53 protein-coding genes and 1 pseudogene are annotated in these 54,549 nt (G+C 72.8%); 25 read left to right on the top strand and 29 right to left on the bottom strand.

Annotation, left to right across the window (positions count from 1 at the left end):
- Positions 1–98: 98 nt before the first annotated feature.
- From ACFQ87_RS14865 to ACFQ87_RS14880, 4 genes are all read right to left on the bottom strand, one after another.
- Positions 99–1,265, bottom strand: a complete 1,167-nt coding sequence (locus ACFQ87_RS14865) for a methyltransferase domain-containing protein (protein WP_380611263.1) — start codon at positions 1,263–1,265, stop codon at positions 99–101.
- A 12-nt stretch (positions 1,266–1,277) separates the two neighbouring features.
- On the bottom strand, positions 1,278–1,436 hold the full coding sequence (locus tag ACFQ87_RS14870) for a hypothetical protein (protein ID WP_380611141.1): 159 nt from the start codon (positions 1,434–1,436) through the stop codon (positions 1,278–1,280).
- Between the two features lie 128 nt (positions 1,437–1,564).
- Positions 1,565–2,407, bottom strand: coding sequence for a helix-turn-helix domain-containing protein (locus ACFQ87_RS14875; RefSeq protein ID WP_380611142.1), 843 nt, complete (start codon positions 2,405–2,407; stop codon positions 1,565–1,567).
- Positions 2,404–3,156: a DUF6879 family protein gene (locus tag ACFQ87_RS14880; protein ID WP_380611143.1), complete on the bottom strand. Its 753-nt coding sequence runs from the start codon at positions 3,154–3,156 to the stop codon at positions 2,404–2,406. Before ACFQ87_RS14880 ends, ACFQ87_RS14875 begins: the two co-directional genes overlap by 4 nt.
- A gap of 173 nt (positions 3,157–3,329) precedes the next feature.
- On the opposite strand from ACFQ87_RS14880, the gene ACFQ87_RS14885 reads away from it, so the two are divergent.
- The gene (locus ACFQ87_RS14885) at positions 3,330–3,878 is read left to right on the top strand and encodes a DUF6879 family protein (protein WP_380611144.1); all 549 of its coding nucleotides are present in this window, start codon (positions 3,330–3,332) and stop codon (positions 3,876–3,878) included.
- Positions 3,879–3,935: 57 nt separating this feature from the next.
- Here ACFQ87_RS14885 and ACFQ87_RS14890 read toward each other — a convergent pair whose 3' ends face one another.
- Genes ACFQ87_RS14890 through ACFQ87_RS14900 form a run of 3 tightly spaced genes read right to left on the bottom strand, consistent with a single transcriptional unit; the run spans position 3,936 to position 5,695 of the window.
- Positions 3,936–4,643: a carbon-nitrogen hydrolase family protein gene (locus ACFQ87_RS14890; protein WP_380611145.1), complete on the bottom strand. Its 708-nt coding sequence runs from the start codon at positions 4,641–4,643 to the stop codon at positions 3,936–3,938.
- 4 nt (positions 4,644–4,647) lie between these two features.
- On the bottom strand, positions 4,648–4,857 hold the full coding sequence (locus ACFQ87_RS14895; RefSeq protein ID WP_380611146.1) for a DUF397 domain-containing protein: 210 nt from the start codon (positions 4,855–4,857) through the stop codon (positions 4,648–4,650).
- A complete protein-coding gene (locus ACFQ87_RS14900; RefSeq protein WP_380611147.1) occupies positions 4,832–5,695 on the bottom strand; it encodes a helix-turn-helix domain-containing protein in 864 nt (287 codons plus the stop codon). Before ACFQ87_RS14900 ends, ACFQ87_RS14895 begins: the two co-directional genes overlap by 26 nt.
- Positions 5,696–5,929: 234 nt before the next feature.
- On the opposite strand from ACFQ87_RS14900, the gene ACFQ87_RS14905 reads away from it, so the two are divergent.
- Both ACFQ87_RS14905 and ACFQ87_RS14910 read left to right on the top strand, forming a co-directional pair.
- Positions 5,930–6,295 carry an ATP-binding protein gene (locus tag ACFQ87_RS14905; RefSeq protein ID WP_380611148.1) on the top strand — a complete coding sequence of 122 codons (366 nt, stop codon included), beginning with the start codon at positions 5,930–5,932 and terminating at the stop codon, positions 6,293–6,295.
- Positions 6,295–6,552, top strand: coding sequence for a hypothetical protein (locus tag ACFQ87_RS14910; protein WP_380611149.1), 258 nt, complete (start codon positions 6,295–6,297; stop codon positions 6,550–6,552). Before ACFQ87_RS14905 ends, ACFQ87_RS14910 begins: the two co-directional genes overlap by 1 nt.
- A gap of 167 nt (positions 6,553–6,719) precedes the next feature.
- Here ACFQ87_RS14910 and ACFQ87_RS14915 read toward each other — a convergent pair whose 3' ends face one another.
- Positions 6,720–7,868, bottom strand: a complete 1,149-nt coding sequence (locus ACFQ87_RS14915; protein ID WP_380611150.1) for a hypothetical protein — start codon at positions 7,866–7,868, stop codon at positions 6,720–6,722.
- Positions 7,869–8,111: 243 nt separating this feature from the next.
- On the bottom strand, positions 8,112–8,480 hold the full coding sequence (locus ACFQ87_RS14920; RefSeq protein ID WP_380611151.1) for a nuclear transport factor 2 family protein: 369 nt from the start codon (positions 8,478–8,480) through the stop codon (positions 8,112–8,114).
- A 70-nt stretch (positions 8,481–8,550) separates the two neighbouring features.
- Here ACFQ87_RS14920 and ACFQ87_RS14925 point away from each other — a divergent pair, with 70 nt between their 5' ends.
- Both ACFQ87_RS14925 and ACFQ87_RS14930 read left to right on the top strand, forming a co-directional pair.
- Positions 8,551–9,426, top strand: a complete 876-nt coding sequence (locus ACFQ87_RS14925) for a LysR family transcriptional regulator (protein ID WP_380611152.1) — start codon at positions 8,551–8,553, stop codon at positions 9,424–9,426.
- A 107-nt stretch (positions 9,427–9,533) separates the two neighbouring features.
- Positions 9,534–10,262, top strand: a complete 729-nt coding sequence (locus tag ACFQ87_RS14930; protein WP_380611153.1) for an NADPH-dependent FMN reductase — start codon at positions 9,534–9,536, stop codon at positions 10,260–10,262.
- 36 nt (positions 10,263–10,298) lie between these two features.
- Here the strand turns inward: ACFQ87_RS14930 and ACFQ87_RS14935 are convergent, their stop codons facing one another.
- Positions 10,299–10,886 carry a TIGR03086 family metal-binding protein gene (locus ACFQ87_RS14935; protein ID WP_380611154.1) on the bottom strand — a complete coding sequence of 196 codons (588 nt, stop codon included), beginning with the start codon at positions 10,884–10,886 and terminating at the stop codon, positions 10,299–10,301.
- 65 nt (positions 10,887–10,951) lie between these two features.
- Between ACFQ87_RS14935 and ACFQ87_RS14940 the strand changes: the two genes are divergently transcribed.
- The gene (locus tag ACFQ87_RS14940) at positions 10,952–11,734 is read left to right on the top strand and encodes a DUF6597 domain-containing transcriptional factor (RefSeq protein WP_380611155.1); all 783 of its coding nucleotides are present in this window, start codon (positions 10,952–10,954) and stop codon (positions 11,732–11,734) included.
- A 1-nt stretch (position 11,735) separates the two neighbouring features.
- On the opposite strand, the gene ACFQ87_RS14945 is transcribed toward ACFQ87_RS14940, so the two are convergent.
- From ACFQ87_RS14945 to ACFQ87_RS14965, 5 genes are all read right to left on the bottom strand, one after another.
- Positions 11,736–12,422: a VC0807 family protein gene (locus ACFQ87_RS14945; RefSeq protein WP_380611156.1), complete on the bottom strand. Its 687-nt coding sequence runs from the start codon at positions 12,420–12,422 to the stop codon at positions 11,736–11,738.
- 102 nt (positions 12,423–12,524) lie between these two features.
- On the bottom strand, positions 12,525–13,511 hold the full coding sequence (locus tag ACFQ87_RS14950) for an ABC transporter substrate-binding protein (protein ID WP_380611157.1): 987 nt from the start codon (positions 13,509–13,511) through the stop codon (positions 12,525–12,527).
- Positions 13,512–13,603: 92 nt separating this feature from the next.
- The gene (locus ACFQ87_RS14955) at positions 13,604–14,425 is read right to left on the bottom strand and encodes an ABC transporter ATP-binding protein (protein ID WP_380611158.1); all 822 of its coding nucleotides are present in this window, start codon (positions 14,423–14,425) and stop codon (positions 13,604–13,606) included.
- The gene (locus ACFQ87_RS14960) at positions 14,425–15,471 is read right to left on the bottom strand and encodes a FecCD family ABC transporter permease (protein ID WP_380611159.1); all 1,047 of its coding nucleotides are present in this window, start codon (positions 15,469–15,471) and stop codon (positions 14,425–14,427) included. The genes ACFQ87_RS14955 and ACFQ87_RS14960 overlap by 1 nt, the downstream gene beginning before the upstream one ends.
- Before the next feature lie 73 nt (positions 15,472–15,544).
- Positions 15,545–16,591 (bottom strand): FecCD family ABC transporter permease, encoded by a 1,047-nt coding sequence (locus ACFQ87_RS14965; RefSeq protein ID WP_380611160.1) that lies wholly within the window; start codon positions 16,589–16,591, stop codon positions 15,545–15,547.
- Between the two features lie 99 nt (positions 16,592–16,690).
- On the opposite strand from ACFQ87_RS14965, the gene ACFQ87_RS14970 reads away from it, so the two are divergent.
- Positions 16,691–17,320: an HAD family hydrolase gene (locus tag ACFQ87_RS14970; RefSeq protein ID WP_380611161.1), complete on the top strand. Its 630-nt coding sequence runs from the start codon at positions 16,691–16,693 to the stop codon at positions 17,318–17,320.
- Here ACFQ87_RS14970 and ACFQ87_RS14975 read toward each other — a convergent pair.
- A complete protein-coding gene (locus ACFQ87_RS14975) occupies positions 17,317–17,559 on the bottom strand; it encodes a hypothetical protein (protein WP_380611162.1) in 243 nt (80 codons plus the stop codon). The two genes, ACFQ87_RS14970 and ACFQ87_RS14975, sit on opposite strands and share 4 nt — an antisense overlap.
- Before the next feature lie 476 nt (positions 17,560–18,035).
- Between ACFQ87_RS14975 and ACFQ87_RS14980 the strand changes: the two genes are divergently transcribed.
- On the top strand, positions 18,036–18,419 hold the full coding sequence (locus ACFQ87_RS14980; protein ID WP_270144901.1) for a cold-shock protein: 384 nt from the start codon (positions 18,036–18,038) through the stop codon (positions 18,417–18,419).
- A gap of 44 nt (positions 18,420–18,463) precedes the next feature.
- On the opposite strand, the gene ACFQ87_RS14985 is transcribed toward ACFQ87_RS14980, so the two are convergent.
- From ACFQ87_RS14985 to ACFQ87_RS15000, 4 genes are all read right to left on the bottom strand, one after another.
- On the bottom strand, positions 18,464–19,318 hold the full coding sequence (locus ACFQ87_RS14985) for a 1,4-dihydroxy-6-naphthoate synthase (RefSeq protein WP_380611163.1): 855 nt from the start codon (positions 19,316–19,318) through the stop codon (positions 18,464–18,466).
- The gene (locus ACFQ87_RS14990) at positions 19,311–20,072 is read right to left on the bottom strand and encodes a futalosine hydrolase (RefSeq protein WP_380611165.1); all 762 of its coding nucleotides are present in this window, start codon (positions 20,070–20,072) and stop codon (positions 19,311–19,313) included. The genes ACFQ87_RS14985 and ACFQ87_RS14990 overlap by 8 nt, the downstream gene beginning before the upstream one ends.
- A gap of 10 nt (positions 20,073–20,082) precedes the next feature.
- A complete protein-coding gene (locus ACFQ87_RS14995) occupies positions 20,083–20,613 on the bottom strand; it encodes a hypothetical protein (protein ID WP_380611167.1) in 531 nt (176 codons plus the stop codon).
- Positions 20,614–20,687: 74 nt separating this feature from the next.
- Complete coding sequence (locus ACFQ87_RS15000) at positions 20,688–22,040, bottom strand: MFS transporter (RefSeq protein ID WP_380611264.1); 1,353 nt, start codon at positions 22,038–22,040, stop codon at positions 20,688–20,690.
- Between the two features lie 568 nt (positions 22,041–22,608).
- On the opposite strand from ACFQ87_RS15000, the gene ACFQ87_RS15005 reads away from it, so the two are divergent.
- Together ACFQ87_RS15005 and ACFQ87_RS15010 are read left to right on the top strand one after the other, a co-directional pair.
- Complete coding sequence (locus ACFQ87_RS15005) at positions 22,609–23,493, top strand: DUF3027 domain-containing protein (RefSeq protein WP_380611265.1); 885 nt, start codon at positions 22,609–22,611, stop codon at positions 23,491–23,493.
- Between the two features lie 339 nt (positions 23,494–23,832).
- Positions 23,833–27,129: a sacsin N-terminal ATP-binding-like domain-containing protein gene (locus ACFQ87_RS15010; protein ID WP_380611168.1), complete on the top strand. Its 3,297-nt coding sequence runs from the start codon at positions 23,833–23,835 to the stop codon at positions 27,127–27,129.
- Positions 27,130–27,132: 3 nt separating this feature from the next.
- Here ACFQ87_RS15010 and ACFQ87_RS15015 read toward each other — a convergent pair whose 3' ends face one another.
- The 3 genes from ACFQ87_RS15015 to ACFQ87_RS15025 are packed head-to-tail and all read right to left on the bottom strand — an operon-like array spanning position 27,133 to position 30,206.
- On the bottom strand, positions 27,133–27,342 hold the full coding sequence (locus ACFQ87_RS15015) for a hypothetical protein (protein ID WP_380611169.1): 210 nt from the start codon (positions 27,340–27,342) through the stop codon (positions 27,133–27,135).
- Between the two features lie 41 nt (positions 27,343–27,383).
- A complete protein-coding gene (locus ACFQ87_RS15020; protein WP_380611170.1) occupies positions 27,384–29,840 on the bottom strand; it encodes an HAD-IC family P-type ATPase in 2,457 nt (818 codons plus the stop codon).
- Between the two features lie 51 nt (positions 29,841–29,891).
- The gene (locus ACFQ87_RS15025; RefSeq protein WP_380611171.1) at positions 29,892–30,206 is read right to left on the bottom strand and encodes a DUF2530 domain-containing protein; all 315 of its coding nucleotides are present in this window, start codon (positions 30,204–30,206) and stop codon (positions 29,892–29,894) included.
- A gap of 186 nt (positions 30,207–30,392) precedes the next feature.
- Between ACFQ87_RS15025 and ACFQ87_RS15030 the strand changes: the two genes are divergently transcribed.
- The 4 genes and pseudogenes from ACFQ87_RS15030 to ACFQ87_RS15045 all read left to right on the top strand — a co-directional run.
- On the top strand, positions 30,393–31,853 hold the full coding sequence (locus ACFQ87_RS15030) for an NCS2 family permease (RefSeq protein ID WP_380611172.1): 1,461 nt from the start codon (positions 30,393–30,395) through the stop codon (positions 31,851–31,853).
- Between the two features lie 121 nt (positions 31,854–31,974).
- Positions 31,975–32,175: a type II toxin-antitoxin system VapB family antitoxin gene (locus ACFQ87_RS15035; RefSeq protein WP_380611173.1), complete on the top strand. Its 201-nt coding sequence runs from the start codon at positions 31,975–31,977 to the stop codon at positions 32,173–32,175.
- Positions 32,172–32,591, top strand: a complete 420-nt coding sequence (locus ACFQ87_RS15040) for a PIN domain nuclease (protein WP_380611174.1) — start codon at positions 32,172–32,174, stop codon at positions 32,589–32,591. Before ACFQ87_RS15035 ends, ACFQ87_RS15040 begins: the two co-directional genes overlap by 4 nt.
- Positions 32,592–32,610: 19 nt before the next feature.
- A pseudogene (locus tag ACFQ87_RS15045) lies at positions 32,611–32,766 on the top strand (NCS2 family permease); the annotation flags it as partial.
- 69 nt (positions 32,767–32,835) lie between these two features.
- Here the strand turns inward: ACFQ87_RS15045 and ACFQ87_RS15050 are convergent.
- A complete protein-coding gene (locus ACFQ87_RS15050; RefSeq protein WP_380611175.1) occupies positions 32,836–33,285 on the bottom strand; it encodes a VOC family protein in 450 nt (149 codons plus the stop codon).
- A 143-nt stretch (positions 33,286–33,428) separates the two neighbouring features.
- Here ACFQ87_RS15050 and ACFQ87_RS15055 point away from each other — a divergent pair, with 143 nt between their 5' ends.
- Positions 33,429–34,352: a DUF4231 domain-containing protein gene (locus ACFQ87_RS15055; RefSeq protein ID WP_380611176.1), complete on the top strand. Its 924-nt coding sequence runs from the start codon at positions 33,429–33,431 to the stop codon at positions 34,350–34,352.
- Between the two features lie 238 nt (positions 34,353–34,590).
- Positions 34,591–36,303: a hydrogenase maturation protein gene (locus ACFQ87_RS15060; protein ID WP_380611177.1), complete on the top strand. Its 1,713-nt coding sequence runs from the start codon at positions 34,591–34,593 to the stop codon at positions 36,301–36,303.
- A gap of 102 nt (positions 36,304–36,405) precedes the next feature.
- Here the strand turns inward: ACFQ87_RS15060 and ACFQ87_RS15065 are convergent, their stop codons facing one another.
- The gene (locus ACFQ87_RS15065; RefSeq protein WP_380611178.1) at positions 36,406–37,266 is read right to left on the bottom strand and encodes an MHYT domain-containing protein; all 861 of its coding nucleotides are present in this window, start codon (positions 37,264–37,266) and stop codon (positions 36,406–36,408) included.
- Between the two features lie 293 nt (positions 37,267–37,559).
- Complete coding sequence (locus ACFQ87_RS15070; RefSeq protein WP_380611179.1) at positions 37,560–38,045, bottom strand: VOC family protein; 486 nt, start codon at positions 38,043–38,045, stop codon at positions 37,560–37,562.
- Positions 38,046–38,167: 122 nt separating this feature from the next.
- Between ACFQ87_RS15070 and ACFQ87_RS15075 the strand changes: the two genes are divergently transcribed.
- Both ACFQ87_RS15075 and ACFQ87_RS15080 read left to right on the top strand, forming a co-directional pair.
- On the top strand, positions 38,168–38,602 hold the full coding sequence (locus tag ACFQ87_RS15075; RefSeq protein WP_380611180.1) for a MarR family winged helix-turn-helix transcriptional regulator: 435 nt from the start codon (positions 38,168–38,170) through the stop codon (positions 38,600–38,602).
- A gap of 121 nt (positions 38,603–38,723) precedes the next feature.
- Entirely contained in the window at positions 38,724–40,244 is a 1,521-nt protein-coding gene (locus ACFQ87_RS15080) for an MFS transporter (RefSeq protein ID WP_380611181.1), read from the top strand.
- Positions 40,245–40,313: 69 nt separating this feature from the next.
- Here ACFQ87_RS15080 and ACFQ87_RS15085 read toward each other — a convergent pair whose 3' ends face one another.
- Positions 40,314–40,832 (bottom strand): GNAT family N-acetyltransferase, encoded by a 519-nt coding sequence (locus ACFQ87_RS15085; protein ID WP_380611182.1) that lies wholly within the window; start codon positions 40,830–40,832, stop codon positions 40,314–40,316.
- Positions 40,833–40,878: 46 nt separating this feature from the next.
- On the opposite strand from ACFQ87_RS15085, the gene thpR reads away from it, so the two are divergent.
- On the top strand, positions 40,879–41,466 hold the full coding sequence (gene thpR, locus ACFQ87_RS15090; RefSeq protein WP_380611184.1) for an RNA 2',3'-cyclic phosphodiesterase: 588 nt from the start codon (positions 40,879–40,881) through the stop codon (positions 41,464–41,466).
- A 217-nt stretch (positions 41,467–41,683) separates the two neighbouring features.
- Here the strand turns inward: thpR and serC are convergent, their stop codons facing one another.
- Positions 41,684–42,802, bottom strand: a complete 1,119-nt coding sequence (serC, locus tag ACFQ87_RS15095; protein WP_380611185.1) for a phosphoserine transaminase — start codon at positions 42,800–42,802, stop codon at positions 41,684–41,686.
- A 150-nt stretch (positions 42,803–42,952) separates the two neighbouring features.
- Positions 42,953–44,053 (bottom strand): citrate synthase 2, encoded by a 1,101-nt coding sequence (locus tag ACFQ87_RS15100; protein ID WP_380611186.1) that lies wholly within the window; start codon positions 44,051–44,053, stop codon positions 42,953–42,955.
- Positions 44,054–44,470: 417 nt separating this feature from the next.
- Between ACFQ87_RS15100 and pdxH the strand changes: the two genes are divergently transcribed.
- From pdxH to ACFQ87_RS15130, 6 genes are all read left to right on the top strand, one after another.
- Complete coding sequence (gene pdxH / locus ACFQ87_RS15105; RefSeq protein WP_380611266.1) at positions 44,471–45,103, top strand: pyridoxamine 5'-phosphate oxidase; 633 nt, start codon at positions 44,471–44,473, stop codon at positions 45,101–45,103.
- A gap of 110 nt (positions 45,104–45,213) precedes the next feature.
- The gene (locus ACFQ87_RS15110) at positions 45,214–46,602 is read left to right on the top strand and encodes a TIR-like protein FxsC (RefSeq protein WP_380611187.1); all 1,389 of its coding nucleotides are present in this window, start codon (positions 45,214–45,216) and stop codon (positions 46,600–46,602) included.
- Complete coding sequence (gene fxsT / locus ACFQ87_RS15115) at positions 46,599–50,492, top strand: FxSxx-COOH system tetratricopeptide repeat protein (RefSeq protein WP_380611188.1); 3,894 nt, start codon at positions 46,599–46,601, stop codon at positions 50,490–50,492. The genes ACFQ87_RS15110 and fxsT overlap by 4 nt, the downstream gene beginning before the upstream one ends.
- A gap of 523 nt (positions 50,493–51,015) precedes the next feature.
- Complete coding sequence (locus ACFQ87_RS15120) at positions 51,016–51,201, top strand: hypothetical protein (protein ID WP_355671288.1); 186 nt, start codon at positions 51,016–51,018, stop codon at positions 51,199–51,201.
- Between the two features lie 53 nt (positions 51,202–51,254).
- Positions 51,255–53,645 carry an FxsB family cyclophane-forming radical SAM/SPASM peptide maturase gene (locus ACFQ87_RS15125; RefSeq protein WP_380611189.1) on the top strand — a complete coding sequence of 797 codons (2,391 nt, stop codon included), beginning with the start codon at positions 51,255–51,257 and terminating at the stop codon, positions 53,643–53,645.
- A gap of 15 nt (positions 53,646–53,660) precedes the next feature.
- The gene (locus tag ACFQ87_RS15130; protein ID WP_380611190.1) at positions 53,661–54,434 is read left to right on the top strand and encodes an aminoglycoside N(3)-acetyltransferase; all 774 of its coding nucleotides are present in this window, start codon (positions 53,661–53,663) and stop codon (positions 54,432–54,434) included.
- Positions 54,435–54,549 lie beyond the last annotated feature (115 nt).

Raw genomic sequence — 54,549 nt, forward strand, 5'->3', positions numbered from 1 at the left:
CTGCACCGGACGGGCGATCCGATCCGCCCCGGCGGTGGAGGGGGGGCGGATGGGGAGGTCGGCGGGGCCGACTTCCCAATCCGGCCGGGTCGATGCCCTCAACCCCGGGAGGGCAATGGGTTGTTCGGGCTGTCCAGCCACACCGTCTGGCCGTCGTCGGGTGAGACGGTGAGCCCGAAGCGGTCAAAGCCGGGGCGGCCCTGGCCGTCCCACCACCGCCAGGCGGCCACCACCTCGTTCCAGAGGCTGCGGGGGCCGGCCTGGACGACCTCGTAGGCGGTGCGGTCGGGTTCCCAGTCGACGGTGGCCCAGGACGTGACGGCGGTGTCGTGAAGCCACAGGGTGTAGGTGCCGTCGGCGTACCGCTCGATCAGCGGGAAGGCCTGCGGCACCTGCACCCCGATGGCGAACATCGCCAGCCAGCCGCCGACTTCTTCCGGGGACAGGCGAGTTGACGACTTCGCGCCGTCGGTCGGCCACGGGCCGGACAGGTACTCCAGGCTGCCGGGTCGGGCGGTGCGCTGCTGGCGCAGTCGCATGAAGGCGGAGGACGCGACGAAGCGGCCGCTTGCCGTGCCGTCCTCGGCGACGGTGAGCCGCACCACGGCTTCCCCGCCGTACTCGGGGCCCCAGGGGGCAACGATCACCCCGCCGGGCTTCGTTTGGGCCACCCAGGAGTGCGGCACCCGGCGGACCGAGCAGGTGGCGATCACCCGGTCGTACGGCGCGCCGTCCGGGTGGCCCTTCGACCCGTCGCCGACGACGAGGGTCGGGGAGTGCCTGGCGCGTGCGAGCCGGAGCTGTGCCTCGGCGGCGTTGTCCTTGTCGACCTCGACCGTGACGACGTTCCCGGAGCCGAGGCGGTGGGACAGCAGGGCGGCGTTCCAACCGGTGCCGGTGCCGATCTCCAGCACCCGGTGGCTGTCTTCCACGTCCAAGGCGGCGAGCATGGAGAACACCATGGTGGGCATGGAGTTGGACGATGTCGGCATGGTGCCCCGGCCGTCCCCGGCGTGCTCGCCGTCGTCCCACTGGGTGGTGAGCGGGACGTCGGAGTAGACGGCGTTCCACCAGGTGGTCGGGTCGGCATGCCGGTTGATCGCTTCGCCTTGGCGCACCCCGTCACCCTGGCCGGGCCAGATCTGGTCCGGGACGAACCAGTGGCGCGGGACGGCGTTGTACGACGCCAGCCAGTCCGAGTGGAGGGACCCGTTCGCGATGAGCGCGGAGGCCAGCCGGGCCCGGCCGGCCTCCGCTTCGTGCATCTCGCTCACGCGTCAGCGACCCGTCGCCGGGCCGCTGCCGTCCGAGGTGTTGCCACCCTCGTCACTGCCGCCCCCGCCGTGCTTGTTGCCGCTGCTGGAGTCGTCCTGCTGGCCGCCACCCTGGCCGTTGCCGGACCCGCCGCCGTGCTTGCCGTCGCTCAACATGGGCATGTGCTTCCCCTTTCGCGGGCGGCGCCGAAAGCCGCCGTCGAGCAGAACGGTAGGCGGAGGGGAAGCGGGGGTGAGCGGGTGATTCTCGAATATTCCGGCACCCGGTGGGCATGGTTCGCGGGGATTCTTCAGACGACCCCGAGCGCCTTGCGGCACCGCGTGATGACCTTGTGGGCATCCGCGCCGTAGACGGCCGCCCCGGCCACGGTTTCCCAGACGCGCAGGTACAGCGCCACGTTCTCGGGTTGGTCGAGCCAGAGCTCGGCATGCCAGTCCTCGACGATGACGAGTCGTTCGTCGTGGATCCAGAAGCCGTTGGCAGGCGGCAGCTTGAGGGAAGCCCCGAACGGGACGATACCGAGGGAGACGGTGTCCAGGCCGATCACGCCACTGAGCCGGTCGAGTTGCGCGGCCATGACGGCCGGTGGGCAGAGCAGCGCGCGCAGGGCAGCTTCCCACATGATGATGTGGTACTTCTTGTCCGACCGATACAGGACTTCCTGCCGCCGAATGCGGGCCCGCACGGCATCGTCGACATCGCGCGGTGACTGGTGGAGGTCGATGTACGCGTTGAAGATATGCCGAGCGTAGTCGGCCGTCTGGAGGACGCCGACGATCACGGAGTTCTGCCACGCGCGCTTGACAGTTGAACGCTCGTGCTCAGCGGTCAGCGTGTCCTGCACCGGTTTGTGTCCGGCGGCCAGCTGCCGCCGCCAGGAGCGGGTTCCTGATTCGAATGCCTGGAGTCTGGCGGCCAGCTCGGAGGACGCGTGGGGTTGTCCGACGCCTTCGGCCCAGGCCTTGAGGTCATCGAGGGTGGCCGTCTGTCGGCCGGTCTCCAGTTCGCTGACCTTCGACTGCGTCCAGCCCACGCGCTCGGCCAGTTGCCGGCCTGTGAGACCGCCCTCGGCTCGCAGCTCACGGAGCCGCTGGCCGAGGGCGATTCTGGCTTGCTGGAAGTCGGTGCTCACATGTCGGACGGTACCTGAGCCCCGAACTCGCGGTGCGGGACGGCGAAGTGCCAGGCGGCGTCCCGTTCCTGGCAGGCGCGGGCCACCCGTACCGGGTCGGTGATCAGCTCGACGTGGGTCAGGTCGTCGTCGGCGCCGAAGTGCAGCAGGGCGATGACGCGCGAGTCGAACAGCCAGGCGTCTTCCTCCGGAAGACCCAGGCGCTCGGCGTCGGCACGCCAGAGGTAGCGGATGTCCTCGCCGACCTCGCCGTTCCGCTCGGAGTTCTTGAGCAGGTAGCGCTGCCCCAGCGTGGGCGGGTTGTCCATGATCCGCACGCGCTCGAACCGTTTGCCCAGGGCGGACTGTTCGCGCCGCGAGCGGCACCAGGGGCTGTCCAGGTCCCATTCGGGATCCAGCCCGGCGGCGAACCGGCGGTAGGTCTCCGTCAGCTCGTCGGAGCGGTACCGGCCGCGGGTCTCCAGTCGGTAGGCCGTGTGCTGGAGGGTCTTGAAGAGGTTTTCGAACTCGTCGAAGCTGATCAGTACGGGTTCGCGCTCCACATCGCGCGGCGCGAAGTCGGCGAGCAATGCACGCGGTACGGTCACGAACCCCTCGCCGGGCTTGATGTTGCGGAGCTGGGCGATCTCGTCGGGATCGGTCACGGCGTCGCCCTGCACCACAACCTCCCCGGTCTCCATGTCCTCGTAGAGCGTCGGGCAATTGTTGTCCTCCGAGGTGCTCCCGATGTACCGCAGTCGTCGGCTCATGGCCGCTCCCTTCGCTGTTGGTCAGGCGGTAGCAGGATGCCCAGGGATCGATGTGGCGTGGGTGCTGATTCTCGAATATTCGCCGGAGGAGGTGAAGTTGCGGTAGCCGGTCAGGCGCGGGCCCACTTTGATGAAGGCTTGTCATGAGGTCTGCGCCTAAGGAGTCGACGCCAGTGCCGGAGTTCGTGCCCCAGCAGAAGATCACCGAGTTCATCAACGATGGATTCGAGCACACCGCTTGGCGGTTGGAGACCAGGACCGGCTACCTCTCCGACCAGCAGATGCCCTCCTACGCCGAGTTCCTGCGGACAGGCGACACCGCCGGAGAGGTCGGGCACCCCTGGTTCGAGAACGTGCGTCGCATGGTCGACAAGGGCAAGAGGTTCGAGCGGGTGCGTCTGGTAGACGACCCGCCGACCGAGGGGCAGCGGTACCTGCTGGCCTGCGCCCGGACCAACGTGGCGGCGGGTGAGGACATCCGGTACATGTGGCGCTCGGACGCCGCAGCGGCCGGGCTGGCTGGTCTGTCGGACTTCTGGCTCTTCGACTCCCGCACGGTTGCGCGCTTCCATTTCGAAGGGGAGCGCACCGTGGGTATGGAGCTGGTCACTGACCCGCTGGAGGTCCTCCGCGCTTGTCAGGCCCGTGATGCTGCCTGGCACTACGCAGCCCGCTACGAGGAGTTTCGGACTCAGGTACCGGGGGCTGTCGGGCCCAGCTGATCCCATGCCCCCGGAGTAGGAAGTCGGCCCGGCCGACTTCCTACTCCGGGGGCATGGCTAGAGGAGGTCGGCGACGGCCACCGTGGTGGAGCGGTCGTCGGCCTCGGTGAGGAGGGCGCCGCCCGGGGCCCACAGGGCGGCGCGGCCGCAGCCGGTCCACGGGCCCGAGGGGCCGACGTGGTTGGCGAGGACGACGTGCATGTCCGAGTCCTTGGCGATGCCCGGGTAGACCGTCGCCCGCTCGTGGATGCCGTTGCCGGTGCCGTAGAGGGAGCTGGCCAGGTGCACCTGGCAGCCGTCGGCGGCGCCACGGGCGATGAGGTCGGGGAAGTGATTGTCGAAGCAGGTGGCGAGCGCGAAGCGGAGGTTGTTGAGTTCGAAGCGGCCGTCGCGGTTGCCTGCGGTGAAGATGCCCTGCTCGTTCTCGTAGAGGTGCTGCTTGAGGTAGGTGGTGATCAGCTCGCCGTCGCTGCCGTAGACGTAGGTTCCGATGGCGGGCCGGGGCCCGTCGGTGGGGACGGCGCAGTTGACGACGGTGGTGATGCCGGTGGAGCGGAGGTCGTCCAGGCGGGCGTCGTCCGGGGCCGTCCAGAGGTTGGGGTCGGCGGCCAGGGCTTCGAGCTCGTACCCGGTCAGCGCGAACTCGGGGAAGACGATCAGCTCGGCGCCCTGCGAGCGCGCCTGTCCGGAGAGAGCGACGAGCTGCCGGACGTTGGCGGGGATGTCGGCAGGGGCGCAGGTCAGTTGGGCTGCAGCGATTTTCATGGCGTCAGGCGTGGTGGTCGAATTCGCCCGCCTTGATGCCGTGGAGGAGGGCGGCGAGGGCGGCGAGGTTGGTGCGGAGGATGAGGTGGCCTTCGTCGGACTCGCGGAGTTCGACCGCCCCGTCGGCTGTACGGACCTCCACGCACTCGTTTGAAGCCCCGCTGTAGCTGGACTTCTGCCACATGGAGTCACGCATACTTGCCTCGCATTTCATCCCCGATAGATCGAATGAACTCCCGCGACTCGGGCTCGGAGAGCGCAGCGGAGTTCAGGTGCGCGAACACGTCGCGATGGCGGACCAGGCTTGGTTGGGCGTCAAAGTACATACTGCCCATCGCAGTATCCATCTGGAGTGTGGCGAGTTCAGGCACGGGTCCCTCGATGAACATGATGTTCTCACCACCGCCGGGGAAGGTATCGAGGTCGAAGGGCACTACACGGACCGAGATTCGACCCGCCAGCGAGTCACCGATGAGATGGTCAAGCTGATCTGCGAGAACCCGGGGTCCTCCGAACTGCATTCGCAGTGCCGCCTCGTGGATGAAGGACGCATACGGCACTCCGCCTTGCCGGACAGCCTCCTTCCGCCGCATACGGAATGACGTCCGGATATCGAGGTCGTGGCCAGGGATCGAAGGGGCGAACCGGGAGAACACCGCAGCTGCGTAGTCCTCGGTCTGCTGCAGGCCCGGGATGTAAGTCGTGGCCCAGGTCGAGATGCTGCGTGCGTTCGCCTCAAGCTCGGCGATCTCCAGGAAGTCGGTGGAGAGCGTCCCGCGATACTTCTCCCACCAGCCCTTCCCGCGCTCCGAGACCATGTCGGCCAGCGCATCGATCAGCGGCTGGTTGCTGCACAGGCATGTGGCAGCGATGGTCCGCAGTCGCTCGACGCTGATACCGCTCTTCCCGGTCTCCATCTGGGTGACCTGGGCGGCGTGGATGCCGAGTTGGCCAGCCAGTTGGCTGCCACCGAGGCCAGCCTGCTCCCGCATCCTCCGCAGCTCGGTCCCCACCCGCCGTTGGCGCAGGGTCGGGTTCGGTCGAAGGGCCATGGCGTCCTCTCTGCGGTGGTGAGACCAGTGTGCCCCACGGAAGAGGGAAGTTTTTCGCGAAGGTCTTAAGCGAAAGACCGTGTGCGCTATGGTCGATGTCACATCGATCCGACGGATCGTCAGTAACGCCTGCTAGCAGGCGCCGCAGAGCAGCCATGCCCATTTGCCTGGCCTGGTTCACGGCGACCCATGTCCGCCGGATCTTCCTTCCCAACCACGCCCGGGAGAACTCCCATGCGTCACCTCAACACGCCCTCCTTCGCAATCACCCGCCAGTCCCTCCGCGACGCGATGATCCGCTCCGGCTGGCACCCCTCCGCCACCTTCGACGCCGAACTCGCCCTCGGCGAGCTCCTCGTGAACGCCTGGCGACACGGGCACACGCCCGCGCCGATCGTCCAGATCCTCTTCCTCCACAAGGTCCTCCGGGTCTCCGTCTCCGACGAGAGCCCCGTCGTTCCCGGCCTCCAGGCCCCCTCCCTCCTCGCCGAGTCCGGCCGGGGCCTCCAGCTGGTCGCCGGCCTCACCAGCCGCTGGGGCGTCGACCCGCAGGAGCGTGGCAAGTCCGTCTGGTTCGAGTGCGACCTGGACGCCGCCTGATGCCCGTCCCCCGCCGCCGGCCGATGCTGCCGACCGACCCCCGCATCCGGCACTACACCGACGATCACATCCGCACGCTCCTCGCCGAACTCCAGGAACGCGGAAAGAAGTTCGGCCTCATCTGGCCCTCCGCCGGCACGGACAAGACCATCGACGGCCGGGTCCTGGTCCGCTTCAACACGGCCCCCGCCTCGACCCTCCTCAACCTCCTCACCCTGCTCCTCGACGTCGACCGCGAGCGCCCGTGCGATTCCTGATCGGGGCGGCCTTCGCCGTTCTCCTCGCCCTCGCGATCGCCACGGTCGCCCTGGGCGTCATCACCGCCCTCAGGGTGACCCCGCCCGACGAGGACGCCTGAGCGGAGGCATGGTGCGGGGGTGGCAGCTCGGAATCCCCACGAGGCGCCACCCCCACCCGTCGATCGTCAGTTCTGGCAGCCCGCGATGCTGTTCAGCGGGGTGCAGTTGTTGGGCGTGTTCCGGATGACGCGGCTGTCGTTCAGCGTCACCGTGGAGCCGGTCTGGTTGTTGATGCCGCCGCCGTCGCGCGCGGCGGTGTTCTCGGTGACGGTGCTGTGGTCGAGGGTGAGGGTGGCCACGGCGCCCTCCCCCGTGACGGTCTGGTTGTTGATGCCGCCGCCGTCGCGACCGCTGGAGTTCGCCTTGACCCGGACCTTCGTCAGCGTCGCGATGCCCGCGTTGTTGAGACCGCCGCCGTCGCGGCCGGCGGTGTTGTCCCTGATCTCGCCGCCGGTGATGTCGAGGACCCGGTCCTTCGGCTCGTTGTCGATGCCGCCGCCGTCGACGCCCGCGAAGTTGTCGATGAAGTCGGTGTCCTTCAGTGTCGTCTTCGTCCTGGCGAGGTTGAACAGGCCACCGCCGGAGCCGTCGCGGGCGGAGTTGTGGGCGAAGGTGCTGCCTTCCACCGACAGGGTGCCCTGGTTGTCGATGCCGCCGCCGTCGGTGACGGCCTGGTTGCCGTCGATCCGGCTGTCCGTCACCGTCAGGACGGTGGGGTCCAGGCCGAGAATGCCGCCGCCGTCGTCACCGGAGACATTGTCGGAGACGCTGCTACGGCGGATCGTCACCGTTCCGCCGTTGCTGAAGATGCCACCGCCGCCGGATGTGGCGGAGTTGTGGGCGACGGTGCTCTTGTCGAGGGTCAGTTTGCCCGTGTTGGCGATGCCGCCTCCGAGACTGCTGGCACCGCCGCTGACCTCGACGCCATGAAGGGTGAGGTCACCCGTCGAGGTGACCTGGAGAATGCGGAACAGGTTGGCCGGGACGTCGGTGGACCGCACGAGCGCGCTGTCGTGGCCGGTGATGGTGATCTTCCCGGTGATGGGCGGCAGGGCGTCGCCCGTCGCGTCGACCTGGGTGCTGAACGCGTAGGTGCAGTTCGAGGCCAGCTCGATGGTGCCGCCGGGCCCGTTGAGGGCGTTGATGGCAGCGATCAGCGTGGCCGTGTCGCCGCACGCGACGGAGGTGGTCGGTGCCGCGAAGGCGGCGGTGGAGGGAACCGTGGCGAGGCCCATGGCCAGCCCGAAGCCGATCGCGGATGTCCGGAGGAGCAAGTGGTTCACTGGGGGTTTCTCTCTCTGACGGCGCCGGCCCGTGGAGCGGCCGTGGCGGCTGGGGTCACGCCGGACGGCGGAACGGTTCTCAGTTCCCCCAGGCGGAAACCGGCCGAAGCGACCGGGCGCAGAGTTCAGCCGACGGCACCATCGCGATTCCCCGTTCAGGCCGAATCGTCGGAAAAGCAGGGAAGCCCGTGACCGCCCCCGGCGATCACGGACTTCCTGTTCTGCCCGCCCTGTTCAGCTCTTCTTCTCGAAGCCCGCCAGCAGCCCGCGCGGGTCGAAGGTCACCCGGATCCGGGCGATCTTCCCGTTCTCCACGTGCATCCAGTTCGCCGTCGGCGCCGGCGGCGCGACCGTGGTGCACAGCTCGAACCAGGTGATCACCTCATCGCCGTCCGCTGCCCGCACCTTCACGTCGATCTTCTCCAGCACCTGCCCGAGGCCCATCAGCCCGCCCAGCGCCTCCTCGATCCCCGACGCCGTGCCCAGCGCCCCGACGAAGTCCACGTCGTCGGCCAGCAGGCCCCGAATGGTGTCGAAGTCGCCCGCCTCCCAGGCGGTGAAGTAGGTCTCGGCCAGCTCGCGCGCAGTCTTCGTCGTCGTCATGCCTCCATCCTCCCGACCCCCCACCCATCCGTCCAACAGATAGATCAGATGCCAGCTATCATCAGCAGTTATGGAGATGCACCAGCTGCGCTACTTCGCCGCCGTCGTCGACGAAGGCTCCTTCACGGCGGCCGCCAACCACCTGCACGTCAGCCAGTCCGGCATCAGCACCCAAGTCGCCAAGCTGGAGCGCGAGTTGGGTCAGCAGCTCCTCGACCGCTCCGGCCGCCGCGTCCAGCTGACCCCCGCCGGCGAGGCCGTCCTCCCGCTCGCCAAGAACGCCCTGGCCACCCTCGACGCCATCCAGCACACCGCCGCCGAGTTCGCCGACGCCGTACGCGGCCGGGTCCGCCTCGGCATGATCACCGGCTGTTCGATCCCGCCGTTCCTGGACACCGTCGCCGACCTCGGCCGTACTCACCCCGGCATCGAGCTGAGCCTGCACGAGGGCCACTCCGACCTGCTCCAATCGCAGGTCCTGTCCGGCGCCCTCGACCTGGCCCTGATCGGCTACGCGGGCGAGGTCTCCCCGGGCCTGGAGGCCACCGTCGTCATCGACGAACCGATCGCCGCCGTCGTCCCGGCCGGACACCATCTCGACCGGGCCGAGGTGAAGCTGCAGGACCTGCGCGGCGAGAAGATCCTCTGTCTCTCCGCCGGCACCGGCATCCGCGCCGCCTACGAGCGCTCCTGCGCCCACCTCGGCCTCGACGCCCGCGTGGACATCGACGCCAGCTCCCCGGTGGCCCTGCTCCGCCTCGCCGAGCGCGGCGCCGGGGTCGCCGTCCTCAGCGCCTCCTCCGCCCAGGGCGCCGGCCTGCGGGCCGTCCCACTCACCGACGCCGCCACCCACGCCCGCCTCGGGCTCATCGCCCGCCGCGACCAGCAGTCCCCGGCCGTCCGTCTCCTGCGGGCCAAACTGCGGAAGGCGCTGGCGAGTTCCTAGCACGTCGACCGACGACACCTGCAGCGAGAAGGGGCGCCGCCGGGGCGGACCCGCGTTCGGACCAGCGCGGGCGGCGAGGCGGGTGGTCGCGTGGCAGGGTGGCACATGTGAGTGCGAATCCAGCCAGTCCGGCCTCCTCCCGTACGGAGGGTGCACCGCGGGATGTCGTCCAGCCGGTCCCGGGCGACGGCCACGGTGACCCGCTGCGCGTGCTGGTGCTGTCCGGGTCCTTCCGGACGGGATCGTTCAACCGGCAGCTGGCCGTGCTGACCGCCAAGCTGCTGGCCGAGAACGGCGCCGCCGCCGATCTCGCCCACTTGCGGGACTTCGACATGCCGTCGTACGACGGGGACGTCGAGACCGTCCAGGGCCAGCCACAGAACTCCGTCGCCCTGCGCGATCGCCTTCAGGCGGCGCAGGCGTTCGTGCTCGCCTCGCCGGAGTACAACGCATCGGTCCCCGGCGTGGTGAAGAACGCGATCGACTGGCTGTCACGCTTCCGCCCGCAGCCGTTCAAGGACAAGCACGCCCTGCTGGTCTCGGCTTCTCCCTCCATGATGGGAGGGAACCGGGGACTGTGGGCGCTCCGCGTTCCGCTGGAACATCTCGGGGCCCGTGTCTATCCGGACATGTTCAGCCTGGCCAGGGCCCACCAGGCGTTCGGCGACAGCGGCGACCTGCACGACACCGATCTGCAGGATCGGCTCGCCGCCACCGTGAAGGCATTCCTCAGTCTCGTCGAGGCGGACACGAACTACCCGGCGCTGCAGCGATGCTGGTACGAGTTCCTCGGCGACCAGACCAGTGCCCAGGTCACCCAGCGCGCCGAGACGTAGCCCGCCCGCCCTTCCCGGCAGGAGGCCCTTCCCCCGTCAGCTCTTCCAGCGCGGATCGCGCCCGGAGGCGGCCAGCGCGCGGTCCCACGCCGAGGCGTCGTCCGGCACCGCCACGACCTCGGCGAAGCCCGCGTACTGGCGGTACAGCTCCGCGTTCTCCTCGACGATCTCCAGGGCCAGCTGAGCGAGTTCCTCGTCGACCGGGATGTCCCCGCCGGTCGCCCGCGCGACGTCCCAGCCGTGCAGCACCAGCTCCAGGATCAGCATCCGGGCGATCCCCACCGCCGGAACCGGCGATCCGCCGAGGTCGACGTCCCCCTCCCAGGCGGCCGGGTCGGCCCAGGCCGCGACGGCACGCTCCAGCTGCACCGCGTAGGCGGAGCGCCAGTCGGCGTCCACGGTGAAGTCCCGGGCGATCAGCTCCTCGGACAGCTCGGTGCGCCGGGCCCGGTGCTCCAGGCCGTGCGCGGTGTAGAGCACCCAGTGGTTGATCAGCGCGCGCGTGTCGAACTCCCCGCAGGGCGTCGGCGCGTCCAGCCGCTGCCCGGTCGGGACGGCGGCGGCGACGCCGGCCGCAGCGGAGGCGGCGCGGGCCAGGAACGGGTGCATCGGGTGAGCGTTCATTCCCCGATCCTGCACCGGGCCGCACCGCGAGGTCTTGAAGAAACGCGACGACTAGCCTGGCGGCCATGGACTCTCCCGATCTCGGCCGGGGCGTGCTCCACCCCGCCAAGGCCGCCGAGCTGATCAGCGTGGAGCGGCTCGCGCCGGCGCCCGCCGTGGCGCGTTTCGTGGAGTTCTACTGGCTGGTGCGCTGGGACCTGACCGGCCTGCCCCCGTACGAGCAGAAGGTGCTCGCCCACCCCAACGTCCACCTGGTCTTCGAGGCCCCGCGGGCCCGCGTGTACGGGGTGGACCGCTCGCTCTTCGTCCGCCGCCTGGAGGGTGCCGGGCACGTGCTGGGGGTGAAGTTCCGCCCGGGCGCCTTCCGGCCCTTCGCCGGGCACCCGGTGAGTGCCCTCGCCGACCGGTCCGTCCCGGCCGTCGAGTACTTCGGCGCCGAGGCGGACCGGTGCAACGCCCGGATCCTCGGCGAGCCGAGCGCCGAGCGGGCCGACGCCTTCCTGCTGCCCCGCCTCCCCGCGCCCGACCCGGTCGCCGAGGAGGTCGCCGCGGTGGTGGACCGGATCACCGGCTCCCCGGACCTGTTCCGGGTGGACGACCTGGCTCACGAGCTGGGCGTGACCGTCCGCAGCCTCCAGCGGCTGTTCGCCGAGTACGTCGGCGCCTCCCCGAAGTGGGTGCTGCGCCGCGCCCGGCTGCACGAGGCCGCCGAACGGGCTGCTGCAGAAGGTGAGTTGGACCTGGCGGCGCTGGCCGTCGAACTCGGCTACGCCGACCAGGCCCACCTCACCCGGGACTTCACCGCAGCGGTCGGCATCTCCCCGGCCCGCTACGCGGGTTCGCGCTGAATCAGGCGGTGGCCGCAGCCGCCTCGGCGGCGGCCCGGCCCCGGGCGCTGGAACGCTTGGCGTAGACCATGGTGAAGTACACCAGCCCGCCGAGCACCACGAACGGGAGGATGTTGTTGATCGCCACCACCGCGCCGTGCGAGAGGGTGTAGACGAACACGATCCGCAGCGCGGCCTCCAGGATGAAGGCGATGCCCCACACGACGGTCAGGTTGCGCTGGACCCGCCGGAAGTTCTCGTACTGCCACATGGAGTTCCACCAGGCGACCATCTCGGGCGTGCCGTCCGTGGCGAACTTGCGCCCGAAGAAGAACATGATCGGCTTCGGCGCGGCCAGCGACACCAGGTAGAGCACGCCGAGCAGGCCGGAGACGAAGGAGTCCTTGGCCAGCAGCATCTTCGGGTCGGTCGGGCCGATCAGCGCGACGATCAGGCTCAGGGCGACGAAGACCAGCGAGACGATGGCGAACTCGTCGATCCGGCGGTGCCAGGCCAGGTAGATCGCGGTGTCGACCACCGGGCCGAGCCCGGAGAGCAGGATGGCGGTGGACTCGCTGTAGCCGTGGTCGTGCAGCTGGTTGTAGATCATGATCGGCGCGACCACGTTGAACGCGATGCTGATCAGCCAGCCGAGTGCGGCGGCCTTCCCCTTGCGGTCGGGAGCGGGCGGAGCTATCGCAGTTGACATGGTGTTTCCCCCGGGTCGGATGTGACGATGGCGGCCCATTGTGACGGAAGCGCAGGTCTGCCGCACAGCCCCCACCAAGTCGACTTGTCGTCAGTAGACCGACTACGCCCCGGGGAAGCCGAGGAGGCGCTGCAGCTCGTCCAGCATGAAGTTGGCACCCGTGTACCCGATCCCCTGGAACCACAGCTGGTCGTCCACCGGGAACGCCCGGTGCGCCTTCACCGCCCCCAGCGCCTGCCAACCCGGGCTCGCCAGCATCGCGTCGGCGCCTGCCCGCTCCGGGTCGCCGTAGGTCGCGTACAGCAGCAGGTCGCCGTCGGCCTTGCCGATCTGGTCGGGCGGGATCTCGAAGTCCGACTGGTCGACGTTCTGCGCGTCCGGCCGCCCGACCCCGGCTTCGGCGATCACGCTTCCGGGGAAGCTCTGCCGCCCGAACAGCCGGATCCCGCCGCCCTCCGTGAACCGCACCAGGCTCACCTTGCGCCCCGACAGCTTCGCCGCCGCCAGCGCCTGCGCCGCCTGTCCGGCGTGCTTCTGGTACGCGGTGACGAAGGCCGCGGCCGCCGCCACCCGACTCAACGCCTGGGCGTGCAGCTGGAAGTTCGCCCTCCACGGCGCCCCGGTGGTCTGGGTGAGCACGGTCGGGGCGAGCTCGCTCAGCTGCCCGTACCGGTCGCCGTCGCGGGCCTGGTTGGAGAGGATCAGGTCCGGCCGCAGGGCCCGTACGGCTGCGAGGTCCGGCGCGCCGGCCGGGCCGACCATCCGGATGCCCGCCGTGCGGGAGGCCGGCCAGTACTCCGGGAAGCGGGTGTCGGCGGCCGGGAGCGCGGCGCCGATCGGGGTGATGCCGAGCGTCAGCGCGGAGTCGAGCACATCGGTGTCCAGCACGACCACCCGCAGCGGTGCGCCGGGCACCAGCACCGGCCCGGTCGCGGCGTTCACCGTGACCGGCGGCACCGGGTTGGGGGAGGGGGTCGCGCCCGCGCCGAGGTTGTCGGTGGTCGACGGGGCCGACTGCCCGGACGTGCACGCCGCGAGCGTGGCCCCGCCGAGGCCGGCGAGGAACGTACGGCGGGCGATCCGGGGCATCGGCGGGTCCTCGGGCGTGAGGCTTCGGGGGCCCGTCGATTATGTCCGTATTGATGCGTAAATTGCCGTTAAGCATGCCGCTGTACGTGTCGTCAGGCGTCCATCGCTTCCTCCGCCGCCACCCACGGAGCGCCCGGAACGACCAACGGCGTGCCCGTCACCGGATCCGGCACCACCACCGACTCCAGCCCGAACACCTCCCGCACCAGCTCCGCCGTCACCACCTCCCCGGGCGCGCCCTGCGCCACCACCCGGCCGTCCCGCATCGCCACCAGGTGGTCGGCGTACCGGGCGGCCTGGTTGAGGTCGTGCAGCACGGCGACCACCGTCCGGCCGCGCTCGACGTTCAGCCGGCGCACCAGGTCCAGCACCTCCACCTGGTGGGCGATGTCCAGGTAGGTGGTCGGCTCGTCGAGCAGCAGGATGTCCGTGCCCTGGGCGAGCGCCATCGCGATCCAGGCGCGCTGGCGCTGCCCGCCCGACAGCTCGTCCATGCTGCGCTCGGCCAGCTCCGCCGTGGAGGTGCGCTCCAGCGCCTCCGCGACCGCCGCCTCGTCCTCCGCCGACCACTGCCGCCACCAGCTCTGGTGCGGCTGGCGGCCCCGGGAGACCAGGTCCGCCACCGAGATGCCCTCCGGGGCGGTCGGCGACTGCGGAAGCAGGCCGAGCCGCTGGGCGATCCGCTTGGTCGGGATCCGCGCCAGCTCCAGCCCGTCGAGCAGCACGGCGCCCCGGACGGGCCTCAGCAGCCGCCCGAGGGCGCGCAGCAGCGTCGACTTGCCGCAGGCGTTCGGGCCGACGATCACCGTCACCCGGCCGTCGGGGATGCGGACGTCCAGGCCCTCGACGACCGTGCGCGCCTCGTAGGCCAGGGTGAGGCCCCGGGCCTCCAGGCGGTGCGTCCTCGGGGTCATCAGGAACCTCCACGGCGGGAACGGATGAGCAGCCACATCAGGTACGGCGCGCCGACCATGCCGGTCACCACGCCCACCGGCAGCTCGGTCGGGGCGAGCAGACGCCGGGCGATCAGGTCGGCGAGCACCACGACCAGCGCTCCGGTCAGCGCCGAGCAGAACAGCGGGACCTGCGCCGAACGGGCCAGCCGCAGCGCGATCTGCGGGGCCATCAGCGCGACGAAGTCCACCGGCCCGGCGGCGCCGGCCGCGCAGGAGGCCAGCACGATGCCCAGCAGCGCCATGCCCAGCCGGATCCGGTCCAGTCGCAGGCCGAGGCCGACGGCGGTCGCGTCGTCGAAGGAGATCGACCGCTGGGCGCGCGCCGCCCACAGCGCCACCGGCAGGGCCGCAAGCAGCACCCAGGCCAGCCAGCCGGCCTGGTCGTAGCCGGAGCCGTTCAGACTGCCGGTCATCCAGACCTTGGCGGCCTGCGCCTGGAAGCCGTCGCCCTTGGTGAGGAAGACCGAGGTGAGGGAGGACAGCGCCACACTGATCCCGATGCCGATCAGCACGAAGCGCTGCGCGTGCAGCCCGCGCCGCCAGGCCAGCGCGTACACCAGCAGCCCGGCCACCAGCCCGCCGCCGACCGCCGTGTACGGCGCCTGCCCGGTGGAGCCGACCACCCCGTACGCCATCAGCCCGACGACGGTCGCGGTCGCGCCCCAGGTCACGCCCACCACATCGGGGCTGGCCAGCGGATTGCGGGCGACGGTCTGGACCAGCGCCCCGGCCAGCCCGAGCGCCGCCCCGACCAGCAGCCCGACCACCACCCGCGGCAGCCGGAACTCCCCGACCACCAGCTCGTCGGGGCTCGGCTGACCGAGCACCACCTTGACCACCTCGCCGGGCGGGACGGTCGACTCGCCGAGGCAGAGCGAGGCGACGACGGCCGCGGCGAGCACGACGAGCAGCCCGACGGCGGCGGCCGCGGAGCGCCGGTGGAGGAGGAAGGAGGCGCGGCCGGCCCGCACCACGCAGTACCCGCGCAGGGACACCGAACTCATGCGCCCGCCTCGCTGCGCTCGGCAGGGGCATTCGCCCACACGCACCCCTCGATGATTCGCTCGCTCCGCTCGCTCATGCGGCGACCACCTTCCTGCGCCGGACCAGTGCCACCAGCACCGGCACCCCGACCAGTGCCGTCATCACGCCGGCCGGGACCTCCGACGGCGGGAAGAGCACCCGGCCGAGGGTGTCGGCGAGCAGCAGCAGGGCCGGTCCGAGGACGGCGGAGAAGGCGAGGATCCAGCGGTGGTCGGCGCCGGCGACGGCGCGGGCGGCGTGCGGGACGGCGAGGCCGATGAAGGCGATCGGGCCGGCCGCGGCGACCGCGGAGCCGGTCAGGACGGTGGCGCCGAGGGCGCCGACCGCGCGGACCAGGCCGGTCCTGGCGCCCAGGCCCTTGGCGGTGTCCTCGCCGAGCGCCAGCGCGTCCAGGCCTCGGGCCACCGCGACCACCAGCAGGGTGCCGGCCGCCAGGAACGGCAGCAGCTGCCAGGCGACGTCCGCCGTGCGCCCGGAGAGCGAGCCGACGTGCCAGAAGCGGAACTGGTCCATGGTGGCCGCGTCCGTGGTCAGCACCAGGGTGTTGAGCGAGGTGATGAAGGCGGACATCGCCGAGCCGGCCAGCGCCAGCTTGATCGGGGTCGCCCCGCCCCGGCCGCGCCCGGCGAGGCCGTAGACCAGCACGGTGGCGATCACCGCGCCGACGAAGCCGAACCACACGTACCCGGTGAGGGTGGAGACGCCGAAGCCGGCGATGGCGACCACCACCCCCGCCGCCGCGCCCTGGGAGACGCCCAGGATGCCCGGGTCGGCGATCGGGTTGCGGGTCAGGCCCTGCATCACGGCCCCGGCCAGGCCGAGCGCCGCGCCGACGGCCAGCCCGACGACCGTCCGCGGCAGCCGCAGCTCCCGGACCACCACGGCGTCGGCGCTGTCGCCGCCGTACAGCAGTGCGTGGACGGTCCCGGAGAAGGGGACGGTACGGCTGCCGACCGCCAGGCTCAGCAGCACCGCGAGGGCCAGCACGGCCAGTGCGGCGGCGAGCCACAGCGCTCGGCGACGGGGTGCGCGCCGCGTTCCCGGTGGTGCGGTGGTGTGTGGTGCGGTGGTGTCGGTCATGAGCCCTCTCCGCAGACAACTCAGGCAAACCTAAGTTCCGTCCGGAAGCCGGGGCAAATCCCCTCGTGGCCCCCGGTGTCGGTTGGATAGCCTGGCGGCATGCCCGTGATCCCAACCGCCCCGCTCACCGTCGGCTTCGACCTCGACATGACGCTGCTGGACACCCGGCCGGGTATTCGCGCCACCTATCAGGCGCTCTCCGCCGAGACCGGTACGTACATCGACGCCGACCTGGTGGTCACCCGGCTCGGCCCGCCGCTGCTGAACGAGATCCGCAACTGGTTCCCGGAGGACGAGGCGGAGCGGGCCGTCGCCCGCTACCGCGAGCTGTACCGCGACCACGCCTTCGCCCCGACCGTGCCCCTCCCGGGCGCGCACGCCGCCGTCGAGGCGGTCCGCGCCCACGGCGGCCGGGTCGCGGTGATCACCGGCAAGTACGAGCCGAACGCCCACCTCCACCTGGAGCACGCCGGGATGGCGGCGGACATCGTGATCGGCGACCTCTGGGCGGAGACCAAGGGCGAGGCGCTGCGCGAGCACGGCGCGAGCATCTACGTCGGCGACCACCTCGGCGACATCCGGGGCGCCCGGCACGCGGAGGCGGTCGCGGTCGGCGTGGCCACCGGCCCGTACGGCGCGGACGAGCTGCGCGAGGCCGGAGCGGACGTGGTGCTCGCGGACCTCACCGGCTTCCCGGAGTGGCTCGACCGGCACCTCGGGGCGGACTAGGCGGGCTGCTGGGGCTCCACCCGGCGGCGCTGCGCCCGGGCGTTCAGGAACAGCCCGGTCAGCGCGGACAGGAAGCCGGCCGGCATCAGCATGCTCAGCCAGTACATGACCGTCGGCAGCGGCGTCAGGTGCAGGAACAGCGGGACGAAGGTGACCAGGGTGGCGAGCGCGCCGAGGGCGAAGACGACCGTCCCGGCCTTGACGTACACGTCGCCGGGGTCGGCGCTCTGGCTGCTCACGACTGCTCACTCCTCCGGGGCTGCGCTGGGTGCCCCCAGTCTGGCAGAGCGGCCGCCGGGGCGGCCCACCGGAGCGGGTCGGTCACGTTGCGCAGTTTCCCGGCAGCTGAACGTTTTGATCCCTGCTGGGCGGGGGTATGCAGGGGGTGCCGAGGGGCGCTGCAGGTGCGTCCCGTGTCCTCAGACCCGGGGGTGTGAGCCGATGGACTGCGCCGAGAAGCGCCCCGGCCGTGCCAGTACCGGGTCGCCCGTGGCCGCGAGATCCCCGCGCTCCCGTCGCCCCGGGCGGGCCTCGGAACGCGCCTCCTTCGCGGAACGCGGATGAGGCAGTGACGGACGGTTAGTCTGCTCCCGACAACGTGCTGACCGTGAGCGCCCACAGGCGTCGAGCCGAGGTCGGCCGTCCTTTTCCCACACCACCCAGTGATCCCCGGCCACGTCCGGGATCCCTCACACCCATTCGAGGACTGTTCGAGATGCCCACCGGCCAGGTCAAGTGGTTCAACGAGACGAAGGGCTTCGGCTTCCTGTCGCGCGACGACGGTGGCGACGTCTTCGTCCACACCAAGGCGCTGCCCGCCGGTGTCACCGTGCTGAAGCCGGGCCAGCGGGTCGAGTTCGGCGTGGTCGCAGGCCATCGCGGGGACCAGGCGATGGCCGTGCAGCTGCTGGAGGCGCTGCCGTCGGTGGCCGCCGCCCAGCGCAGGAGCGCCGACGACATGGCGCCGATCGTCCAGGACCTGATCACCACCCTGGACGCGGTGCTGCCCGGCCTCCAGCGCGGTCGCTACCCGGCCAAGCCCACCGGCCAGAAGCTGGCCGGCCTGCTGCGCGCGGTGGCCGACCAGTTCGACGTCTGAGGCGCCCCGGCGTTCGGGTGCCCTGGAGTCCCTGGAGTCCGGGGCTACCCGAACGCGAGCGCACCCGGGTCGAGCGGGGGCACCAGCCCCTCCGCGGCGGCCCGGGTGAGCAGCGCGCGGACGGCCTCGTAGCCCTCCTCACCGAGGTCGGCGGTGAACTCGTTCACGTACAGCCCGATGTGCTGGTCGGCGACCGCCGGGTCCATCTCCTGGGCGTGCGCCAGCACGTACTCGCGGCTGGCCGCCGGCTCCGCCCAGGCCTGGCGGACGGAGGCGCGGATCGTGTCGGCGAGGGCGCGCAGCCGCTCGGCGCCCAGTGAGCGCTTGGCGACGATCGCGCCGAGCGGGATCGGCAGGCCGGTCCGCTCCTCCCAGGCCTCGCCCATGTCGGCCAGGCTGTGCAGGCCGTACTGCTGGTAGGTGAAGCGGGCCTCGTGGATCACCAGGCCGGCGTCCACCCGGCCGTCCCGGACGGCGGGCATGATCTCGTGGAACGGCAGCACCACGATCTCGCCGAAGCCGCCCGGTACCGCCTCGGCCGCCCAGAGCCGGAACAGCAGGTAGGCGGTGGAGCGCTCGGACGGCACCGCCACCGTCTTCCCGGCGAGCTCCGCGGGCGAGCCCACGCCCGGCAGGGTGAGCACCAGCGGGCCGCAGCCGCGCCCGAGCGCGCCGCCGCAGGGGAGCAGGGCGTACTCCTCCAGGACCCAGGGCAGCGCGCCGTAGCTGATCTTCAGCACGTCCAGCTCGCCGCGCTCGGCCAGGCCGTTGGTGATGTCGATGTCGGCGAAGGTCACCTCGGGGGCGTCCGCCCCGGGCACCAGGCCGTGCGCCCAGGCGTGGAAGACGAAGGTGTCGTTCGGGCAGGGCGAGTACGCGATGCTCAGCCGTTCAGCCACGGCCGGCCTCCTCGATCAGTTCGGCGACGGCCAGCGCGGCGAAGGCCCGCTCCAGGGCGGCCAAGGCCTCGCCGATCCGCCAGGCGGCCCGGTCGCGCGGGCCCACCGGGTTGGACACGGTCCGCAGTTCGAAGGCCGGCACGCCGTACCGGGCGGCGGCCTCGGCCACGCCGAAGCCCTCCATCGCCTCGGCGGCGGCGCCCGGATGGCGGGCGGCCAGCTCGGCGGCCCGCTCGGCACTGCCGGTCACCGTGGAGACGGTCAGCACCGGGCCGGCCACGACGATGGTGCCCTGTGCGCCCAGCGCCCGGGCGGCCAGCGCCACGGCGGCCGGGGGAGGGGTGTGCCGGGCGGTGCCGAAGCCCAGCTCGGTGACGTCGGCGAAGCCCTCGGGGGTCTCGGCACCGAGGTCGGCGGCCACGATCGCGTCGGCCACCACGGTGGCGCCGACCGGGGCGTGCGGGGCGAAACCGCCGGCGATCCCGGCCGAGGCGACCAGCCCGTACGGACGGGCGGCCAGCGCGGCGGCGGCGCCCGCGGCGGCGGCGCCCGGGCCGACCCCGGCGGCCAGCACGTCCACCGGAGCGCCCTGCGCCCGGTGCAGCACACCGCCCGGCAGCGGCAGGGCGGCGGCCCCGCCGGGCAGGCCGCGCAGGACGGCCTCGGCCTCGGCGGGCACCGCGACGACGACGAGCAGCCGGGCCCGTCCGGGGCCCGACCGCTCGGGGTGCGCGTCGGTGACGTGCGCGGTCATCGCAGGAGCGTCAGCTGGTCTGGGTGTTCAGCTGGAAGTACCAGACGGCGATCGGGTTGTCCGAGTTCTTGTCGCCCTCGACCACGGTGACCACGGTCTTGCCGCTGGCGTTCAGCGCCTTGCTCGCCTGCTGGGTGCCGGAGAAGGTCGGGCCCTGGGCGTACGAGAACAGGCTGAAGCGGCCGCCCTGGCTGGTCGAGCCGCCGTTGGTGAAGGCCCACCAGCCGGACTTGGCCACGTTCGGGCTGACGCCGACGCCGAGCTGGTCGCTCGCCGTCACGTCGCGCGTCGGGAGGGTGCCGTTCTTCAGGGCGTCGTTGGCCTTGACCTGGCACTCCTGCTGCATGTCCTCGGTGATCGGGCTGCCGCCGTTCCAGCACAGCGGGTCAGCGGTGATCGAGGAGTTGCCGATCGTCAGGGTGGCACGGTGGGAGTTGTGCTCGGTCTGGTCGGCGGCGATCGCGACGGAGGTGCCCACCGTGGCGGCGCCGACCACGACGACGGCGCCGATGGCGGCGATGGCACGGGCATTGAGGCTCATGCGTCAGAATCTACCGGGCCGGGCCGATCACGCTACGCGGGGGTCGGCCACCGCGTGTTGCCGCACCGGCGGACTCAGGCCACCCGCGGCGCGGCCGGGTGCCGCCGCAGGCCCAGCCGCAGCAGCGAGTGGACCGTCCACAGCAGCACCAGACCGACCACCGCGGCCGCGATCGACAGGCCCAGCACCCCGTTCAGCGGCAGCACGATGCCGACCCCGCCGCCCCCCACCCAGGACAACTGCATCAGGGTCTCCGAACGGGCGAACGCCGAGGTCCGCACCGCCTCCGGGACGTCCCGCTGGATCAGCGCGTCCAGCGCCAGCTTGCCCAGCGAGGCCGCCATCCCGGACAGGCCCGCGACCAGAACCACCGTCACCACGCCGTACCAGAGCGCGGCCGCCGCCGTCACACAGGCCGCCAGCAGCAGCATCGCGGCGACCGTCGCCTCCGGGGCCCGGGTGCGCAGCCAGGAGCCCAGCACCGAGCCCAGCGCGTTGCCCGCCCCGGCGGCCAGCGCCACCAGGCCCAGGGCCACGGTCGGCCGCAGGCCGCCGATCGGGTCGGTGCGCAGCAGGAAGGCCAGGAAGAACACCAGGAAGCCGACCAGCCAGCGCATCGCCGCCATCGCCCGCAGCGCCAGCACCACCGATGGGCCGACGGTGCGCAGCGAGGCCTTCACCTTCGGCGGCTTGTGGTGGATCAGGTGCGAGCCCTCGCCGTGCACCTCGGCGTGCAGGACGGCTCGCTGCTCGCCCTTCGCCGAGTCGACCTCGTGCGGCAGGTGGAAGGCCATCAGGGTGCCGATCACGAACACCAGGAAGGCGCCGCGCAGCGGCCAGCCCGGCCCGATCAGGTGCAGCAGTCCGCCCACCGCGGCCGCCACGCCGGTGGCCAGCAGCCCGGCCAGGGTGACCCGCGAGTTCGCCTTCACCAGGGACAGCCGGCTCGGCAGCAGCCGGGGCACCACGACGCTGCGCACCACCCCGTACGCCTTGGACGCCACCAGCACGCCCAGCGCCTCCGGGTAGAGCGCGATGCCGCCGCCGGAGATCACCCCGGCCATCGTCCAGGCCAGTGCGGCCCGGGCCAGCATCGACATCGCCATGGCCGCCCGGCGGCCGTGCGGGATCCGGTCCAGCAGCGGGCCGATCACCGGGGCCAGCAGGGCGAACGGGGCCATGGTGATCAGCAGGTAGAGGGCGACCCGGCCGCGGGCCTGGCCGGTGGGGACGGAGAAGAAGATGGTGGAGGCCAGCGCGATGGTGATCAGCATGTCGCCGAAGGAGTTCAGCGCGTGCAGCTCGATCAGCTTGGCGAGGCCGGACTCGCCGGCGCCCTCGGCGGAGGTGGCCCGGCGGATCCGGCGGCCGGTGCCGTGCACCAGCTTGCCGGTGCGGATGCCGGCGGCGGAGGCGGTGCGGACCAGGAAGTGGCGGCGGGGCTCGGGGAGCTCCCCGTCCAGGTCCTCGTCGAGGACGTGGAGGTGAAGGGTGGGGGTGTCGTCCAGGTCGTCCGGAATGTCTTGGGCGTCCTGCTTCTCCAGGCTGACCCGGGCGGTGGGCGCCTCGGTACCGTCCCCCGGCTGCGGTTCGCCCGCAGCGGGAACAGGGGGTCGGTGTCGCGGCGCGGCGTCCGCCTCGTCGGGGCTGCCGGCCTGCGAGGGGCGCAGTGCGTGCTGCGACGGGTTGTCGTCCGCCACAAGCCCATCCTGCCCCAGATCCGCCGTGGCGACGCGGGATTCCGCTCCGCTCGGCGCGGTCGCGGAACGCTCGGCTCCGCCCCGGACTGTGCCGGGGTGCCGACCGGCGGGTAGCCTGCCCAAGGTCCGCCCGCCGGGGCTCCGGGCGCCGGCAGGCCGGTCGAGCGGCGCGGTCGGTACCGCGGCGGCCCCGGGTCGCGCAGAATGGACGAGGGACTACCGAGCCGCGACGGAACAGGCAACACGCCGTGGGTGACAGAAGAACTGGGAGAGAATCGACGCCGTGAGTGCTGCGATGCGAAGCCGTACCCCCGACCGGCTCTGTGCCGAGGCCGTCGAACTCGCCCGCCAGGCTGCCGAGGAGGCCGTCGGGCCCGAGGCGGTCGGCCCGCACCTGGGCGTCCAGGCGGACGCCGACCGCGTCGTCACCCACAGCTTCGACTGCCGGGACGCCGCCTACCGCGGTTGGCACTGGGCGGTCACCGTGGCGCGGGCGCCGCGGGCCAAGAACGTCACCCTCGACGAGGTCGTGCTGCTGCCCGGCCCCGACGCCGTGCTGGCCCCGGAGTGGGTGCCGTGGAGCGAGCGGCTGCGCCCGGGCGACATGGGCCCCGGCGACCTGCTGCCCACCGGCGCCGACGACGCGCGCCTGGAGCCCGGCTGGAGCGGCGAGGACGAGCCCGCGCCGAACTCCGCGGTGGCCGCCCTCGCGGCGGAGGAGGACGTGGTCGTCACCGACCCGCACGTCCAGCCCGCCCCGGCCCGCGCCCAGATCAACGCCGTCGCCGAGGAGCTCGGCATGGGCCGCAGCCGGGTGCTCTCCCGGCTCGGGCTGCACCTGGCCGCCGACCGCTGGGAGAAGGCCCACGGCCCGCAGACCCCGATGGCCCAGGCGGCGCCCGCCGCGTGCGGCAGCTGCGGCTTCCTGATCCCGATCGGCGGTTCGCTCGGGCAGGCCTTCGGCGTGTGCGGCAACGAGTTCGGCCCGGCCGACGGGCAGATCGTCTCCTTCGCGTACGGCTGCGGCGGGCACTCCGAGGCGGCCGTCATCCCGGCCCCGCCGGCGCCGTCCGAGCTGATCCTGGACGAGCTGGTGGTCGAGCCGCTGCAGCTCCACCCGGACCGCGCCTCCGGCTCGGTCGAGCCGGACGCCCCGGCGGAGGAGCTCGGCCACTCCTGAGCCGGCACTGTCCTGAGCACGGGCGCTCCTGAGCCCGCGTCGCTCGACGGCCCGTCCCACTCAACCGGTGGGGCGGGCCGCGACGTTCCCGGGAGTGGGGGCGCCCGGCGCGGGACCCCCACCGTGCCGTCCGCGGTATCCCCCGTGCCGCGGACGGCAGAGCCCCCTGCCCGCGCCCCCGCGCCCCGGCCCGCTGCCGGGACGCCGCCGGCTCACGGGCGGTGGCCTGCGGATCTTTCGGGTACGGTCGCCGACGGGCCGGGCCGTGGTCGGGAGCAGTCGGTGGGGCAGGGAAGAATGCCCCTACGACGTACAGGGCGGCGGAAGGCGGCAGGTCCAGTGGAACCTCGGATCATCGGCAGCGGCACGGACGAGCACCTCGCCGACCCGTTCGGGAGTGCCGCGCTGCGGCGTCGGGTGCTGGACGCCTGGGCCGCCTCGCCGGCCCGGTTCCGGGAGGACGCCAACGCGGAGGAGGAGCTGGCGCTCGGCGGCTACCGCGACCGACTGGTCGTCGAGTTGGCGCAGAACGCGGCCGACGCGGCGGTGCGGGCCGGGCGCGGCCCCGGGCGGCTGCGGCTGACCCTGGCCGACGGCGTGCTGGCCGCCGCGAACACCGGCGCGCCGCTGGACGCGGCCGCCGTCGAGTCGCTGTCCACCCTGCGCGCCTCCTCCAAGCGCGGTGAGGCGCCCGCCGTCGGCCGGTTCGGCGTCGGCTTCGCCGCCGTCCTCGCCGTCACCGACGAGCCCGCCGTGCTGGGCGCCGCGGGCGGGGTGCGCTGGTCGCTCGGCGAGGCCCGGGCGCTGGCCGAGGCGCAGCCCGCGCTGACCGACGAGCTGCGCCGCCGGGACGGCCACGTGCCACTGCTGCGGCTGCCGTTCGCGGCCGAGGGCCCGGCCCCCGAGGGCTACGACACCGTGGTGGTGCTGCCGCTGCGGGACGTCGCCGCCGAGGACCTGACCCGCCGGCTGCTGGCCGGCATCGACGACGCGCTGCTGCTCACCCTGCCCGGCCTGGCCGAGGTGGTGGTGGAGACCCCGGACGGCACCCGGACGCTCACCCGCAGCGCCGCCGAGCCGCGCCCGGACGGCGTCACCGAGGTCACCGTCACCGACGACGCGGGCGGGCTGCCGCGGCAGACGGTCTGGCAGACCGTCGGCGCCTCCGGCCGGCTGGACGCCGAGCTGCTCGCCGACCGGCCCACCGAGGAGCGCACCCGCCCGTACTGGACGGTGACCTGGGCCGTCCCGGTCGCCGAGGACGGCGCCCCGCAGCGGCCCGCGATCGAGCCGGTGCTGCACGCGCCCACTCCCAGCGACGAGCCGATCGGCCTGCCCGCGCTGCTGATCGCCTCCTACCCGCTGGACTCCACCCGCCGGCACCTCGCCCCCGGCCCGCTCGCCGACTTCCTCACCGAGCGCGCCGCCGACAGCTACGCCGAGCTGCTGCGCGCCCGCGGCGCCGACCTGGGCTCGCTCGGCCTGGTGCCGGGCCCGCTCGGGCAGGGCGCGCTGGACAACGCGCTGCGCGCGGCCGTGCTGTCCCGGCTGCCCGGCACGCCGTTCCTGCCGCACCCCGGCGTCGTCGAGGAGGGCACGCCCGCGCTGCGGCCCCGGGACGCGACGCTGCTGGAGGGCGCGGACGGCTCGGTGGTCGAGGCGCTGGCGCCGATCTTCCCCGGGCTGCTGCCGGCCGGCCTGGAGCGCCGCTCCGAGCTGCGGGTGCTGAACGTGCGCCGGGTGCCGCTGGCCGAGGTGGTCGACCAGCTCGGCGGCCTGGACCGCGACCCGGCCTGGTGGCGCAACCTGTACGCGGCGCTCGGCGCGGCCGACCCGGAGGCGCTCGGCGCGCTCCCCGTGCCGCTCGCGGACGGGCGGACCGTCACCGGGCCCCGGCGGGTGCTGCTGCCCTCCGAGGACGCCGACTGGGCGGCCTTCCCCGGCTACCCCGAGACGCTGGCCGGCGCGCTCGCCGCGCTGGACCTGCGGCTGGCCCACCCGGAGGCCGCCCACCCGCTTCTGGCCAAGCTCGGCGCCGGCACCGCCACGCCCGCCGGGGTGCTGGACACCCCCGAGGTGCGGGCCGCCGTCGCCCGCTCGTACGAGCTGGCCGAGGACGACCTGGACGCCGCGCTCGAACTGGCCGACGCCGTCCTGGCCCTGGTGAAGGCCGCCGCCCCGGCGCCCGGCGAGCACCCGTGGCTGGCCCGGCTGGCGCTGCTGGACGACGAGGGCGAGCCCGCCCGCGCGGGCGAACTCGTGCTGCCCGGCAGTCCGTTCGCCGCCCTCGCGCGCGAGGAGGACGCCGGCTGGGTGGACGACGAGGTGCTGGAGCGCTGGGGCCCCGAGGTGCTCACGGCCGTCGGCGTGCTGGCCGACTTCGTGCTGGTGCGCGCCGAGGACGTGGTGCTCGACCCGGACGACCTGGAGCGCCTCGACCCGACCGCGCCGGCCGACCGGGCGGCCGGCGGCCACCCCACCGGCCTGCTGGACGAGGCGCCGGACGGGCTCGCCGACTGGGCCGAGGACGCCCTGGAGACGCTGCACGCGGACGAGGTGGTCGGCGTGCCGCCGGTGGCCGCCGAGCTGCTGGCCGTGCGCGACCTCGACCTGGTGGACGACGACGCCTGGCCCGAGGCGCTGGCCGCGCTCGCCCGCCCGCCGTACCGGGACGCCGTGGTCAACCCGGTGCGCACCCTGCTGCCGGACGGCACCTACGCCGACCTGCCGCCGTACACCGCCTGGTGGCTGCGCGACCACCCGGTGCTGGCCGGCCGCGAGCCCGCCGGGCTGCGCGCCGCCGGGGCCGACCCGCTGCTGCGCGGCCTGTACGACGAGGCGCGCACCACCCTGGACGAGCAGTTCCTGCACGCGCTCGGGGTGCGCACCACGCTGGCCGCGCTGCTCGCCGAGACCCACGGCCCGGACGAGGTGCTGGACCGGCTCACCGACCCGGACGCCGAGGTCGGGCACCGCCAACTGCACGGCATCCACAGCGCGTTGGCCCGGGTCGAGCGCGAGCGGATCGAACCGCTGGACGTGGTGCGGGCGCTGCCGCCGCTGGACCCGGACACCGGGCGCCGCCCGGCCCGCACGGTGGTGGTGGACGCCACCGAGGCGGTCGTCGCCGACGCCCCCGACCTGGTCCAACTCCTGCACCGGTACCCGCTGTTGCCGGTCGCCCCGGCGCTCGCCGCGGACCTCGCCGAGCGGCTGCACGTGTCGCTGGCCAGCGAGGTGGCCGGCGGCCGGGTGCTCTCCGAGGGCGTGCTGCACCGGGTGCCGGCCGTGGTGCGGGAGCTGCTGCCCGGCTGCCCGGTCGCCTACGAGGAGCACGAGGAGCTCCTGGTGGTCGGCCCGGACGGCAACGAGGCCGCGGTGGACTGGCGTTGGGACCTGGAGGCGGACGCGCCGGAGCCGCCGTACGACCCGGAGCTGGCCGAAGCCGCCGACGAGGACGACGAGTTCGAGATCCCGCCGGTGCCCGGACTGCTGCACGCGGCCACCCCCGAGGGCCTGGCGGCCGGGCTCGCCTGGTCGGTCGGGCAGTGGCACCGGCGCTTCGAGGTGCTGGCCGCGCTCAGCGAGCCGGACCGGGCGTACGAGCTGTCGGCGGCCCGCGACTTCGAGGGCTGAGTTTCAGTCGTTGCGCGGCTTGAGCCGCAGATAGACGGTGGTGGTGACGGTCAGCCAGACCGCGCCGAGCGTCACCATCGCCGCTGTCTTCAGTGCGGGTGTCGGCCTGACCGCCAGGCCGACGCCCGCCATCGCCAGCGCCGTCAGCCCGGCTGCCAGCAGCCCGCCCAGGAAGGCGATGAACGCCTCCAACTCCCCACCCTTGCGCGCCATTCGGCACCCCCTCTCAGGGAGATGCTAAGCGGAGGGGTCGGTCATTCCATGCCGCGGCGCTTCATCCAGCGCCAGGCGGACTCCAGTGCCACGCCGCAGATCAGCGCGATGCCGACGCCCGTCCACGGGTCGCGCCCGCCGACCAGGGAGAGCTCGAAGAAGTCGGACAGCGCCGGGACCAGCAGGACCAGGGCGAACGCGCCGCCCATGGTGGCGATCAGCAGCAGCCGCCACCAGTTGTACGGGCGGGCGACGATGGCGAGCACCCAGATGGCGATCAGGAAGAGCGTCAGGGTGGCCACGCTGGTGTCGCCCTTGAGGTCGGTCGCGTGGTCGGAGCGGGCCAGCGCGTAGGCGACGAAGGTGCCGGTGCCGGCGATGGCGCCGCCGGGGATCGCCAGCCGCAGGACCCGCTTCACGAAGCCGGTGCGGGCCCGCTCGTTGTTGGGGGCCAGGGCCAGGAAGAAGGCCGGCACGCCGATGGTGAGGGTGGACAGCACGGTGGAGTGCCGGGGCAGGAACGGGTACGGCGAGTGGGTGAAGATCACCAGCAGCGCCAGCAGCACCGAGTAGACCGTCTTCACCAGGAACAGCCCGGCCACCCGTTCGATGTTGCCGATCACCCGGCGCCCCTCGGCGACCACCGAGGGCATGGTCGCGAAGGAGTCGTTGAGCAGCACGATCTGGGCGACCGCCTTGGTGGCGTCCGAGCCGGTGCCCATCGCCACGCCGATGTCGGCGTCCTTGAGCGCGAGCACGTCGTTGACGCCGTCGCCGGTCATCGCCACGGTGTGGCCGCGGGACTGCAGCGCCCCGACCAGCCGGCGCTTCTGCTGCGGGGTGACCCGGCCGAAGACACTGGTCCGGTCGGCCGTCTCGGCGAGCTGCTCGGGGTCGTCCGGCAGGGTGCGGGCGTCCAGCGGGCGGTCCGCGCCGGGCAGGCCGAGGTGGCCGGCCACCGCGCCGACCGAGACCGCCGCGTCCCCGGAGATCACCTTGGCCCGGACGTTCTGGCTCTCGAAGTAGCGCAGGGTCTCGGCGGCGTCCGCGCGCAGCCGCTGCTGGAGCACCACCAGGGCGAGCGGGGTGAGGTCGGCCGCCGGGTCGGGGGAGTCCAGCGGGACGGGCGTACGGCCGAGCAGCAGCACCCGCAGGCCCTGGGCGCCCAGCTCGTCCACCTCGGCGAGCGCCGGGTGCCCGGCGGGCAGCAGCACGTCGGGGGCGCCGAGCAGCCAGCTGGCCTCGCCGCCCTGCGGCTCCAGCAGCTGGACGCCGCTCCACTTGCGGGCGGAGGAGAACGGCATCGCCTCGATCACCCGCCAGCCGTTGCCGCCCGGGCCCGCGCCGTCGCCGCGCCCGTACGCGTCGATCACGGCCTGCATGGACGGGTTGGGGCGGGCGTCGGCGCCGGCCATCACGGCGAGCGCGTGCTTGATGGTGTCCGGCTCGACCGGGGCGGGCTCGCCGTCGGAGATCACCCGCAGGTCGACCACGTCCATGCCGCCCTCGGTGAGCGTGCCGGTCTTGTCCAGGCAGACGGTGTCCACCCGGGCCAGGCCCTCGATCGCCGGGAGTTCCTGGACCAGGCACTGCTTGCGGCCGAGCCGGATCACGCCGATCGCGAAGGCCACCGAGGTCAGCAGCACCAGGCCCTCGGGGACCATCGGCACGATGCCGGCCACCATCCGGCGGACGGCCTCGCGCCAGTCCCGGCCCTCGACGGCCAACTGGCTGATGATCAGGCCGAGCGCGGTGGGGATCAGCAGGTAGGTGATGAACCGCAGGATGCTGTTGATGCCGCTGCGCAGCTCCGACTTCACCAGGGTGAACTTGCTGGCCTCCTCGGCCAGCTGGGCCGCGTAGGCCTCGCGGCCGACCCTGGTGGCGGTGAAGGCGCCCGCGCCGGCCACCACGAAGCTGCCGGACATCACCTGGTCGCCGGGCTGCTTGAGGACCGGGTCGGGTTCGCCGGTGAGCAGCGACTCGTCGATCTCCAGGCCGTCCGCCTCGGTGACGTCGCCGTCCACGATCACCTTGTCGCCGATGCCGAGCAGCACGGTGTCGTCGAGGACGATCTCGGAGACGGTGATCTGCTGGACGGTGCCGTCCCGGCGGACCTGGGGGCGGGCCTCGCCGATCAGCGCCAGGCTGTCCAGGGTCTTCTTGGCGCGCAGTTCCTGGAGGATGCCGATCGCCGTGTTGGCCACGATGACCAGGCCGAACAGGCCGTCCTGGATGGGGCCGACGATCAGGATGATCCCGAACATGATGCCGATGATCGCGTTGAACCGGGTGAAGACGTTGGCCCGGACGATCTCCCTGGCGGACCGGCTGGACCGCACCGGGACGTCGTTGACCTGGCCGTTCGCGACGCGTTCGGCCACCTCGGAGGTGGTCAGTCCACCGCGCCGCCCGGGCAGCAGCCCGAGGGGGTGCGCGCCGTCGGGGCGGTCTCCGTCGGCCGGCTGCTCTTCCGGGGGTTGGGCAGGCTGCGTCATGGCACCGACTCTACGGGTGCCTTATGTCCGATGCGTGTTACTAAAGGACTATTAGTCCGACTGGGCGGCCGGGCCGGTGGCGTCGCCGGTGCCGCCGCCGTCGGTCTCGCGCAGGGCGGCCTCGGCGGCGCGGCTACGGGCGATCGCGTCCCGCCGGGCGCGGCAGTACCAGAGGCCGATCAGGCCGAGCAGACCGCCGGAGAGGCAGATCCAGGGCCAGCTGCCGTGCCCGTGGTCGGAGAGGGTGCCCTGGAAGGGGAGCAGGGCGAGGAAGGCGACGAACCACAGCACCGTGCCGCCGCCGACGATGGCGACATCGTTGGCCTCCAGCGGAGGGGGCGAGGGGTGCAGCGGCGTCTTGGGCATGGGGCCTAGCGTACGGTGCGGTGGGGGCCCGGCGGGGCCCCCGGGGGCGCTCCGGGGCCCGCTGCGGGCTCTACGCGCGAAGATAGCGCGTGTGCGATCCGGAAACCATACTTAAAGGTCCACGCCCGGTCACCGTCGCCACGGGCGGTCCCCTCTCCTCAGCTCCCCCACAGAGGACGCCCAGCCATGCCAGTGGTCCAGCCGACCACCGAGTCGCCCGAACCCGCCGACGCCGCACCCCAGCCCCCCACGGGTGCACTGGACCGCTACTTCCGGATCAGCGAGCGCGGCTCCACCCTGCCGCGCGAGATCCGCGGCGGTGTCGCCACCTTCTTCACCATGGCGTACATCCTGGTGCTGAACCCGATCATCCTGGCCAGCGCCACGGACATGACCGGGGCTCACCTGGACAGCGCCCAGCTGGTCACCGCCACCGCCCTCACCGCGGGTCTCACCACCCTGCTGATGGGCGTGGTCGGCAACGTGCCGATCGGCCTGGCGGCCGGCCTCGGCGTCAACACCATCGTGGCGCTGCAGCTCGCGCCCAAGATGACCTGGCCGGACGCCATGGGCATGGTGGTGCTGGCCGGCTTCGCGATCATGCTGCTGGTCGCCACCGGCCTGCGCGAGCGGGTCATGAACGCCGTCCCGCTCGGCCTGCGCAAGGCCATCGCGATCGGTATCGGTCTGTTCATCAGCCTGGTCGGCCTGGTCGACTCCGGCTTCGTCACCCGCATCCCGGACGTCGCCCACACCACCGTCCCGCTGCAGCTCGGCGGCAACGGCCACCTGCTCGGCTGGCCGGTGCTGGTCTTCGTCTTCGGCCTGGTGCTCACCCTGATCCTGGTGATCCGCAAGGTGCCCGGCGCGATCCTGATCAGCATCGCGAGCTCCACCGTGCTCGCCGTGGTGATCGACAAGGTGGTCGACATCCCGGCGCTCAAGTGGGGCCTCACCGTCCCGACCTGGCCGGGCAACCCGGTGGCCGCCCCGGACTTCGGCCTGGTCGGCAAGGTCAGCCTGTTCGGCGGCTTCGAGAAGGTCGGCGTGCTGACCGGCCTGCTGTTCGTCTTCACCGTGCTGATGTCCTGCTTCTTCGACGCGATGGGCACCATCCTCGGCGTCGCCGACGAGGCCCACCTGCTGGACCACCGCGGCGACCTGCCGGGCATCAACAAGGTCCTGATGGTCGACGGCATCGCCACCGCGGCCGGCGGCGCCACCTCCGCCTCCGCCAACACCTGCTTCGTCGAGTCCACCGCCGGCGTCGGCGAGGGCGCCCGGACCGGCTTCGCCTCGATCGTCACCGGCCTGCTCTTCATGGTGGCGCTCTTCCTCACCCCGCTGGCCACCATGGTCCCGGCCCAGGCCGCCACCCCGGCGCTGGTCACGGTCGGCTTCCTGATCCTGGCGAACTCCGTCAAGGAGATCGACTGGGCCGACTACACCATCGCGATCCCGGCCTTCCTGACCATCGTGATGATGCCGTTCACCTACTCGATCACCAACGGCATCGGCTTCGGCTTCATCGCCTTCTGCATCCTGCGCGTGGCCGCCGGCCGCGGCCGCAACGTGCCGGCCCCGCTGTACGCGGTGGCGGCGGTGTTCGCCTTCTACTACCTGATGCCGGCCTTCGGCCTGCTCTGACCACCCTTCTCCACCGGGTTTCCACGGCCCCGCGCTCCTCGGAGCGCGGGGCCGTTCTCGATATCGAGAATGCGCCAGAGTTGATATCGTTTTCTTGTTGTCGACTGCGGGAGGAACGGCCATGGCGCGAACGGTGATCGACCTCGATGACGACCTTCTGGCCGAGGCGCAGCGCCTGTTCGGCACGACCACCAAGGTCGCCACGGTCAACGCGGCGCTGCTGGAGGCCGTGAAGCTGGCTCGGCGGATAGAGCTCGCCGATGCCATCGCCAACGGGGAGTTCGACCTCCTCGACGAGTCGGGCAAGTCGGCGGCGGCGTGACGCGGGAGCGCTTCCTGATCGACAAGTCGGCCCTGGCTCGCTGGGGGAAGCCCGCGGTGCGGCCCGTCCTCGACGATCTCTCGCAGCGCGCGCTGCTGGCGGTGAGCGCGGCGGTCGAGATGGAGGTCCTGCACAGCGCCCGAAGCGCGGCGGAAGCAGACCGGCTGAGCCATCTGCTCAGGGGGTTCGACTACCTGCCGTGTATGGACGAGGTCTGGGATCGGGCCAAGGACATTCAGCGTCGTGCCCTGTTCCGGGGCAACCACCGCGCCCTGTCCATGGCCGACATGCTGATCGCCGCCACTGCCGAGCGGCACGACGTCACCGTCCTGCACTACGACGGCGACTACGACATGATCGCGGCCATCACCGGGCAGCCCACTCGCTGGGTCGTGCCGGCCGGGACAGCCGACTGAGCTCCTGCCCAAGCCGGTAGTGGCTTCGATCACCAACGGCATCGGCTTCGGCTTCATCGCCTTCTGCATCCTGCGCGTGGCCGCCGGCCGCGGCCGCAACGTGCCGGCCCCGCTGTACGCGGTGGCGGCGGTGTTCGCCTTCTACTACCTGATGCCGGCCTTCGGCCTGCTCTGACCCGTCTCCGCCGGGCTTCGACGGCCCCGTCCTCCGGTTCCGGAGGGCGGGGCCGTCGCGTTGCCGGGCTCACTGGACGTCGAACTCGTTGCCCTCGGGGTCGGTCATGACGGTCCACTCGCCGCCGGGCTCCTTGACTTCGCGCAGCACCGTGGCGCCGAGGGCTTCGAGCCGGGTGACGGTGGCCGCGCGCTCGCCGGGGCCGGGGTGGACGTCCAGGTGGAGGCGGTTCTTGCCGTGCTTGGTCTCCGGGACGGCCTGGAAGAGGAGGCGGCGCCCGAGGCCGGTGTCCGAGGCCGGGTCGAACGGGTCCTCGGGGTGGCGGACGGCGGCGAGGGCGCGCCAGGCGGGCCGGCCGTCCAGCTCGGTCAGGGCGTCGGGGGTGACCGCACCGGCGGCGAGCAGGCGGGCGATCAGGGCGCTGTGGTCCTCGACGGTGTAGTCGAGGGCGGCGCCCCAGAAGGCGGCCTGGCGGTGCGGGTCGGCGCAGTCGATGACGAGCTTCCAGTGCAGCGGCATGTAACCGTTTATATCGGTTACGGCGCGGCGCGGGCAATCACCGACGGTCGGAGGATCGCGCCGAAGGTGTCAAAAAGGCGACCGTGTAGGGCAGTTGATGGTGGGCATACTGCCTGGACGGAGACGGGGAGGGGACTCGACCGATGGTGCAACAGGATCCGCCCGGGGGAGTTGAGGCGCGGCTGCTGCCGGAGTTGTTCTGGCGGGCGGACAAGGCCTCACTGGACGGCCAGCGCGAGACGCTGCGCTGGCACCGCGGACTGATCGCGATGCTGGTGATCGCCGCGCTGATCGGGTCGCTCCCGGGCCCGGACCACAAGGGCGACAGCGATATCAAGCCACTGTTCTCGGTGGCCGCTTTCCTGGTCGCCGGCTACTTCTGGTCCCGGCTGCGCCGTAGCGACCCGCAGGGCCGCTGGTACGAGGCGCGGGCGGCGGCCGAGTCGGTCAAGACGCTGGCCTGGAAGTACAGCGTCCGGGCTCGGCCGTTCGGCGGCGAGGCCGAGTCGGAGGACGCCGACCGCGGCTACCTGCTCCAGGTCGAGGACGTGCTGCGGGCCTTCGAGGACCCGGAGATCGTGCCGCCCGGCGCCGTCCCGGAGATCACCGAGGAGATGCGGCGCGCCCGGGCCGACAGCCTGACCGCCCGGCGCACCCTCTACCTGCGCACCCGGGTGGAGGGCCAGCGCACCTGGTACCGCTCGCGGGCGGAGTCCTGCGAGTCCCAGGCGGTCTCCTGGGGGCTCGGCATCGCGGCGCTGATCATCATCGGTGCGGCGGCGGCGATCGCCCAGGCCACCGGCGCCCTGGAGGTGCACATCTTTGGCGCCAGCTCGGCCGCGGCCGCCGCGATCATCGCCTGGACGCAGCTCAAGCAGCTGCGCCCGCTGGCCGCCGCCTACCAGCTGGCCGCGCGCGAGCTGGAGAACGTCGGCAACCAGCTCTCCGACCTCGACCTCAAGACGCCGGACGCCGAGGAGCGCTGGGCGCGGCTGGCCGCCGAGGCGGAGGACGCGGTCTCCCGCGAGCACACCACCTGGCGGGCCCGAAGGGCGTTCCCGCGCTAGGGCGCCCGGCCGGGCCCGTGGGGTCCTCCCGGCCCGGCCGGTGGGGGCCTCCGGCCGGGGCTGCCAGTCCAACTCAGGGAAGAGGCTGGGGAGATCCGGCGAAGCACGGGCCACGCCGGTTCCACAGGTGTGCGGGGTGCGTGAGGGTAGGGCGGCAAGGGCGGGAACGTGACCATTACGTGTCCATGCCCTGGTTTCATCGCCTCCGCGCACCCGAAGTACCTGCCCGGAGGCCCCCTTGCGCATTCTCCTGATCGCGACCGCGTTCAACAGCCTGACCCAGCGCGTCCACACCGAGCTGCGCGAGCGCGGCCACCAGGTGGCCGTCCAACTCGCGCTCGGCGACGACCAGATGCGGGCCGCGGTGGCCCGGGTCGACCCCGAACTGATCCTCTGCCCGATGCTCACCAAGGCCGTCCCGGCGGACATCTGGTCCACCCGGACGGTCCTGATCGTGCACCCGGGCCCGAAGGGCGACCGCGGCCCCTCCTCGCTCGACTGGGCGATCACCGAGGGCGCGCCGCGCTGGGGTGTCACCGTGCTGCAGGCCGTCGAGGAGATGGACGCGGGCGCCATTTGGGCGTCCGTCGACTTCCCCGTCCCCGACTGCGGCAAGAGCGAGCTGTACCGGGGCGAGGTCGCCGACGCCGCCGTCGAGGCCGTCCTGCTGGCCGTCCAGCGCTACCAGGGCGGGTTGTTCACCCCCGAGCCGCTGGACTACGCCCGCCCGGACGTGCGCGGCGAGCTGCGGCCCTTCCTGCGCCAGGAGGCCCGCCGGATCGACTGGGAGCAGGACGACACCGCCACCGTGCTGCGCAAGCTGCGCGCCGCGGACTCCCAGCCCGGCGTCCTGGACGAGCTGTACGGGCGGGAGTTCTTCCTGCACGGCGGCCACCCCGAGGACGAGTTGCGCGGCCCGCGGCCCGGCGCCGTCATCGCCACCCGGGACGGCGCGATCTGCCGGGCCACCGTGGACGGCGCGGTCTGGATTCCGCAGCTGCGCCCGCGCCGCACCCCCGGCGGGCCGGTCACCTTCAAGCTGCCGGCCGCGACGGTGCTCGCCGACGAGCTGCACCGGGTCCGCGAGGTGCCGGTGACCCCGGCCGAGGCCGCCCGCCGGGACACCTGGTCGGAGCTGCGCTACCGCGAGGACGGCGACGTCGGCTACCTCGAATTCGCCTACGCGGGCGGGGCGATGAGCACCGAGCAGTGCCGCCGGCTGCTCGCCGCCTACCGGATGGCCGCCGACCGGCCCACCTCGGTGCTGGTGCTCGGCGCGCCCCGGGACTTCTACTCCAACGGGATCCACCTCAACGTCATCGAGGGCGCGGCCTTCCCGGCGCTGGAGTCCTGGGAGAACATCAACGCGATGGACGACCTGGTCGAGGCGATCCTGACCACCGGCGACAAGCTGACCGTCGCCGCGCTGGCCGGGAACGCGGCGGCCGGCGGCCTGATGCTGGCGCTCGCCGCCGACGAGGTGTGGTGCCGGGAGTCGGCGGTGCTCAACCCGCACTACCGGCTGATGGGCCTGTACGGCTCCGAGTACTGGACGTACACCCTGCCCGCCCGGGTCGGTGAGGAGCAGGCCGAGCGGCTCACCACCGAGGCGCTGCCGGTCGGGGCCGAACACGCCCGCCGGATCGGCCTGGTGGACCGTACGACCGGCGGGGACGCCGCCGAATTCCGCCGCTGGGTGGCCCGGGAGGCCGCCCGGCTGGCCGACTCGCCGGAGCTCACCGCGCGGCTGGTGGACAAGAAGCGCCGCCGCGCCGAGGACGAGGAGGCCAAGCCGCTGGCCGAGTACCGGGCGGAGGAACTGCGCCGGATGCACGCCAACTTCTACCGGGCGGGCGAGCCGTACCACGGGCTGCGGCGGGACTTCGTGCGCAAGGTCTGCCCGGTGGCCACGCCGGAGCACCTGACCGGGCTGCTCGGGCAGCCGGAGTAGCCGGCCGGGGGCTCAGCGACGCGGCGACGAACGAAACGAAAACGACGTCCGGCCGGGGTGGGGGACCCGGCCGGACGTCGTTTTCGTTCGTCGCCCCCCGGTTCAGCGCCGGGTGCCCGCCTCGCCCACCGGCCGCCGCCGCTGCTGCGGCGGCACCCGGCCGGGCTGCTCGGCCTTCGGGACGAAGGAGGCGCGCGGCGGCAGCGGGGCGGCCGGGCCGACCAACAGCGGCTGCGCGGAGGGCTTGCTCGGCGAGACCGCGAAGGCGAGCGCGCCGAAGAACACGTAGCAGCCCAGTCCGACCCCGAGCGGGAAGATGAACTCCAGCGCCATCACACCGCCCGCGGTGGAGTGCGAGTAGTCCAGCCGGACCGACAGTGCCGCCATGCCGGTGTAGTGCATGGCGCAGACCGCCACGCCCATCACCGGCGCCGCCGCCAGCACGGCGAGCGTGCCCCGGATGTTCAGCGCGGCCCAGAGCGCGGCCGTCGCCGCGACCACCGCGATGGCGATCGAGCCGGCCACGGTGAGGTGGTCGTAGCCGAGGTGGCCGGGCAGCACCATCGCGGCCATGCCGAGGTAGTGCATCGCGGCGACCCCGAGTCCGGTGGTCAGTCCGCCGATCAGCAGGGACAGGACGGGACGGCTGCGCCAGTACCCGACGGTGAACAGCCCGATGCCGACGACGGCGACGGCGACCAGCAGGCTGAGCACGGTCAGCCCGGGCTGGTAGCTGATCTCGACGCCGCTGACCGAGAAGCCGAGCATGGCGATGAAGTGCATGGACCAGATGCCCGCACCGAGCGAGGTCGAGGCGAACAGCAGCCAGACGACCCGGCTGCGGCCCGTCGAGATGAGCGCCCAGCGGGCGCTGCGCAGGGCGACGAAGGCGCCGAGGCAGGCGACGAAGTACGAGACCGCCGGTGTCACCCAGCCGTGGTCGGCATGATGGATCTCACCCAAGAGAGCTCCCTGGACGGATGCGGGGATGCGGGCGCCAGGGCTCGGGCGGAGGCGGCTGACCGGTACGGACGGATGGGGGAACGCGCGCAGACGGGCGCGGCGGGGGCTCCGCCGAGGGGAGACCTGGCGTGGGGTGCCCCTGACAACCCGGGACAGTAACCACTGCCCGGCGGTCGCACAATGTTCGTGCTTTTCGTGAACTCCCGCGCCGACCTGGACCTTTACCCGGCCTGCATGATCTTGGCACCAAGCCCTGACACTGCCTGCGCACGGCCCCCAGGCCCGTTTGTCGGTTATTCCAGCGGGGCTAGCCCGAACGGGTGGCCCGCCGGGTCGATCAGCACCTTGAGCGTGCGGCCGTGCTGGTAGCTGGGCTCGGTCGCGCCCAGCGCGAGGGCCTTGGCGGTCGCCTCGTCCAGGTCGTCGACGTAGAAGTCGAGGTGGAAGTGCTTGCTGCCGTCCGGCTCGGTCCACGGCTCGGGCCGGTAGCCCGTCACCCGTCCGAAGCCCAGCGGGCTGCCGCCCTCCGGGTTGTCCAGGATCGCGAAGTGCTCGTCCGCGTGCCGGGTCTCCCAGCCCAGGAGCTCGCCGTAGAAGGAGGCCAGCGCGACCGGGTCGGCGCAGTCGATGGTGACCATGGCGAGTCGGGCGAAGCCGGTGTCGTCCTGCCCCTGCGGCCCGGACCGCCCGGACGGCCCGGACGTGGCGGACTGCTCGTACGGCGCGGGCGGCGCGTACGGCACGTACGGCCCGGCTTGCTCGGCGGCGAGATCGGACATGGCTGGTCGGGCCTTCCTGGAGTCGGGAGTGGTGACCCATGACCAATATGGCACCGGGTCGATCTTCCGGCGCGGCGGGAACCCGTTTTTCCTTAGCGAGAGTAATGACGTAAGCTAAAGAGATGCCCGAGATGTCCGAGCAGGACCTCGCAGCGATCTCACAGCTGCGGTCGTCCACGATGCGCCTCTCCCGACGACTCAAACACCAGCGGGTGGAGGAGTCGCTGAGTCCCACCGAGATAGGGGTGCTGGGCACCCTCGCCCGGTGCGGGAAGGCGACACCGGGTGAGCTCGCCCGGAAGGAGCATGTGCAGCCTCCTTCGATGACCAGGATCGTCGCGATGCTGGAGGAGAAGGGGCTGGTGCGGCGCGAGCCGCACCCCGAGGACCGCCGCCAGGTGGTCGTCAGCAGCACCGAGCGGGCCGAGGCGATCCTCGCGGAGAGCCGTCGGCGCCGAAACGTCTGGCTCGCCGAGCTCGCCCAAGGGCTCGACGACGAGGAATGGGCCGTCCTCCGGGAGGCCGCGCCCGTGCTCTACAAGCTCGCACACCTCTAGGCATACCGACTCCGGCAAGCCGCCGGGAGAAGAAGGAGCCCGCATCACCGCAGGACCGACCACCGACACCAGGAGCGCGACGGCCACCGCCAGGGCCGTCGCGCCGCGAGGGGAGACCACAGTGACACCGCCGGCCGCAGCCAGCGCCGCCGCCATCCGTACCGACGACCCGACCACCGACCCCGCCGCGGACAGTGCCGCGGCCGCCGACGCCCAGGCCCCCGCCCCCAGCGGGCTGCCCGGCAGCGGCGACGACGACCCCGACGAACGCACCGCGGCGGACCCCGCCGCTCAGGGCCGAACCCGATCGGCCGCATCTCCGACCGGAGCCCGCTTCACGAGGCCCGGGGGGATGTTCTCCTCCCTGCGCGTTCGCAACTACCGCTACTACTTCGCCGGCCAGGTGGTGTCCAACACCGGCACCTGGATGCAGCGGATCGCCCAGGACTGGCTGGTGCTCAGCCTCACCGGCAGCCCGCTCGCGGTCGGCATCACCACCGCCATGCAGTTCCTGCCGATGCTGCTGCTCGGTCTGTTCGGAGGCGTGCTCGCCGACCGGATGCCCAAGCGCCGGCTGCTGATCTACACCCAGGGCGCGATGGGCCTGCTCGCCGCGGGTCTGGCCGTACTGACCGTCAGCGGCATCGTGACGCCGTACTACGTGTACGCCTTCGCGCTGCTGCTCGGCCTGGTCACCGTGGTGGACAACCCGACCCGGCAGGCCTTCGTCTCCGAGATGGTCGGGCCCAAGGACCTCGCCAACGCCGTCAGCCTGAACGCCGCGAACTTCCAGACCGCCCGCCTGGTCGGCCCCGCCGTCGCGGGTCTGCTGATCGCCGCGGTCGGCAGCGGCTGGGCGTTCGCCGTCAACGCGCTGTCCTTCGCCGCCGTGATCGGCGGGCTGCTCGCGATGCGGGAGGGCGAGCTGCGCCCGACCGAGCCGATCGCCCGTGAGAAGGGCCAGCTGCGCGAGGGCCTGCGCTACGTGAAGGAGCGGCCCGAGCTGCTCTGGCCGATGGTGCTGGCCGGGTTCATCGGCACCTTCGGCTTCAACTTCCCGACGCTGCTGGCCGGTTTCGCGTACGACACCTTCAAGGTGGGCGCCGGGCAGTACGGCCTGCTGAACACCGCGATGGCGGTCGGCTCGCTGGCCGGTGCGCTGCTCGCCGCCCGTCGGGGCGCGCCGCGGCTGCGCCGACTGGTCGGCGCGGCGCTGGCCTTCGGCACGCTGGAGGTGGTCGCGGCCTTCGCGCCCGACTACTGGACCTTCGCGCTGCTGCTGATGCTGATCGGGGTGTTCGGGCTGAGCTTCAACACCTCGGTCAACTCCTTGCTGCAGCTGGCCACCGACCCCGAGATGCGCGGTCGGGTGATGGGCCTGCTGGTGCTGGTCTTCACCGGCGGCACGCCGATCGGCGCCCCGATCGTCGGCTGGGTCACCGCCTCGTACGGGCCCCGGCTCGGCCTGCTGGCCTGCGGCGTGGTGTCCGCGCTGGCGGCCGCCGCGGTCGGCCTGGTGCTGGCCCGCAGCGCGGACCTGCGGGTGCGCTTCGACCTGCACCCGGGCCGTGGCGGCCGGGTGGTGGCCGTCGTGCCGCGGACCCGCACGGCGAGCAAGTCGGAGCTGGCTCCGGCCTGCTGACGGATCGCTAGGAGCGCCAGGACCGTCAGGACCCCCGGGGGGTTGCCCTCCCGGGGGTCCTGACGTGCGTCAGAGGCGGATGGCCAGCACCTGGCCCGGCCAGATGCCGGTCGGCTGCTCGACCTCGAAGGTCTCGGTCTCGGTGAAGCCGAGCGCCCGGTACTGGGCGACCAGCGCGCGGTCCGCGCCGCCGTAGCAGTCCACCCGCAGCAGGCCGATGCCGCGCCGGCGGGTCTCCTCGATCGCGTCGGCGATCAGCGCGGCGCCGATGCCGGAGCCCTTGCGGCTGCGGTCGGTGACCAGGTTGCGGACGTACAGCTCGCGCTCGTCCACGGCGGGGATCCACCGGCCGCGGTCCTCGGAGAGCACGCAGCAGCCGACCGTGCGGCCGTCGTCGTCCACGGCGAGGCGGATCAGGAAGGGCTCGGCGGCGTACGAGGAGACCTGGTCGACCCGGGCCTGGTTGGTGCTGAACGGCTGGTCGCCCCACTGGCCGGTGCGGCCCTGGCCGGCCAGCCAGGACACGGCGCCGTCGAGCAGGGACAGGATGTCGGGGATGTCCGCGGGACCCCCGTTGCGGATCTTCATGGAAAACCGTTCTACTCCAAACGGCCGATCGAGGGAAGATTGGCCCATGAGGTTGTTCGTGGCGGTCCTCCCACCGGTCACGGCGCTGCAGGGGCTCGCCGACGCCGTCGCCCCGGTGCGCGGCCTGCCCGGGGCGGACCGGCTGCGCTGGACCACCGCCGAGGGCTGGCACCTCACCCTGGCCTTCCTCGGCCAGGTGCCGGCCGAGCGGCTGCCCGAGCTGGAGACCGGCCTGGCCGCCGTCGCCGAGGTGCACCCGGTGCACCGGCTGCGGATCGCGGGCGCAGGCCGGTTCGGCGACCGGGTGCTCTGGGCCGGGGTGGAGGGCCAGACCTGGGCGCTGCGCCGGCTCGCGGAGGCGGTCGCCGAGGCCACCGCCGAGGCGACCGAGGAAACCGACTCCTTCGCCTTCCACCCGCACCTCACGTTGGCCCGGGCCGGCTCCCACCGCGGCCAGCGGCGGGCCGTCCTGCGGGTCGCCGCAGCCGAGCTGGAGACCCTGGCGGCGGCGCTGGCGGAGTACCGGGGGCCGGAGTGGGAGGCCGCCGAGCTGCACCTGATGGAGAGCCGCCAGGACGGGGGCGCCACCCACTACGCGTCGCTGCGCTCCTGGGCGCTGGCCGACTGGAGCTGAGGCCGCGGACGGGCCCGAGGGTCGGCTCGGGTGTGAGCCGGAGGTACGCTCGTTGACCGTGGATCCCAAGACTCGTATGCGCATCGTCTCCGGCACCCTGGTGCTGCTGCTGGTCGTCGTGCTGATCAGTTCGTTGGTCGGCAAGTAGCCCCGGAACGGCGAGAGGGCCACCGCCCGCAGGCGGTGGCCCTCAGCCGTGTCCTCGGGGACGCGGTGGTCAGAGCTGCTCGACCACGTAGTCGATGCACTGGGTGAGCGCCTCGACGTCCGCCGGGTCGATCGCCGGGAACATCGCGATGCGCAGCTGGTTGCGGCCCAGCTTGCGGTACGGCTCGGTGTCCACGATGCCGTTGGCACGCAGTGCCTTGGCGACCGCGGCGGCGTCCACCGACTCGTCGAAGTCGATGGTGCCGACCACCTGGGAGCGCTCGGCCGGGTTCGCCACGAAGGGGTTGGCGAAGGAGGACTTCTCGGCCCAGGCGTACAGCCGGGACGAGGAATCTGCCGTACGGGCGACGGCCCAGTCCAGCCCGCCGTTGCCGTTCAGCCACTCCAGCTGGTCGGCCAGCAGGAACAGGGTGGCGATCGACGGGGTGTTGTACGTCTGGTCCTTCGACGAGTTGTCGATGGCCGTCGGCAGCGAGAAGAACGGCGGGATGTAGCGGCCGGAGCCGGCGATCTCGGCGGCGCGCTCCAGGGCGGCCGGGGAGAAGGTGGCCAGCCACAGACCGCCCTCGGAGGCGAAGGACTTCTGCGGGGCGAAGTAGTAGACGTCGCTCTCGGTGATGTCCACCGGCAGGCCGCCGGCGCCCGAAGTGGCGTCCACCAGGACCAGCGAGTCCTCGTCAGCGCCGGCCGGGCGCTTGATCGGCATCGCGACGCCGGTCGAGGTCTCGTTGTGGGTGAGGCCGTAGACGTCCACGCCCGCCTCGGCGACCGGCAGCGGGTGGGTGCCCGGGGCGGTCTTGATCACGGTCGGCTCGGCCAGCCACGGCGCGGCCTTGACCGAGGAGGCGAACTTCGAGGAGAACTCGCCGAAGTCCAGGTGCTGGGACTTCTCCCGCACCAGGCCGAAGGCGGCGATGTCCCAGAAGGCCGTGGAGCCGCCGTTGCCGAGGACGACCTGGTAGTCCTCCGGCAGCGAGAAGAGGCTGCTCACGCCCTCGCGCACGCGCTTGACCAGGTTCTTGACCGGGGCCTGGCGGTGCGAGGTGCCGAGCAGGGAGGTCTGGGTGGCGGCGAGGGCACTCAGTGCCTCGGGGCGCACCTTGGACGGTCCGCAGCCGAAACGGCCGTCTGCGGGCTTGATGTCAGCGGGGATCTGGATCTGAGCCACGCGCGCAGCCTACCGGCCGGGGGCTCGCCCGGGGTACGGTCGTCCGCCCGCTGAGACTGTGATCTTCGCTGCTCAGAGAAGCCGACAGCGGGCCCGGTCGAGGCCGGACCCGCTGGTCAGAGGCGGTGCGGAGCCCGAGGCTCAGCGCGCTCAGTGGACGATGGCGTCCCAGCCCTCGACCTCTTCGGGGCGGCGCGGGCCGGGGCCCACGTAGCGCGCGGAGGGGCGCACGAGGCGACCGGTGCGCTTCTGCTCCAGAATGTGCGCCGACCAGCCCGCCGTGCGCGCGCAGGTGAACATCGAGGTGAACATGTGAGCCGGCACCTCGGCGAAGTCCAGCATGATGGCGGCCCAGAACTCGACGTTGGTGGCCAGCACGCGGTCGGGGCGGCGGTTGTGCAGCTCCTCCAGCGCGGCCTTCTCCAGCGCCTCGGCGACCTCGAAGCGCGGCGCGCCGAGTTCCTTGGCGGTGCGGCGCAGCACGCGGGCGCGCGGGTCCTCGGCGCGGTAGACGCGGTGGCCGAAGCCCATCAGGCGCTCGCCCTTGTCCAGCGCGTTCTTGACCCACGCGGTGGCGTCGCCGGTGCGCTCGATCTCCTCGATCATGCCGAGCACGCGGGAGGGCGCGCCGCCGTGCAGCGGGCCGGACATCGCGCCGACCGCGCCGGAGAGCGCGGCCGCGACGTCGGCGCCGGTGGAGGCGATGACCCGGGCGGTGAAGGTGGAGGCGTTCATGCCGTGCTCGGCGGCCGAGGTCCAGTAGGCGTCGACGGCCTTGACGTGCTTCGGGTCCGGCTCGCCGCGCCAGCGGATCATGAACCGCTCGACGACCGTCTCGGCCTTGTCGATCTCGCTCTGCGGGACCATCGGCAGGCCCTGGCCGCGGGCGGACTGGGCGACGTAGGACAGCGCCATCACGGCGGCGCGGGCGAGGTCGTCGCGGGCCTGCTCGGCGGAGATGTCGAGCAGCGGCTTGAGGCCCCAGACCGGGGCGAGCATGGCGAGCGCGGACTGGACGTCGACCCGGATGTCGCCGGAGTGCACCGGGATCGGGAAGGGCTCGGCGGCCGGGAGGCCGGGGTTGAACTTGCCGTCGACCAGCAGGCCCCAGACGTGGCCGAAGGAGACGTTGCCGACCAGGTCGTCGATGTCGACACCGCGGTACCGCAGCGCGCCGCCTTCACGGTCGGGTTCGGCGATCTCGCTCTCGAACGCGACGACTCCCTCAAGCCCGGGTACGAAGTCGGACATACGACGGCTCCTTCAGTTCTGCGATCGGTGCTCCGCCGTGGTGGGGCGGCGCGCCAGTGACCGAATCGTGGTTGGCACTCGGTGCCAGAGTGACAGGCACGGGGTGCATTGCGCCATACACCACCGTGGTGATGTTGCCCGCGGGCCCGATTGACTCTTCCGCCGAGGGTCGGTCGTGCCCGGGAGAGACCCGGAACCAAACGCCTGGTTCCGGACAATTCCCCGTACGGCGGGCGGCCAAGCGGTGGCGAGTCACCATATCTCCGACCGGGGTTTGTCCGGAGGTAGCGGTGTCGGTTGCTTGTCGTACGGGATGATGTTGGCGTGCAGACCCCGGAACGCGCCCAGTCGACGCCCCTGAGCCCCGCCAACCGGACCCTGGCCGACGAGCCCCGCCCCGGTCCGGACCTCACCGTGATGCGCAAGCACTACACCCACGAGGGCCTGGTCGAGGAGCAGCTCGCGCCCGAGCCGATCGGCCAGTTCGCCCGCTGGTTCCTCGAGGCGGACGACGCCGGGGTGGTGGAGCCCAACGCCATGGTGCTCTCCACCGCCGACTCCGAGGGGCGGCCCAGCTCGCGCACCGTCCTGCTCAAGGGCTATGACGTGCGCGGCTTCGTCTTCTACACCAACTACGGCTCCCGCAAGGGCTCCGAGCTCGCCGCGAACCCGCACGCCGCGCTGCTCTTCCCGTGGATCGCGCTGGCCCGCCAGGTGATCGTCCAGGGCCGGGTCGAGAAGGTCGGCCGGGACGAGACCGCCGCGTACTTCCGCACCCGCCCGCACGGCTCCCAACTCGGCGCCTGGGCCAGTGAGCAGTCCAGCCCGGTCGGCGGCCGGGACGTCCTCGAACAGCGCTACGCCGAACTGGAACGCCGCTACCCCGAGGGCGAGGGCGTCCCCGTCCCGCCGTTCTGGGGCGGCTACCGGGTGATCCCGGAGAGCGTCGAGTTCTGGCAGGGGCGCGAGAACCGCCTGCACGACCGCCTCCGCTACCTCTTTGACCCCTCCCGCCCGGCGGGTTGGCGGGTGGAGCGCCTCTGCCCGTGAGGGCGGGGCCGGTTCCGGCCACCTGCTTCGGCGACCCGCTCCGATTCCGGCCAACTCCCGGGTACGGTAGGCCGGTCGGCTGACCACGGGGTGCTGTGGACGGGGGTGCGGTGGAGCCGTTCTTCTTCTTCAGCTACGCCCATCGGGACCACCTGGTCGGTGGTTCCTTCGTGGACCAGTTCTTCAGCGATCTGAAGGACGAACTGGCCCGACTGGAGCCGGCCGCAGGCCCCGACGGCCTCGGCTACCGGGACACCGAGCGGCTGCGCCTCGGCGACGACTGGGAGCAGCAGCTCTCCGGGACGGTGGCCGGCTGCCGAGCCATGGTCGCGCTGTACTCCCCGGCGTACTTCGCCAGCCCGTACTGCGGCAAGGAGTGGACCGCCTTCCACGAACGGGTGTTACGACACCGTGAGTTGACCGGCCGTACGGTCCCCGCACTGATCCCGGTGCTCTGGGAGCCGCTGCCCGATGAGCTGCCGGCCGAGGTGCTGCGGATCCAGTACGTCCAGCACGACCTCGGCGAGGCCTATGCCGCCGGTGGGCTGCGGGCCCTGCTGCGCGCGGATCCGTACGGGCCGGACTACCTGCGGGTGGTCAAGGCGATCGCCGAGCGGGTGCGGGAGGCGGCCGGGCAGTACCTCGGCGAGCTGCCGTCCCTGGACCTGGGGGCGGTGGAGGGCTGCTTCCCGGTGCCCGCCACGGAGCTGCCGTCGGCCCGCCCGGGCCTGGTCCGGCTGTTCGTGGCGGCCGGGCGGGTCGGGCGTGGTGACGGCCGACCGGGACCGGCCGAAGGGGGCGGCTGGTACGGGGCGCAGCCCTGGGACTGGGCGCCGTACCACCCGCCGACCATGCCCTCGCTGGTGGCCCAGGCCCAGCGGGTGATCACCCGGGCCGGGCACATCACCACCCTGGACGAGGTCGGCCCCGGACTCTCCCGGGACCTCGACCGGGCCCGGGAGAACAACCAGGTCAGCGTGCTGTTGGTGGACCCGTGGTCGGCCGGGCGGGAGCCGTACCGGCAGGTGCTGCGCGAGTACGACGACCAGAACCACCCGGTCACCGGCGTCCTGGTGCCCACCGGCACCGACGACCCGCCCGAGGGGCCGGCCCGCGCGCAGTTGTGGGGCGGGGTGCGCGCGGTGTTCCCGCGCAACTGGTTGCACCGTTCAGGTCCGGAACCGCTCTTCCGGGTGAAGGTGTCCCGGGAACGTTTCGAGAGCGAGCTCCTGCGAGCCGTGACGGTCGCCCAGAACCGGCTGCTGGACGAGGCGGACGAGGGCGAGGGTGGCGATCCGTACGCCGTCCGGGCCTCGTTCGGGCTCGAACCGGGGGCGCCGACGATGCCCGGGCTGACCATCCCGGCCGGGCGACCGGAGCCGCGGCCACTGCCGCCCCGGCCGAGCGCTCCACCGAGACCCGTCGTCAACCCGCCGAGATCCGCTGCCGACCCGCTGCCAGCCACCGACCCGCCGAGCCGAGGAGAGCCGCAGTCATGACCGCCGACCAGGCCCTGCCGACGGCCGTGGAGGCCGCTGCCCCGCCCGCGACCGGCTCGATCGTGACCTTCTACTCCTTCAAGGGCGGCACCGGCCGGACCATGGCGCTGGCCAACCTCGGCTGGATCCTGGCCAGCCAGGGCCTGCGCGTCCTGGTGGTGGACTGGGACCTCGAAGCCCCCGGCCTGCACCGCTACTACCACCCGCTGTTGATCGACCCCGAACTGCGCGGGACCCCAGGCCTGATCGACCTGCTGCGCGGCTACGTCGACCAGGCCCTGCCGCGCCCCGCCGACGCACCGGCCCTCGGACCGCGCGAGTGGCTCGGCGCACCCGGCCGGCTCGACGAGCACCTGTGCGGCCTCGCCCTCGACCTGCCGGCCGGCGGCCGCCTCGACCTGATGCCGGCCGGACGGCAGGACGGCACCTACTCGGCGGCCGTCACCAGCTTCAACTGGCGCAGCTTCTACACCCGCAGCGACATCCGCGGGTCCGAGTTCCTGGCGGCCCTGCGTGAGCAGTGGACCAGTTCGTACGACTACGTGCTGATCGACAGCAGGACCGGGGTCAGCGACACCTCGGGCATCTGCACCGTGGTGCTGCCCGACACCGTGGTCGACTGCTTCACCCTCAGCGCCCAGAGCATTCGCGGCGGCGTCGACGCGGCGCACGCCATCGCCGAGGCGGACATCCGCGACATCCGGGTGCTCCCGGTGCCGATGCGGGTGGAGGAGACCGAGCGGGCCGGGCTCGCGGCCGGACGCGACTTCGTCCGGGAGGCCTTCGCGCCCTACCTGGACCGCTGGCTCGGCAGCGAGCGCACGGACGCCTACTGGCAGGACGTGGAGGTGCCCTACAAGCCCTTCTACGCCTACGAGGAGGTGCCGGCCACCGTCGCCGACCGGCCCCGGCAGCACCGTAGCCTGCTCGGCGCGTACGAGCGGCTGGCGGACTGGCTCACCGACGGCCGGGTGCGTGAGCTGCGGCCCGTCCCGGACCGGGTCCGCCGCCGGCTCTACGCGGCCTACCTGCGGCCCGGAAGGTCCAGGTCCCGCCGGGTGTACCTGAGTTACGCCCCCGGGGACCGGATGTGGGCGGAGTGGGCCGCCGCGGCGCTGACCGGGTTCGGCTACCTGGCCACGCTCCACAGCGCGGCCGTCCCGCCGGACGCCTCCGGCGCGCTGCCGGAGGCCGACCGGCCGCTGGACGGGGACGGGCGGATGCTGGCCCTGCTGTCGCCCGAGTACCTGGCCCTGCCGCGGGCGGGCGAGCTGTGGCGCCGGTTCGGCGACGGCGAGGAGGGCGCGTTGGCGGCGGTGTCGGTGGCCGCCGAACCGCTGCCGGAACCCTTCGACGGACGGGCGGTGGTCGAACTGGCCGACTGCGTGGCCGAATCGGCGGAGTCCCGGCTGTTCGAGCTGCTCGGACCGCCGCCCGGCGTCGGCCGCTGGGTCGAGTCCGAGGAGGAGCCCGCACCGCCCGCCCGCTTCCCCGGCGGCCGTCCGGCGGTGCACTCGCTGCCGCCGCGCGACCCCGCGTTCACCGGCCGCGGCGGCCTGCTCGAACGGCTGCGCGACCGCTTCACCGGGCGGCCCGCCGCCGTACCCGTGCAGGTGCTGTACGGCATGGGCGGGGTCGGCAAGTCGCAGACCGCCGCCGAGTACGCGCACCGCTTCGCGGCCGGGTACGACGTCGCCTGGTGGATCCGGGCCGAGGAGCCCACCGACGTCCCGCGGCAGCTCGCCGAACTCGCCGCCACCCTCGGGCTGCCCGCCGACGGGAACGTCCAGCGGGCCGCCCACGAGCTGCTGGTCCACCTCGACCAGGGGCGGCCGTACGGACGCTGGCTGCTGGTCTTCGACAACGCCGAGGACCCGGATCGGCTCGCGCCGTGGCTGCCCGCGGGGACCGTGGACGGGCACGTGCTGGTGACCTCGCGCAACCGGCGCTGGGCCCGGCACTCCGGCCGCACCGAGGTCGACGTGTTCGACCGGGTGGAGAGTGTGCGGCTGCTGCGGCGGTTCAACCCCGCGATCCGGCCGGAGGAGGCGGAGCCGATCGCCGACCGGCTGGGCGACCTGCCGCTCGCCGTCGACCAGGCCGCGCGCTGGCTCCAGGAGACCCCGATGCCGGCCGCCACCTACCTGCAACTGCTGGACGGGGCGCTCACCGAGGTGCTCGACCGACCCGTCCCGGGCGACGGCCCGGCCGCCATCGCCGCCACCGCCCGGATCGCCGGCGCCGACCTGCGCCGGATCAACGCCCCGGCGATGCGGCTGCTGGAGCTCTGCGGCTTCCTCGGACCGGATGCCATCCCGATCGAGCTGTTCTACAGCGAACCGGCCGTCGGGGCGATCCGGCCCCCGCGGGGCGAGGACGAACGGCTGGCGATCGGTGAGATCCTGCGCACCGTCAACCAGTACGGCCTGGTCCGCTACGACGCCGAGGGCGGCGGGACGCTCGCGGTGCACCGGATCGTCCAGGCACTGTTGCGCGACCAGGTGGCCGAGGAGGACCGGCCCACGGTCCGGGCCGCCGTGCACGGAGCCCTGGCGCTGGTCGGCTCCGGAAACCCGGACCGGGCGGAGGACTGGCCCGGGTTCGCGGCGCTGCTGCCGCACCTGGAGCCGTCCGGGGCGGTGGAGAGCACGGACCCGGAGGTACGGCGGTGGATCACCGCGTCGGTCCGCTACCTGCGCCACCGGGGGCTGCTGGACACCGCCCAGGAGCTCGCCGGGCGGGCGCTGGCCGCCTGGGGTGCAGAGGATCTGACAGCGCTGCTGCTGCGGGTCGAGCTCGGCAACGTGCTGCGGTTCCAGGGCGCGGCCCAGGAGGCGTACCGGATCGACCGGGAGGCGTGGGAGCGGCTGACCGAGCTGCTCGGCCCCGACCACGTCCACACCCTCGCCGCGGCCGGCGGCCTCGGTGGCGACCTGCGCCAACTCGGCCGCTACGCCGAGGCGCAGGCGCTCGACCGGCGGACCCTGGAGGCCGCCGAGCGGGTCCTCGGGCCGAACCATCCGCGCACCATGATGAGTCTCAACAACCTGGGTGTCTCCGACTTCCTGTCCGGGGACCTCGACCGCGCCTTCGAGGGCCACTCGACCGCCATGGCCCGGCAACGGGCGGCTTTCGGCGAGGACGACCTGTACCCCCTCCAGTCCGAGATCAACCGGGCCCGCGCCCTGCGCGAGGCCGGCCGGTACGAGGAGGCACGGGCAGCGCTGTCGAGCGTCGTCGAGCGCTCTCGAGCGCGCTACGGCGAGGACCACGACGACACCCTCAGGGCCCTGCGTCACCTCGGCGGCGCCCTGCTGCGGCTCGGTCGGTGCGAGGAGGCCCGGGCCGCCGACGAGGAGGCCTACCGCCGGCTGCTGGCCCGGCACGGGGCCGACCATCCGGGGACCGCGGCCGCCGCGGGCAACCTCGCGGCCGACCTCGCCGAGCTGGGCGACACCGGGCGGGCGGTCGAGTTGGCCCGGGCCGCGTTCGAATACCACCGGGACCACCTCGGCGAGGAGTACCCGACCACCCTGGTCGCTGCCGGGAACCTCGCGGTGCTGCTGCGGCGGGACGGCCGTACCGAGGAGGCCGTGGCGCTGTCCGGGCGGGTGCTGGAGGGGCTGCGGGAGCGGCTGGGGGAGCGGCACCGGTACGTCGGGGCGGCGCTGCTGAACCATGCCAACTCGCTGATGGCCACGGGGGATGCGGACGGCGCGCGGGAACTGGACGAGCGGGCCGCGGTGGTGCTGACGGACTCGCTGGGGCCGGACCACCCCGACACCCGGGCGGCGCTCGGCAACCTGGCGCTGAGCCGGGCGAGCCGTGGAACCGGCGTCTCCGGCACGGCCGGACGGGCGGACATCTTCGTGGAGGCGCCACCGGTGTGACTGCGGGCGGACCCGGGCCGGGCCGCTGTCGTCCGGTGAACTCTCGCTGTGGCGCCGTCAGTTGGCGGAATCCTGGCGGGCAGCACACTCTGACCGCGGCCGAAACTCTGCTGGCGTGTGGTGAACTGGCCTTGCAGGGATTGGAGTTCACCGATGAGTTGGCTCGTTCCGTCCGCGAACTGGGCGGTCCGGGCCGGGCGCCTGAACGCATCCCGCCATCCGGGTGCCGACCCGGTGTCCCGGGGCCGCTGCCGCGCACCAGCGCACGTCTGTGCGGAGGCGGGTCGGCAGGCTCGAACGCATGCTCCGGTAACCGCGCTTCGGCGGGCGCAAAGGCGAAGTGTGCGACCGCTGAACGGGTGAATTCTTGGGGCTTCGGGCGCCGTGGTATGGCGTCGACCGGCTGGGCAGACCAACTTGAAGAGACAAGGTGCCGCGCGGAGCCCGCGCAGACACTACATTGGTCGTAACCGGGTGACCTACCCGCACTCGGCAGGTCCTAACCGCGCCTAAGGAAACGAATATGACTCCGGTAACCAGCACCAGGCCAGCCGGCAACCTCACTGACACTCAGGAGACGCCGGAACGCCCGTCCCTCGCCGAACTCGCCGCACTGGGCGCGGAGGAACTCGCCGCCCGACTGCAGCGCGCTCTCCCGGGCGCGGAATCCGGCCTCGTGCCGGTCGCAGCCTTCAACTCGTCGATCTGACCCGGCCCCGGAACACCGAGCGGACCCCTGGCCGAGCTGAGCCTGCCATACCTATGTCGACGCGAATTCCGGTGCCACTGACGCAATTCGTGGTCAAGATGCACAGCCGGTGCGATCTCGCCTGCGACCACTGCTACGTCTACGAGCACGCGGACAGCAGCTGGCGCTCCCGCCCCAAGGTCATCGGGGACGAGATCCTGGCCAAGGCCGCCGAACGGATCGGCGAGCACGCGGCCGCCCATCGGCTGTCCGCCGTCCGGGCCGTCCTGCACGGGGGAGAACCCCTGCTCGCCGGCCCGGACCGGTTGCGCCGCGCCGCCGAAGCGCTCCGGGCGGCACTCCCGCCCGGCTGCGCCCTCGACCTGCGCATCCACACCAACGGCGTGCTGCTGAGCCGCGCCTTCCTCTCGCTGTTCGCGGAGCTGGACGTCAAGGTCGGCATCTCACTGGACGGCGACAAGGCCGCCAACGACCGCCACCGACGCTTCGCCGACGGCCGCAGCAGCCACCCCCAGGTCCTGCGGGCGGTCGCGCTGCTGGACGAGCCGGACTTCCGGCACCTGTTCGCCGGGCTGCTGTGCACCATCGACATCGAGAACGACCCGGTGGCCGTGTACCGGGCGCTGGCCGAACTCCGGCCCCCGGCCGTCGACTTCCTGCTGCCTCACGCCACCTGGGAGGAGCCGCCGAAGCGACTCCCGGGCGGCGGCGAGACCCCGTACGCCGACTGGCTGCTGACCGTCCACAGGCTGTGGGAAGCGGACCGGCGGCCGTTCGCCGTGCGCACCTTCGAGTCCGTGCACCGGACCCGGCGCGGGCTCTCCAGCCTCACCGAGTCACTGGGCCTGGAACCCTCGGACCTGGCGGTGCTGGAGACCGACGGGGCCTTCGAGCAGGTCGACAGCCTGAAGACCGCGTACGACGGCGCGCCCGCCACCGGGCTGAACGTCTTCGAGCACAGCATCGACGACCTCGCCCGCCACCCCGGCATCGCCGCCCGCCAGTCCGGCCTGGCGGGGCTGAGCGCCGACTGCCGTGCCTGCCCGGTGGTCCGCTCGTGCGGTGGCGGGCTGTACGCCCACCGCTACCGGGCGGACACTGGTTTCGACAATCCCTCTGTCTACTGCGGTGACCTCATGACGCTCATCAACGGCATTGCGGGAAACGGCGGTTCGGCCTCGGTGCCCGCGCAGGGTGGCGAGCCGCTGCTGCTGGCCGCGCTCGCTCCGGCTCAACTCGACGAACTGGCCCGGGGGTACGGGGGGGCCGATACGCTTGCCGCCCTCGGGCGCTCCCAACTCTCGCTGACCCGCGCGATGCTGGCCGCCGCCTGGGACGCCTCCGGACAGGGGCGGGCCGAGGCGTGGGGGTTGCTGTCGGAGTTGGACGGCGCGGCGCCCGCGGCCGTGGACGCGGTGCTGGCGCATCCGTACGCGCGGGCCTGGGCGGCGCGGAGCCTCGGCGGGGATCTGTCGGTCGGGCTCGGGGAGTTGGCGGCGCTGGCGGCCGCGGCGGCGGTGCGGGCCGGGCGGGGGGACGCGGTCGCGGTGCCGGTGCGGGGCGGGTGGCTGAACCTGCCGACGCTGGGGCGGGTCGCGGTGCCGGACGGGGAGGCGGTGGTCACCGGGCTGGCGGACGGGTTCGAGGTTCGGGCCGCGGACGGGTCGGTGTTCACGCGGCTGGACCAGCCGCTGCGGCGGGTCCGCCTGGCGGGCGGCTGGACGGTCGCGCTGGAGGACGTCGACCCGCTGCGGGACAGCCATGGCCACGCGGTGGCCGAGAGGCTTCCGGACGGCGAACTGCTGGGCTGGACAGGCGCGTTGCGGGAGGCCTGGGAGCTGCTCGGACGGGACCTGCCCGGCTATGCGGAGGGCATCCGGGCCGGGCTGCGGACGGTGACCCCGCTGCGGCCCGGGCCGCAGGGGCGGGACGTCAGCTCGGCGGCCCGGCAGGCGTACGGCGCGGTGGGCATCGCCCGGCCCGCGACGGCGCCGACGCTGGCGCTGCTGCTCGCGCACGAGTTCCAGCACGTGAAGCTGGGCGCGGTGCTCGACCTGTTCGACCTCTACGACCAGGCCGACGACCGGCTCTACTTCGCGCCCTGGCGGCCCGATCCGCGTCCGTTGGAGGGGCTGCTCCAGGGCACGTACGCGCACCTGGCGGTGACCGAGTACTGGGGCACGCGTACGGCCGCGTACGACGGGCTGCCGGGCGAGGCCGCCGACCGGGCGCGGGCGCAGTTCGCGCTCTGGCGGCGGTACACGGCGGAGGCGGTCGAGCGCTTGGCCGAGTCGGGGGCGCTGACGGCGCTCGGGCGGCGTTTCGCCGACGGGATGCGGGAAAGCGTCTCTCCGTGGCTCGCGGTGCCGCTGCCCGCCTCGGCCGAGCGGGATGCCGAGCGGGCACGGCAGGAGCGCAGCCAACTCCGCCTCGCCGGGGCCTGATTCGAAGGAGTCGTCGTGATATCTGTAGCCGCTCTCACCGACGCGTTCACCGCAATGGGGGTCCGCCCCGGAACGGTGCTGCACGTCCAGGCCTCGCTACGGGCGCTCGGGCCGGTCGAGGGCGGGGCGGGCGGTGTGGTCGACGCCCTGTCCGAAGCCCTCGGCCCTGACGGCACGTTGGTGGCCTTCACCGCCACGCCCGAGAACTCCTCCACCTCGCGGATCTACCAGTCCGCCGTTGCCGGGCTCTCCGCGGCGGAAGTGGCCGCGCACCAGGCCCGGATGCCGCGCTTCGACCCGGCCACCACCCCCGCCTCCCCGACCGTGGGCGCGCTGTCCGAGGAGATCCGCACCCGGCCCGGCGCCCTCCGCAGCAGCCACCCGCAGACCTCCTGGGTGGCCCTGGGCCCGTCAGCGGCGGAGATCACCGCTCATCATCCGCTCACCTCGCACCTGGGCCCGGATTCGCCCCTCGGCCGCCTCTACGACCTCGACGCCCGGGTGCTGCAGCTCGGCGTCGGGATGGCCCGCTTCACCGCCTTCCACCTCGCCGACCTGCGCCAGCCCGGTGTGCAGGTCCGCGAGTACCGCTGCGTCGCCCCCGAGGGCTGGATCACCTTCCAGGCCCCCGACCTGGACGACGTGCACTTCGCCGACCTCGGGACCAGGGTCCTCGCGGCCGCCACCGGCGTCACCACCGCCCGCCTCGGTACCGCCGACTGCCGCCTCGTCCCGATGCGGGAGGCCGTCGACCTCGCCGACCGGATCCTCCGCCGCGCTCGCGCCTGAACCCGGCGCTTCGGCTTTGCCGAAGAGGTGACGTCGCCCCAAGCCTTCGTTCGTGGGGAATCGACCAAGCCAACCTCCCACACAAAAGGGGAGGTTGCATTTTGTCGCCTGGAGG

Source organism: Kitasatospora sp. NPDC056531, from assembly GCF_042794375.1.
In the GTDB taxonomy this organism is placed as follows: domain Bacteria; phylum Actinomycetota; class Actinomycetes; order Streptomycetales; family Streptomycetaceae; genus Kitasatospora.

Coding starts and splice junctions, on each gene's coding strand:
- ACFQ87_RS15125 (WP_380611189.1), top strand. CDS start 51,255: ATGTCGACGCGAATTCCGGTGCCACTGACGCAATTCGTGGTCAAGATG.
- ACFQ87_RS15025 (WP_380611171.1), bottom strand. CDS start 30,206: ATGCCCAAGACGCCGCTGCACCCCTCGCCCCCTCCGCTGGAGGCCAAC.
- thpR (WP_380611184.1), top strand. CDS start 40,879: ATGAGGTTGTTCGTGGCGGTCCTCCCACCGGTCACGGCGCTGCAGGGG.
- ACFQ87_RS14920 (WP_380611151.1), bottom strand. CDS start 8,480: ATGACGACGACGAAGACTGCGCGCGAGCTGGCCGAGACCTACTTCACC.
- fxsT (WP_380611188.1), top strand. CDS start 46,599: ATGACCGCCGACCAGGCCCTGCCGACGGCCGTGGAGGCCGCTGCCCCG.
- ACFQ87_RS14900 (WP_380611147.1), bottom strand. CDS start 5,695: ATGGCCCTTCGACCGAACCCGACCCTGCGCCAACGGCGGGTGGGGACC.
- ACFQ87_RS14935 (WP_380611154.1), bottom strand. CDS start 10,886: ATGAACGCTCACCCGATGCACCCGTTCCTGGCCCGCGCCGCCTCCGCT.
- ACFQ87_RS15035 (WP_380611173.1), top strand. CDS start 31,975: ATGGCGCGAACGGTGATCGACCTCGATGACGACCTTCTGGCCGAGGCG.
- ACFQ87_RS14970 (WP_380611161.1), top strand. CDS start 16,691: ATGCCCGTGATCCCAACCGCCCCGCTCACCGTCGGCTTCGACCTCGAC.
- ACFQ87_RS15050 (WP_380611175.1), bottom strand. CDS start 33,285: ATGCCGCTGCACTGGAAGCTCGTCATCGACTGCGCCGACCCGCACCGC.
- ACFQ87_RS14955 (WP_380611158.1), bottom strand. CDS start 14,425: ATGACCCCGAGGACGCACCGCCTGGAGGCCCGGGGCCTCACCCTGGCC.
- ACFQ87_RS14965 (WP_380611160.1), bottom strand. CDS start 16,591: ATGACCGACACCACCGCACCACACACCACCGCACCACCGGGAACGCGG.
- ACFQ87_RS14990 (WP_380611165.1), bottom strand. CDS start 20,072: ATGACCGCGCACGTCACCGACGCGCACCCCGAGCGGTCGGGCCCCGGA.
- ACFQ87_RS15030 (WP_380611172.1), top strand. CDS start 30,393: ATGCCAGTGGTCCAGCCGACCACCGAGTCGCCCGAACCCGCCGACGCC.
- ACFQ87_RS14910 (WP_380611149.1), top strand. CDS start 6,295: ATGCCCGTCCCCCGCCGCCGGCCGATGCTGCCGACCGACCCCCGCATC.
- ACFQ87_RS14945 (WP_380611156.1), bottom strand. CDS start 12,422: ATGTCAACTGCGATAGCTCCGCCCGCTCCCGACCGCAAGGGGAAGGCC.
- ACFQ87_RS14865 (WP_380611263.1), bottom strand. CDS start 1,265: ATGCACGAAGCGGAGGCCGGCCGGGCCCGGCTGGCCTCCGCGCTCATC.
- ACFQ87_RS15020 (WP_380611170.1), bottom strand. CDS start 29,840: ATGACGCAGCCTGCCCAACCCCCGGAAGAGCAGCCGGCCGACGGAGAC.
- ACFQ87_RS14995 (WP_380611167.1), bottom strand. CDS start 20,613: ATGAGCCTCAATGCCCGTGCCATCGCCGCCATCGGCGCCGTCGTCGTG.
- ACFQ87_RS15005 (WP_380611265.1), top strand. CDS start 22,609: ATGCGAAGCCGTACCCCCGACCGGCTCTGTGCCGAGGCCGTCGAACTC.
- ACFQ87_RS15085 (WP_380611182.1), bottom strand. CDS start 40,832: ATGAAGATCCGCAACGGGGGTCCCGCGGACATCCCCGACATCCTGTCC.
- ACFQ87_RS14870 (WP_380611141.1), bottom strand. CDS start 1,436: ATGCCCATGTTGAGCGACGGCAAGCACGGCGGCGGGTCCGGCAACGGC.
- ACFQ87_RS14895 (WP_380611146.1), bottom strand. CDS start 4,857: ATGAAATGCGAGGCAAGTATGCGTGACTCCATGTGGCAGAAGTCCAGC.
- ACFQ87_RS14880 (WP_380611143.1), bottom strand. CDS start 3,156: ATGAGCCGACGACTGCGGTACATCGGGAGCACCTCGGAGGACAACAAT.
- ACFQ87_RS15120 (WP_355671288.1), top strand. CDS start 51,016: ATGACTCCGGTAACCAGCACCAGGCCAGCCGGCAACCTCACTGACACT.
- ACFQ87_RS14980 (WP_270144901.1), top strand. CDS start 18,036: ATGCCCACCGGCCAGGTCAAGTGGTTCAACGAGACGAAGGGCTTCGGC.
- ACFQ87_RS15100 (WP_380611186.1), bottom strand. CDS start 44,053: ATGTCCGACTTCGTACCCGGGCTTGAGGGAGTCGTCGCGTTCGAGAGC.
- ACFQ87_RS15070 (WP_380611179.1), bottom strand. CDS start 38,045: ATGTCCGATCTCGCCGCCGAGCAAGCCGGGCCGTACGTGCCGTACGCG.
- ACFQ87_RS14925 (WP_380611152.1), top strand. CDS start 8,551: ATGGAGATGCACCAGCTGCGCTACTTCGCCGCCGTCGTCGACGAAGGC.
- ACFQ87_RS14950 (WP_380611157.1), bottom strand. CDS start 13,511: ATGCCCCGGATCGCCCGCCGTACGTTCCTCGCCGGCCTCGGCGGGGCC.
- ACFQ87_RS14905 (WP_380611148.1), top strand. CDS start 5,930: ATGCGTCACCTCAACACGCCCTCCTTCGCAATCACCCGCCAGTCCCTC.
- ACFQ87_RS14960 (WP_380611159.1), bottom strand. CDS start 15,471: ATGAGTTCGGTGTCCCTGCGCGGGTACTGCGTGGTGCGGGCCGGCCGC.
- ACFQ87_RS15075 (WP_380611180.1), top strand. CDS start 38,168: ATGCCCGAGATGTCCGAGCAGGACCTCGCAGCGATCTCACAGCTGCGG.
- ACFQ87_RS15055 (WP_380611176.1), top strand. CDS start 33,429: ATGGTGCAACAGGATCCGCCCGGGGGAGTTGAGGCGCGGCTGCTGCCG.
- ACFQ87_RS14940 (WP_380611155.1), top strand. CDS start 10,952: ATGGACTCTCCCGATCTCGGCCGGGGCGTGCTCCACCCCGCCAAGGCC.
- pdxH (WP_380611266.1), top strand. CDS start 44,471: ATGCGCAAGCACTACACCCACGAGGGCCTGGTCGAGGAGCAGCTCGCG.
- ACFQ87_RS15015 (WP_380611169.1), bottom strand. CDS start 27,342: ATGGCGCGCAAGGGTGGGGAGTTGGAGGCGTTCATCGCCTTCCTGGGC.
- ACFQ87_RS14890 (WP_380611145.1), bottom strand. CDS start 4,643: ATGAAAATCGCTGCAGCCCAACTGACCTGCGCCCCTGCCGACATCCCC.